Here is a 57,671-nt window from a genome sequence, read left to right on the forward strand (position 1 = left end):
GGTCTTGAGCAGGGTCTCGCGCAGCAGCGCATAGACCTTGCCGCCGCGCTTGTCCGGCGCCAGAAAATACGGCTTGTCGATGTTCTGTAGCGGGATCTTCTCGCTGTCGACAAAAGAGAAAATGTCGATGGTCTGGGTGGACTTGGGGTGGGCTGCGCGAATTTCCTCTTCGCTGATCAGCACGTATTGACCCTTCTGGTACTGCACGCCTTTGACGATGTCATCCTTGGTCACTTCCTTGCCGGTGACCTTGTTGACACGCTTGTACCCCACCGGATCCATGCTGCGTTTGTCCAGCCAGTCGAAATCCACGCCTTGGGACGCTGTGGCCGACACCAGCGCCACGGGAATGTGGACCAGTCCGAAACTGATTGCGCCTTTCCAGATTGCCCGTGCCATGGTGCATTTTTCCTTACCGGTGAGTGGTCTCTCTGGTGACCCCACTGGCTTGGGAAAAGTTTCCGCCGGGCGCCGGCTGGCTGCGGTTGACGTCCATGGAAGGCCGCAGGCGGAGATGCCTCGTTACATCTTCAGTGGGATATTTCGCTTAACAACAACGAACCTGCGGCGTAGCGTGCTTTCGATATGCCGGTATCGTCTCGTGTTGCAGGGAGGTTTCCATGAACAGGCGGGTGCTCGCCTTGATAGCGCTTTTCATGAGCGCCACGGCCCAGGCCGTTACCCCGGTCACCGGGCCCGTGTTGCTAGCGCAGAACGTGCCGGGCAACAACAATCCGTACAACAGCCCGATCCGCCGGGCCAACCCCAACAGCATGCAGGGCACCCAGCCCAACGTGCCAACCATTCGCAGCAACCCGACGGTGCCGGTGCCGCGGCCCCCGACCCTGGAAAATGGCGGTATCGGCAACGGTTATCCTCGGGCTGGCTCGCCAGCCGGCTCGCCACGGCCGACGATCGAATCTCCGACACCCCCCAGGAACACGAACAACGGCAATCGCTGAGGCGCCATCCTGATCCACGTCACCACAGAAGGAAGTGTGCATGTTGCGTAAAACATTCCGGGCCACCCTGTTTGCCAGCGCCATGGTGGTCTTCGCCACGCCGGTCTTCGCCGCGCAAGTCCAGGCATTCAAGAGCGAGGAGGGCACCCTCGAAGTCACGACGGTAGCCAGGGGGCTCGAGCACCCTTGGTCCGTGGCGTTCCTGCCTGACCAGCAAGGCATGCTGGTGACGGAGCGCGCCGGCAACCTGCGGTGGGTTAGCACCGATGGAAGATTGTCTGCACCGCTGAACGGTGTTCCGCAGGTCTGGGCCAAGGGACAGGGCGGTTTGCTGGATGTGGTGCTGTCTCCGGACTTCAAGCAGGACCGCACGATCTACCTGTCCTACGCCGAGGCCGGGGAGGACGGCAAGGCCGGCACTGCCGTGGGCCGGGGGCAATTGTCCAAGGACTTGAAAAGCCTTGACGGCTTCGACGTGATTTTCCGACAGCAGCCCAAGCTCTCCACTGGCAACCACTTCGGTTCCCGCCTGGTGTTCGACCGGGATGGCTATCTCTTCATTACGCTTGGGGAGAACAACGACCGTGCCACCGCCCAGGACCTGGACAAGCTGCAGGGCAAGATCGTGCGGGTCTACCCCGACGGCAAGGTGCCTGACGACAACCCCTTCGTCGGCCAGAAAAACGTACGCCCGGAGATCTGGTCATACGGCATTCGTAACCCCCAAGGCGCTGCGCTGAACACCTGGAACGGCACGTTGTGGGAAAACGAGCACGGTCCCAAGGGTGGTGACGAGATCAACATCATCGAGCGAGGCAAGAACTATGGCTGGCCGTTGGCGACCCATGGCGACAACTATTCCGGCGCGCCGATTCCCGAGGCCCAGGGCAAGACTGTCGAAGGCACCGTAGGGCCGCACCACGTCTGGCAGGTATCGCCGGGGCTCAGCGGCATGGCGTTCTACGACAACGATCGTTTCAAGCCTTGGCAGCGCAACGCGTTTATCGGCGCGCTGGTGTCCAAGGACCTGATTCGCCTGGAGTTCGAAGGTGACAAGGTCGTTCATGAAGAGCGCTTGCTGGGTGAGCTCAAGGAGCGCATCCGCGATGTTCGCCAGGGCCCGGATGGTTTCCTCTACGTATTGACGGACGAAGATGACGGCGCGTTGTACAAGGTCGGACTGAAGTAATCGCGATGCGATGAAACTAAAGTTGTGGCGAGGGGATTCACCTCTTCGCCACAAGATTGCAGCGACTTGATTTCCGTTGACTTACCGCTTCGTCGCGGCTAATTTCCAGCCATGACTTCCACCGTGTTGCGCAGCCAGCCAAGCATTATTACCGCCATTCCTGATTGGCGGGCTAGCTGACGGCTGCACCGAACCCGCCCTAGAGGCGGGTTTCTTCTTTCTGTCTCCAGGGCTTCTTCAGAACCAGGAGACCGCCATGACCCCGACCAGTGCCGAGCTGGATTTGCTGGAACAGTATGTAAAAAGGATCCTTGCCGCCCCGGTCTACGAGCTGGCGGTGGCCACACCGTTGCAGGCGGCACCCGCGCTATCCCAGGCCCTCGGCAATCAGATCCTGCTCAAGCGTGAAGATCTGCAGCCGACCTTTTCTTTCAAGATCCGCGGTGCTTACAACAAGTTGGTGCAACTGACCCCGGAGCAGCGCAGCCGTGGGGTCATCACCGCCTCGGCGGGCAATCATGCCCAGGGCGTGGCGCTGGCGGCGCGGGAGCTGGGCATTTCGGCCTGCATTGTGATGCCGCAGACCACGCCGCAGTTGAAAGTCGCGGGTGTACGCAGCCGAGGCGCCGAGGCGTTGTTGCACGGTGAAAGTTTCCCGTTTGCCCTGGCGTTCGCGTTGGAACTGGCTCGCCGTAGCGGACGGGAGTTCGTTTCGCCGTTCGACGATCCGGATGTTATCGCCGGGCAGGGAACCGTTGCGATGGAGATCCTGCGCCAGCACCCAGGCCGATTGGACGCGATTTTCGTTCCAGTGGGCGGCGCAGGGCTGATCGCCGGGGTGGCGGCGTACGTCAAATATCTACGCCCCGAAGTCCGCATCATCGGCGTTGAATCAGAACACTCCGCCTGTCTTCAAGCCGCGCTGGCAGCGGGTGCGCGGGTGACGCTCCCCAGCGTGGGCACTTTTGCCGATGGTGTGGCGGTGGCGCAGATCGGCGCCCACGGTTTCGATATCTGTCGCTTCTGTGTCGATGATGTGATCACCGTGACCAATGACCAGCTCTGCTCGGCGATCAGAGATATTTATGACGATACACGTTCAATCACCGAGCCCTCCGGTGCACTGGCGGTAGCGGGAATCAAGCAACACGTGGCGCAAAGCGGAGCGCAAGGGCAAACGTTCGTTGCTATCGATTCTGGCGCCAACATCAACTTCGACAGCTTGCGCCACGTGGCGGAACGTGCTGCCGTGGAAATCGCTTGATGTTGAACCGTCAGGCGAACTTTTTTTAAATCAGCCGACGGACGCCCGGCCATGAAGTCGAAACAGTGGCTACTCTGAGCGTGGCAAGTCGTACTGACTGATTGCAGTTTGCATGGAAGAAAGGCCCTCGCCATGCATTTTGCACGGTCCTTCTAGGGGCGTTACTGGCTAAGTCATTGATTTGTAACAGTCTGGAAGTATTCAAATATGGGCATATTAATTGCGGGTAAATACAGGAGCCCGATCTACGGGCCCCAACACCAGAAAACGCCAAAATGAACGAACGGCACGGCATTCACAGTCCAGTCCGCAGGGAAGAAACGGACGAAAATACCGCCGTCGTGAACATGAATTGGCTGGCTCAACAGGAGAGAGTTGCCATGTTTTTATCTGCCCTCGAAATGCGAAACATCATCGAAAGCAGCCTGCTGCCCAAGCGGTCGCAATGCACCTTGTCACCGGACTTGTCCATGACCGTCAAGATCTACGACGATCATCAAACCGATCGCGTAGCACTGGTCAAGAGCGACATCGATGCCACCAAGCTCACGGGCTGCCGGGCGATCAATGATCTGATTGCCGAGCTGCGTACTGAACTGGATCACGGTCACGGTTCAGGCAATTATTTTCATCAGCAGCACCGAATGAACGGGCGCTAGCCCCAGCCCAACCTAAGCAAGCCTGACGCCCGGGTCCGATGTGTTCGAACCCGGCGTCGAGTCATTCCTTTCTAATCAAGCTGCTGGCGGTACGGCAAATCCGGTCCGGTTTTGGCGCAGGTCAACGCAGCAGCGCGCATCGCGAAGTCGAGCATCTTGCCGATTTGCCCAGCGTCCAGCGAATGCAAACCCTCCACATCATCCAATCGCTGTTCGGTCAGCCAAGCGATCAACGCCGCCTGGAACGTGTCGCCTGCGCCCACGGTATCGGCAATTTGCACCGGGCAAGCGGGGAGCGACCACACCCCATGCTGACGGCTGAACACCGTCGCGCCCTGGCCCCCACGGGTCAGGAACGCCAGTTGGCAGCGGTGTTCCAGCCAACCTGCGATGACATCCTGTGGATCGCGGTCGGGATAAAGAAGGCTCAAGTCCTCGTCACTGACTTTGATCAGGTCGGCGTACGGTACCAGTGTCGCTATTCGCGAACGCCAGAGCTCGATATCCGGTTGCGGGTTGAGCCGCACGTTCGGGTCCAGGCTGATCAGGCGTTTGCCGCTCTCGCGTTGCACGAGCGCAAGCAATGTATCGCCAACGGGTTGCACCACGAGGGAAAACGAGCCGACGTGCAAACCGCGCACCTCCGGGCCCAGGGTCGGCAGATGGTCGAGGCTCAGTTGGCGGTCCGCGCAGCCTTCGCCACGGAAGCTGTAATGCGGCGAGCCGTTGGCCCCGACAGCTACCATCGCCAAGGTCGTTGGCACATCGAAGTCGTGGGCGAACCGGGTGCTGACGCCTTCGTCGACCAGCACTTGGTGCAGACGACGACCCAGATAGTCGGCGGAAAGCCCGGTAAACAGCGCTGATTCGACCCCCAACCGCCGCAGCCCCACCGCCACGTTGAAGGGCGAGCCGCCGGCAATCGCTTTGTAATTCACTTGGGAAGCCGGGGTTCCTGCTTCATTTGCGCTGAAGAAATCAAACAGCGCTTCACCACACACCAAATACATAATTGCCTGCTCTCAAAGGGTTGCGACGTGTTGCCGGTAACGTTCGTAGGCGTGTTGCGACGCCGCGACATGCTCGGTGACGGGGCGGGTTTCGCTGGCCGGGTCGAGCGTGACGCAGCGTTCGCACAGATCGGCCAGGGATTCTTGCGCGCCGCCATGGCACCACGCAGCCTGGATTGCCCCGCCCAGGGCCGCCGCCTCGCTCTGCTCGGTGCAGATGACGGTGGTGTCCATGATATCCGCGACGATCTGCCGCCAGACCGCGCTCTTCGAGCCGCCGCCGATCAGGCGGATGCTCTGGGCCTTGAGGCCATTGGCACGCAACAGGTCCAGGCCGTAGCGCAGGCCGAATGTCGTGCCTTCGACCACTGCGCGGCACAGGTTGGCCCGGCTCAGGTTGGTGGTCGTCAGGCCCAGCAGGGCGCCAGTGGCGTGGGGTAGGGCGGGGACACGTTCACCGTTGAGGAATGGCAGCATGCAGACGCCCTCGGCGCCGATCGGTGCCTGGGATACCAGGGTGTTGAAGGTGTCGATGTCCAGGTCCAGCAGCTCGCGCACGGCCCCGGTGGCGTTGGTCAGGTTCATGGTGCAGATCAGCGGCAGCCAGCCGCCGCTGGACGAACAAAAGGTCGCTACCGATGGCTGCGGACTGACGGTAGGCTCCGCTCCATAGGCGTACACGGTGCCGGAGGACCCGAGGCTCATGGTAATCACGCCGGGCTGGATGTTGCCGGTGCCGATGGCGCCCATCATGTTGTCTCCGCCACCGCTGGACACCACCGCCTCGGGGTTCAGCCCCAGGTGCGCGGCGATCTCCGGTAGGATCCTGCCGACAGGGTGGTGAGCCTCGATCAATTCGGGCAAAGCCGATTGCAGCCGGCCGCTGGGGTCGATATGCCGCAACAGCGCCACGTCCCATTGACGGGTGCGTACGTTGAAATAACCCGTACCCGAGGCGTCGCCATATTCGCTGCAATGGCGACCGGTGAGCCAGTGGTTGAGGAAGTCGTGGGGCAGCAGGACGCTGGCGATGCGCTCGAAGACCTGGGGGTGCTGCTCTTGGGTCCAGAGCAATTTGGATACCGTATAGCCCGGCGCGATCACCACGCCGAGGCGTTCGAGGCTGCCGCTTTCACCGCCCAGGTGCGCCAGCAGCCGATCGTTTTCCGGGGTGGTCTCGGTGTCGCACCAAAGCTTGGCCGGGCGCAGGACCTGGCCTTGGTCATCCAGCAGCACCAAGCCATGCTGCTGCCCGGACACGCCGATGCCGAGAATCGCCTGGCCATCGACCCCGGCGGCGGCCAATGCCTGGTGCGTCGCCTGGGTGAATGCGTCGAGCCACTGCTGGGGCTCTTGTTCACGGCGGCCGTTGGCACCGCTGATCATGCTGTGAGCCGCGGCGCCCAGGCCGAGTACCTGGCCGCTGGCCGCGTCGAGGATCAGCGCCTTGGTGCCTTGGGTGCCGCAGTCGATGCCCAGGAACAGTTGTTGATTTGCCATGGAAATCCTCGGATCAGCATCAGATTATCGTCAGGGACATACAAAACCTGTGGCGAGGGAGCAAGCTCCCTCGCCACGAAAGGCGGGCCGTACCTAGTCTTGATCCGCCAGCACTCGCTCAAGCGTCCGCGTTACCCCATGCTCGCGCAAGCTGTTGCAACACCATTCGAAGGCTGCCACGAATTCAGGTGAGCGAGGTATAGCCGTGCCGAAGATTTCTTCTACTTCCAACATTCGCTGGGTCACCAGGGCATCGTCAGCCACCAGCGCCTGGCAGAAAGCCGCGCGAGGGTCGGGAATTGAATAGACCGCGCCATTTTCGTCCACACCCTTTAGATACACCGCCCAGGCCGCCACCACCAACGCCGCGCGGCGGGTCTCGCCGCCGTCGGCAATCAGGCGATTGAGGGTCGGTACGGTGAACTTCGGAAATTTCGACGAGCCATCCGAACACACCCGTTCCAGTTGGTCGGCGATGGCCTGGTTGGAGAAGCGCTCCACCAGGGTGTCCTTGTACAGCGTCAGATCGATGCCGGGTACGGGCGCCAGTTGGGGCGTGACGTCAAAGTCCATGTAGGCGCGGATGTAGCGCACGAACAACGGGTCGTTCATGGTTTCGTGGACGAAGCGATAACCCTTGAGGAAACCCAGGTAGGTCAGGGCGAGATGGCTGCCGTTGAGCAGCTTGATCTTCATTTCTTCGTAAGGCGAAACGTCGTCGGTAAATTGCACGCCGACATTCTCCCAGGCCGGGCGACCGTTGACGAACTTGTCTTCCAATACCCACTGCACGAACGGCTCGCATACCACCGGCCAAGCGTCATCGATGCCATGCTCGTCATGCAACTGCAAGCGGTGGGCGCCACTGGTCATCGGGGTGATGCGGTCCACCATGGCGTTGGGGAAACTCACGTTGCGGTCAATCCATTGCCCCAGCGCCGGGTCACGCAGCGCGGCGAAGGCCAGCAGCGCCTTGCGCGTCACCGCGCCGTTGTGGGGCAGGTTATCGCAAGACATCAAGGTAAACGCCGGCGTCCCCTCGGCGCGGCGCTTGGCCAGCGCGGCGCACAGAAATCCAAACACGGTCTTCGGCGCGTCGGGGTGGGCCAGGTCGTGCTGGATCTGCGGCAGGTGGGCCATGAACTCGCCGTTGCTGTCGTCGATGCAGTAGCCACCTTCGGTGATGGTCAGCGAGACGATGCGGATCTGCGGGTCGGCCAGCTTGTCGATCAATGCCTGGGCGCTGTCTTCGGCCAGCAGCATGTCGGTGATGGCACCGATCACCCGGACTTCGGTGTCGTCGGTGTCGCCCAGTTCATAGAGGGTGAACAGGAAATCCTGGCCGGCCAGGTCGTCCCGGGCGCGGCGATCTTCGGGGCGCAGGCCTACGCCGCAAATGGCCCAGTCGAGGCCTTCGCCGGTGTTCATCAATGCATCGGTGTAATACGCCTGGTGCGCACGGTGGAAGCCACCGACACCGATGTGGGCGATGCCTTGGCGCCGGTCGTCCAGGTTATAAGCGGGCAGGACGACCTCTGCGTTGAGGTTGTGCAGGTTCTGTCGGTTGAGTTTCATCTCAAAATCTCGGCAATCAGGCGGCAACGCGTAGCGCGCGGGAAACCGCTACGCCCTCGGCATCGAATAAGTGGCAGTGTTCGGCGTCCAGGTGCAGGTCCAGTTGCTCGCCGAATCGGCTCGCCAGGTCACCGCGCACGCGCATGGTCAGGGCTTCGCCGGAAGCGGTGATGACGTGACAGAAGGTGTCGCTGCCCAGGCGCTCGCTGACATCGGCGGTCACCCGCAGCGTGCAATCGCCCGGCTGGGCCAGGTTAAGGTGCTCCGGGCGAATCCCCAGGGTTACCGCGCCGCCGATGCTCAAGTTCGAGCCAATTCGCGGCAGGCTGATGCGAGTGCCGGCGTCCAGCAGCACTTCACAACCCTGGTCGTCCAGGCCGGTGACCTTGCCCTTGAGGAAGCCCATCTTCGGCGTTCCGAGGAAGCCGGCGACGAACAGGTTCGCCGGCTGATGGTACAGCTCCAGAGGCGAGCCCACCTGCTCGACGCGCCCGCTGTTGAGCACGACGACCTTGTCGGCCAGAGTCATGGCTTCGACCTGGTCGTGGGTCACGTAGATCATCGTCGCTTGCAGTTCCTTGTGCAGACGCGCCAATTCCAAACGCATCTGCACCCGCAGGGCGGCGTCGAGGTTGGACAGAGGTTCGTCGAACAGAAAAATCTTCGGATTGCGCACGATGGCCCGGCCGATCGCCACGCGCTGGCGCTGTCCACCGGACAGTTGCTTGGGCTTGCGCTCCAACATCGGCCCCAGTTCGAGGATGCGCGCCGCTTCGTTGACTTTCTTCTCGACGTCGGCCTTGGGCACGCCGGCCAAGTCCAGGGCGAAGGACATGTTCTTGCGCACGCTCATGTGCGGGTAAAGGGCGTAGGTCTGGAACACCATCGCCAGGTCGCGCTTGGCCGGGCTGACTTCAGTGATGTCGCGGCCGTCCAGTTCGATGGTGCCGTCGCTGACTTCTTCAAGGCCGGCGATCAACCGCAGCAGCGTGGACTTGCCGCAGCCCGACGGGCCGACGAACACCACGAACTCGCGGTCGTTCACTTCAAGGTCGATGCCCTTGATGATGGAGAAACCTTCGAAGCCTTTTTGCAGATTCTTGATTTTCAGGTTGGCCATGATGATGGGCCTCCACTTCTGATAACTGTGTAAGGCGCGTTATTTCACCGCGCCGAAGGACAAGCCGCGCACCAATTGTTTCTGGCTGATCCAGCCGAAGATCAGGATCGGCGCGCAGGCCAGGGTCGAGACGGCGGACAATTTGGCCCAGAACAGGCCTTCCGGGCTGGAGTAAGAGGCGATCAAGGCAGTCAGCGGCGCCGCTTTGGACGAGGTGAGGTTCAGCGACCAGAACGCCTCGTTCCAGCACAGGATCAGCGACAGCAGCACGGTAGACGCCAACCCGCCCTTGGCGATGGGCAGCAGCACACGAACCATTTCCTGCCACAAGGTGGCGCCGTCCAGCCGCGCGGCTTCGAGGATGTCGCGAGGGATGTCCTTGAAATAGGTGTAAATCATCCAGACCACGATCGGCAGGTTGATCAGCGTGTAGATGATGATCAGCGCAAGGCGCGTGTCCAGCAGGCCAAATTGCTTGGCCAGCAGGTAGATCGGCATCAGTACGCCCACCGGCGGCAGCATCTTGGTGGAAAGCATCCACAGCAGCGTGCCTTTGGTGCGCTGGGTTTCGTAGAACGCCATGGAGTAGGCCGCCGGCACCGCGATCAGCAGGCAAAGAGCAGTGGCGCTGAAGGAGATCACCACCGAGTTCCAGGCGAAGCTGAAGTAGTTGCTGCGCTCGTTGATGTGCAGGTAGTTCTCCAGCGTCGGCGCGAAGATGAACTGCGGCGGCGTGGCGAAGGCGTCGATTTCGGTCTTGAAGCTGGTCAGCACCATCCAGAAAATCGGGAAAAAGATCAGGATCGCGATGGCCCAGGCCAGCGTGCCCAACAGCAGGCTTTGCAGTCGACGGGATTGTTGAAGAGTCATGGCGACGGCCTCAGTGCTTGTCGGTGAGGTTTTTGCCGATCATCCGGACCAGGATGATGGCTGCGATGTTGGCGATGACCACGGCAATCAGCCCGCCGGCCGACGCCATGCCGACGTCGAACTGCACCAGTGCCTGGTTGTAGATCAGGTACGCAAGGTTGGTCGAGGCATAACCAGGGCCACCGTTGGTGGTGGTGAAGATCTCGGCGAACACCGACAGCAGGAAAATGGTTTCGATCATCACCACCACGGCAATCGGGCGGGCTAGGTGTGGTAGGGTCAAGTGCCAGAAAATCGCGATGGGGCCGGCGCCGTCCAGGCGGGCAGCTTCTTTCTGTTCCTGGTCCAGGGACTGCATGGCGGTCATCAGGATCAGGATCGCGAAGGGCAGCCATTGCCAGCTGACGATGATGATGATCGACAGCAGCGGGTAGTGCGCCAGCCAATCCACCGGTTGGGCGCCGAAGAGCTTCCACACCGAAGCGAGGATCCCGGAGACTGGATGGAAAATCAGATTTTTCCAAATCAGCGCACCGACCGTGGGCATGATGAAGAACGGCGAGATCAGCAGCACGCGGACGATGCCGCGCCCAAAAAACTCGCTGGCCTCCAGCAACGCGCTGATCAACACCCCGAGGACGATACTGATCAACAGCACGCTGCCCACCAGCAACAGGGTATTGGTGGCGCCGGGCATGAAGCCCGAGTCGGTCAGGAAATAGGTGAAGTTTTCCAGCCCGACGAATTCGTTTTCGCCGGGGTACAGCAGGTTGTAGCGGATCATCGAAAAGTAGACGGTCATGCCCAGGGGCACAATCATCCACAGCAGCAACAAGGCGACCGAAGGGCTGACCAGGAACCAGCCGGGGTTGGCCAGGCGGATCTTGCGGGCCGGCGGGGCTATTTCGATGGGGGCTTTGACTGTCGTTGTTGAAGTATTCATGAGTGCTTACTCTTATGCGACGCGTTTCCCTGTGGCGAGGGAGCTTGCTCCCGCTGGACCGCGTAGCGGACCCATATCGATAGGCAATCTTTCAGATCGCCAGGGCGGGCTTCGCCCGCCAGCGGGAGCAAGCTCCCTCGCCACAAATGGATACCTACAGGCCTTTACTTGGGATACCCGGCGCGCTTCATCTCGCGTTCGGTGGTGGATTGCGCGGCGGTCAACGCCTGGTCCACGGTCTGCTGGCCGGTCAGTGCGCCCGAGAAGAACTTGCCTACCTGGGTGCCGATGGCCTGGAACTCGGGAATGGTGACCAACTGGATGCCGATGTAGGGCACAGGCTTGAGGGTGGGGGCTTTCGGGTCGGCGACTTTCAACGATTCCAGCGTTACCTTGGCAAACGGCGCGGCCTTCATGTACTCGTCGCTGTAAGTGGAGGCGCGGGTGCCCGGTGGTACGTTGGCAATGCCATCAGTCTTGGCGACCAACTGGCCGTACTCCTTGGACGTTGCCCAAGTCGTAAACACTTTGGCGGCTTCCTTGGCTTTGGAACTGGCCGGGATCGCCAGCGACCAGGAGTACATCCACGAGGTGCCTTTTTCGGTTTTCTCGTGGGGCGCGAAGGTGAAGCCTACGTGATCGGCCACCTTGCTCTGGGTCTTGTCGGTCACGAACGAGCCCGCGACGCTGGCATCGACCCAGACCGCGCACTTGCCGCTGTTGAACAGGGCCAGGTTTTCGTTGAAACCGTTGCTGGAAGCGCCCGGCGGGCCGGATTTCTTCATGTTGTCGACGTAGAAGTTCAGGGCATCCTTCCACTCGGGTCCATTGAATTGCGGCTGCCACTTCTCATCGAACCAGCGCGCGCCAAAGCCGTTGGCCAGGGTCGTGATCAGCGCCATGTTCTCGCCCCAACCGGCCTTGCCCCGCAGGCACAGGCCATATTGTTCCTTGGATTTGTCGGTGAGTTTTTGCGCGAACTCTCCGATCTGGGTCCAGGTCGGGTGCTCGGGCATGGTCAGCCCGGCGTCCTTGAACAGGTCCGTGCGGTAGTAAGTGATCGAGCTTTCGGCATAGAACGGCAGGGCGTATAGCGAACCCTTTACCGACAAGCCATCGCGCACGGACGGGAAAATGTCGTCCAGGTCATAGGCGGCCGGCAGGTCTTTCATCGGTTCCAACCAGCCTTTGGCGCCCCAGAGTGCGGCTTCGTACATGCCAATGGTCAGCACGTCGAACTGACCGCCCTGGGTGGCGATGTCGGTGGTCAGGCGCTGGCGCAGGACGTTTTCTTCAAGCACCACCCAGTTCAGCTTGATGTCCGGGTGCTCGGCCTCGAAGGTCTTCGAAAGCTTTTGCATGCGGATCATGTCGCTGTTGTTGACGGTGGCAATGGTCAGGGTTTGTGCGCCGAAACTGACGCTGCTGAGGGTCATGCAGGTGGAGACAAGCAGAGCTTTTACCGAAGGTTTCATCGCGCACTCCTTTTCCGCGCCCACGGGCTGCAGAAGGACAGTTATTGTTTTTGTGTCTTCCGGATGAGAGGAAGAATGTGCGCTGATTACAGCCCTCAATGGACGGCATGACAAATCATCCGTCGCACTTTTACTGATACTTTTTTGCACTGAGTGAAATTCGCAAAAAACTTGTGGCGAGGGAGCTTGCTTCCGCTGGGCTGCGCAGCAGCCCCATTTTGGGGCCGCTTCGCGCTGGAGCGCCAGCCCGGCCCAGCGGGAGCAAGCTCCCTCGCCACGGGGGAGGGGCGGTGAAATTCAGCCCTGGTTCTGCTCGGTCAACCGCTGCACCGCCAGCCGCCGATAATGGGAAGGCGTCATGCCCTTGAGTTGCTGGAAGCGTCGGTTGAAGTTGGAAATATTGTTGAAGCCCGACTCAAAGCACACATCCGTCACCGGCTTGTCGCCGTCGGCGAGCAGCTCGCAGGATTTGCTGATGCGCAGCCGATTGACGAATTCGATGAAGCAACGCCCGGTGGCTTGCTTGAACACCCGGCTGAAATAGGTGGGTTTCATCCCCAGGTGCTCGGCCACTTCTTCCAGAGGCAATTCCCGGGCGTAGTGGGCAAAAATATAGTCCACCGCGCGGTTGGTGCGGTCGATGCTGTGCTCATCAGCCGCTTGTGGGGCGGTGGCGCCAGAGAGCAATTGATAGTCATCGCAGCTGGCCAACAGCTCCATCAGGATGAAAAAGTAGCCGAGCCGGCTCATGCCCTGCGCGTCGGCGATGCGCTGCATCAAGGTCATGGCCTGGCGGACGGTGCGCTTGCAGCGAAACTCGATGCCGTGTTGAGCGCGTTCGAGCAGCGGCGCGAGCGTCTTGAGCTCGGTAAATACCTGGTGCCCACTTTCAAACAGCTCATCGGTGAAATTCACCAGCATGTCGCGCTTGGCCACCACTTCGTCCTCGGCGACCTGGCTGATCCAGTTATGGGGCAGGTTGGGGCCGGTGAGGAACAGCGATTGCGGGGAGAAATTGCCGATGTAATCGCCAATGAAAACCTTGCCCGAGCTGGCGACGATCAGGTGCAGCTCGTATTCCTTGTGGAAATGCCAGCGCACCAGCGGACAGGGAAAACCGTGCTGGCGGTAGATGATGGACAGCCCGTTGTGGTCGTCCATCAACTCATAGGAAGGGTCGGTGACTCTGGCTGTGCGGGTCATGGGTTTGGCGCTTTTGTTGTTATCGCCGCTGGATAATGCCCCCTTCGCCGCCCGGGTTCCAGCCCTCGGAGCGACGATTGAGTCAGCTGTTGCGGTTCTTTTCCTCGATCCATTGGGACATGTACTGGGTGCTCTTGTGCTGGTGGTGGCGCAGCATGCTGCCGGTGAAATTGTCCCGACGGCGCCGCGCAAGGTCGACGCGGCAGGCATTGATACTGTCAATCAAGGCAGGGCCGTGGACCTGCCTGCGAAAACGTTCCGCGAGCAAGGCCAACCCGGCCCCCTGGGCATGGGTCCAGCGCGCCTGGTCGGTATACAGCTGTACGGCGGCTTCGGCGATGGCCTCGGCGCTTTGCGCGATCACCCCGGGCCAGGGCATGCCGCCGTGCATGGCTTCGGCACCTATGGGCGTGGTGATACTGGGCGTGCCGCATAGCATGGCTTCGATCAGCTTGCCCTTGATGCCGGCGCCGAAACGCAGCGGCGCCAGGCAGATACGTGCCCCGGACATGACCTGCAAGGCGTCCTCGGCCCAGTTCATGATATGAAACCCTTGGGTAGGATTATGCAGTGCCGCTGCCTTGGGCGGGGTGTAGGCCCCGTAGAGATGCAGCTGCGCACCCGGCAATCGTTGGCGAATCAGTGGCCATATGGCGTTTTTCATCCAGAGCAAGGCGTCCCAGTTCGGTGCGTGGCGGAAATTGCCGATGCTGAGAAAATGCGCTCGGTCTTCGAAGGGCACGAACGGCTCGGTCGGCAAGTCCAGCATCAACGGGCACCAGAGCAACAGCTCGCGGGGCACCTTGAAGTGTTCCACCAGCAGCTCGATCTCGAACTCAGATACCATCAGGTTCAGGTCGCAACGCAAGAGGGCTGCAATTTCCCGCCTTGCCATGTCAGTGTCCGCCATCAGCTCGAATTCCTCGCGCAAGGCCGGGGCGAACAGGTCGGTGAAGTCCTGGGAGGACTCATCGGACTTCAAGCGGTCTTTCAGGCGCTGATGCCGTGCATGACGCAGGCTTTGCAGATCCGAGGTTTCGAGCACGCGCAGGGCGTCGGGGCAGTGCTTTTCGACCCGCCATCCAAACTGTTCTTCCATCATGAATTGGTCGAACAGGACGATATCCGGCGCCAGCTCACTGATAAACACATCAAAACTGCTGCTATTGAGCTCGATCGGTACTTCCCGGATGCCCAGGCCAATCAGGTCGGCGCGGTTCTCACCGGGTCTGGCGGGGCTGCTGAAGGTGATGTCCCAGCCTTGTTCGAGAAAGGCTTCGAGCAGTTGCATGACATGCCCGCCGGCCGCCGATGAGCGTGGCTCGGGCCAGACGTAGCCGATAACCAGGACTTTGGTGGTGGGGTGAGGCATGACGGGCAATCCTTGGAGCATTTTCAGGCGCAGTCGGCGCGCGGGGCGCCGATAGTGACCAACAATGCGTCCGCGCTCAAGAAAGAATCTTTTGGACCTTGTCGCGCAATTGATCGATGGAGAAGGGTTTGCCGATGACGCTCATGCCTTCTGGCACGTCGATGCTTTCGGCGTAGCCGCTGGCGAACAGGATGGGGAGTCCGGGGCGCACTTCGCGTGCTTTTGTTGCCAACTCGCGACCGTCCATGGGCAGCATGCTGACATCCGTCATCATCAGGTCGATGGAACGGTCCTTCTCCTCCAGGAGCTTAAGCGCCTCTTCGCCACCTTCTGCCTCCAATACCTCGTATTCCAGTTCCTCCAGCACGTCGACAATCAACATGCGCACGATGTTGTCGTCTTCGACGACCAGGATGGTGGGAGGGGTGACAGGGGCAGGGACGGACATAATGGACTTCTCGGAAGGTGGAATCGTAAGGGCTTGGTAATAACCGGCCGTAATGCATGAGTAAGTCGAGAGGCGGCACAAGTTCCCGAAGCTGTACAAGAAAGGATCTATAGTACAAGAGCTGACAAGGATAGTCGCATCCTTACAACCGGGGTACAGCGCCTTGGATTTGCGACCTTGAATCGTCAGAAATGTGGATCCAGTCCGTATTTTTGGGCAAACTCCATGATTTTCAACTGCTCACCAAGGCCTTTTCCATGACTCCTTCGTCTTCGGTTGACGAACAAAGTTTTCGCAAGCTTCTGAGCCGTAACATCAGCCTCCCCTTGGGTATCGGTGCGCTCAGCGCGGTGTTTTTCATCGTGCTGATCACCTACCTTCTCTCGGTGATCCAATGGGTCGGGCACACCGACCGGGTGATCAATAACGCCAACGAAGCGCTGAAGCTGAGCGTTGACCTGGAAACAGGCATGCGCGGGTTCCTGCTGAGTGGCGACGAGCACTTCCTCGACCCCTATGAAGTGGCCAAGCCCCGGATTGCGGTGGCACTGGACACATTGTTGGAACTGACAGCCGATAATCCGGTACAGACCGACCGCTTGCGCCGGATCGAGGCACTCCAGGTGGAATGGGCCAATTACGCCCAAGGCATGATCGATCTTCATCGCAGCGGCGGCGACTATCGCGGTGCGCTCAAGGCCGGGCGGGGCAAGCGGTTGACCGACGAAATACGCAAGACCTTCGAGGATGTCGTCGAGACCGAGCAACAACTGCGCGCCGAACGTAACGAACAGGTGCGCACCACCACGGTCTGGAGCATCGCTCTGTATCTGCTGTTCGTCGCCGCAGTCAGTGGGCTGCTGGCCTATGTTGGCCGTCGGGATCTCCTGACACTGTCTGGCAACTACAGCGCCAGCCTGAAAGTCCAGCAGGAGAGTGCCTTGCACCTGGAGAAACAGGCCTGGTTGCGCAATGGCCAGACCCAGTTGGCGGAACAGGTCCTCGGTCAGTTGAGCTTGAATCTGCTGGGGCGCAACATCTTGCAGTTTTGTGCCCAGTACCTGGGCACCGTGGTCGCCGCCCTTTATGCACGGGAAGAAAACGGCACGCTACGGCGTATCGCCACCTATGGCATGTCCAAGGAGGATGACGAACTCCAGCAGGTCATCATCGATGGCGAGGGCATCGCCGGGCAGGCCGTGCGGCAGGGGCGTCTTATCCGGCTGGACGATGTGCCCCAGGATTATCTCAAGGTCAGCTCCGGGCTCGGCGAGGGACTGCCCAACTGCGTGCTGGTGGTGCCGACCCGTGACGATGACCGCATCAATGGTGTCGTTGAACTGGGCTTCCTGCGGCCGTTGACCGCGCGCGACATCGAGCTGCTGGAGCTGGTGGCCGGGAACATCGGCACGTCCATCGAAGCGGCCCGCTATCGTCAACGCTTGCAAGAAGTGCTGGCCGAAACCCAGCAGTTGAACGAAGAGTTGCAAGTGCAGCAGGAAGAGCTCAAGACCGCCAACGAAGAGCTGGAGGAACAGTCGCGCATCCTGAAGGAATCCCAGGCGCACCTGGAAGCCCAGCAACAGGAACTGGAGCAGACCAACGAACAACTGGCCGAGCAGCGCGACGCCATGGACCAGAAGAACAGCGAGCTGAACCTGGCCCAGATCCAATTGCAGGAACGCGCCGAAGAATTGCAGCGTTCGAGCAAGTACAAGTCCGAGTTCCTGGCCAACATGTCCCATGAGCTGCGCACACCGCTCAACAGTTCGCTGATCCTGTCCAAATTGCTGGCGGAGAACCCTCACAATAACCTCAGCGATGAACAGGTGAAGTTTGCCGAGTCGATCTACTCCGCCGGCAATGATTTGCTGAACCTGATCAATGACATCCTCGACATTTCCAAGGTCGAGGCCGGCAAGCTGGAAGTGCGGCCGGAAAACACCAGCGTGGCGCGTTTGGTGGAAGGGCTCCAGGATACGTTCAAGCCGTTGACGGCTGAAAAGGGACTGGACTTCGAGGTGCAGTTGCTGCCGGACGCGCCGTCGATGCTGTACACCGACCGCCAGCGCCTCGAACAGATACTCAAGAACCTGCTGTCCAACGCGGTGAAGTTCACCGAACGGGGTTCGGTCCAGGTGTCCGTAACCGGCCAGCCGGGCTCGGGCATTGCCTTCATGGTGCGTGATTCGGGCATCGGCATCGCCGCCGATCAGCAACAGAGTATCTTCGAGGCGTTCCGCCAGGCCGATGGCACCACCAACCGCCGCTATGGCGGCACCGGGCTGGGGCTGTCGATCTCCCGAGACCTGGCGACCTTGCTGGGCGGTTCGATCTCGGTGACCAGCGAGCCAGGGCAGGGCAGTGTCTTTACGCTGGTCTTGCCGGAGCGTTACGTCGAGCCCGGGGAAAATCCGGTGAATCCAGTGACCTTTACCCCGACCGCAACCGTGCCTGCAACGACCCGTGCCCCGGCACCCGTGCCGCTGATTGCCGAGGTGGACGCACCCCTCCCGCAATTCGCCGACGACCGGGACAAGGCGCCGTTCGATTCCCGTTGCATCCTGGTCATCGAGGACGAACCCAAGTTTGCCCGCATCCTGTTCGACCTCGCCCATGAGCTGGGCTACCACTGCCTAGTGGCCCATGGCGCCGACGAAGGCTTTGATCTGGCCCTGCAATTGAGCCCCGATGCCATTCTGCTGGACATGCGCCTGCCGGATCACTCCGGGCTTACCGTTTTGCAACGCCTGAAGGAACAGGCCCAGACCCGCCACATCCCGGTGCACGTCATTTCCGTCGAGGACCGCGTCGAAGCGGCGATGCACATGGGCGCCATTGGTTACGCCGTCAAACCGACCACCCGGGAGGAGCTCAAGGACGTCTTCGCGCGACTGGAGGCCAAGCTGACCCAGAAGGTCAAACGGGTGCTCTTGGTTGAAGACGATGACTTGCAGCGCGACAGCATTACCCGTCTGATCGGCGACGACGACATCGAGATCACCGCCGTAGGCCTGGCGCAGCAAGCCCTGGACCTGCTGCGCAATAACGTCTACGACTGCATGATCATCGACCTCAAGCTGCCGGACATGCTGGGCAATGACTTGCTCAAGCGCATGTCCAGCGAAGAGATCTGTTCATTTCCGCCCGTGATCGTCTACACCGGGCGTAACCTGACGCGGGATGAGGAAGCGGAGCTGCGCAAATATTCACGCTCGATCATCATCAAGGGCGCCCGCTCGCCGGAACGCCTGTTGGACGAAGTCACTCTCTTTCTGCACAAAGTCGAATCCCGGTTGTCCCATGAACGACAGCGCATGCTCCAGACCGCCCGCAGCCGCGACAAGGTCTTCGAAGGCCGCAAGGTGCTGTTGGTGGACGACGATGTGCGCAATATCTTCGCTCTGACCAGCGCCCTGGAGGCCAAGGGGGCGATCGTGGTGATCGGGCGCAATGGGTATGAGGCGATTGATCGCTTGAATGAAGTGGAAGACATCGACCTGGTGCTGATGGATGTGATGATGCCCGAGATGGATGGCTTCGAAGCGACCACGCTGATCCGCAAGGACCCCCGCTGGCGCAAATTGCCGATTATCGCCGTGACCGCCAAGGCCATGAAGGATGATCAGGAGCGTTGCCTGGCGGCGGGCTCCAACGATTACCTGGCCAAGCCGATTGACCTGGATCGCCTGTTCTCACTGATTCGCGTGTGGTTGCCGAATATGGAAAGAATCTAGTGGAACGAAACACAGACATTGAGCTTCGTTTGTTGATCGAAGCGATCTACTTGAAGTACAGCTACGACTTTCGCGACTACTCCGGCGCTTCCATCAAGCGCCGGGTGCTGCATGCGTTGAACCAATTCGAATGCAAGACCATATCGGCCTTGCAGGAACGTGTGTTGCACGACCCTGGCGCATTCATGCAACTGCTGCAGTTGCTGACGATCCCTGTCAGTGAGATGTTTCGCGATCCTGCGCATTTCCTTGCCATCCGCGAGGAAGTGGTGCCGCTGCTCAAGACCTACCCGTCGATCAAGATCTGGATCGCCGGTTGCAGCACAGGGGAGGAGGTCTATTCCATGGCCATCCTGCTAAGAGAAGAGGGGTTGCTGGATCGTACGTTCATTTACGCCACGGACATCAACCCGCGCTCCCTGGAAAAAGCCAAGCAGGGCATCTTTTCCCTGGAAAATGTCCGGGCCTACACCCAGAATTACCAGCTCGCCGGCGGTAAGCGTTCGTTTGCCGACTACTATACGGCCGCCTACGATTACGCGATGTTCGACAAGACCTTGTGCAAGCATGTGACCTTTGCCGACCACAGCCTGGCAACCGATAGCGTATTTTCAGAAACCCAATTAGTTTCATGTCGTAACGTATTGATTTATTTCAATAAAAAGCTGCAAGATCGCGCTTTCGGGTTGTTTCATGAGTCCCTTTGCCACCGTGGGTTCCTGGTGTTGGGGAGCAAGGAGACGCTGGATTTTTCGGCGTTCAGTGCGCAGTTCGAACCGCTGGTCAAACAGGAACGGATCTATCGCAAGTTATGAATCCACTGACGGACAGATCCAGCCACTTGATCGAAGCAGTCGTCGTCGGCGCATCCGCCGGCGGCGTCGAAGCGTTGCTCAAGATTTTCAGCCACTTGCGCAAAGGCTTCAGCCTGCCTGTGCTGGTGGTGTTGCATTTGCCCGATGAGCGGGACAGTCAGTTAGCCCAGGTATTGCGTCATCGCCTGGCGATACCCGTTGAAGAAGCCCGCGACAAGCAAGACATCCTTCCGGGCACCTTGTACGTTGCAACCCCTGGTTATCACCTCTCGATCGAGGCCGACCGTAGCCTGTCGCTGAGCCTCGAAGAGCCGGTTCACCATTCGCGGCCGTCGATCGACGTGCTGTTCGAGTCAGCCGCCGATGTCTATGGCCCTCGTCTGCTGGCGGTGGTATTGACCGGCGCCAACAGCGATGGCGCCCTAGGCTTGGCCAGGGTCAAGGCGCTGGGCGGCATCACGGTCGTCCAGGACCCGAAGGAGGCGCAGGTTTGCACCATGCCTGAAGCGGCCCTTAGCTTGCACGAGCCTGACCATATCCTAACTTTGCAGGGCATCGGCCAATTGCTGGCCGGGCTGGAATGAACTAAATGCCAAGAGATATTCAAGCCAAACTGCTGATCGTCGACGATCTGCCTGAGAATCTGTTGGCCCTGGAAGCGCTGATCCAGCGCGATGACCGCGAGGTGTTCAAGGCCTTGTCGGCGGACGAAGCGCTGTCGCTGCTTTTGCAACATGATTTTGCCTTGGCGATCATCGATGTGCAGATGCCGGGCATGAACGGTTTCGAACTGGCCGAGTTGATGCGCGGCACGGAAAAGACCCGCAGTATCCCGATCATCTTTGTCAGCGCGGCCGGCCGGGAGCGCAACTACGCGTTCACCGGCTACGAAAACGGCGCGGTGGACTTCCTGCACAAGCCGCTGGATACCCATGCGGTCAAAAGCAAGGTCAATGTGTTCGTCGAACTTTATCGCCAGCGAAAGGCGATGAAGGAGCAAGTGCTTGCCCTGGAGCAGAGCCGCCGGGAGCAAGAGCTGTTGCTTGAGCAATTGCAAGCCACTCGCGGCGAGCTGGAGCAGGCCGTGCGCATGCGCGATGACTTCATGTCGATCGTCGCCCACGAAGTCCGCACGCCACTCAACGGCCTGATCCTGGAAACGCAGTTGCGTAAAATGCACTTGGCGCGGGACAACGCCGCCGCCTTCACCCTGGATAAAGTGAAGGCGATGGTCGAGCGCGACGAACGCCAGATAAAGAGCTTGATCCGTTTGATCGAGGACATGCTGGACGTATCGCGGATCCGCACCGGCAAGTTGTCCATCCGTCCGACCCGTTTCAATCTGACGGCGCTGGTTCAAAACCTGCTGCACAACTTTCAACCACAGATCAGTGCCGCCGAATGCACCGTGACTTGTACCGCCGAACCTTCGGTGGAAGGGCATTGGGATGAGTTTCGTATCGAGCAGGTGGTTTCGAACCTGCTGACGAACGCGTTGCGCTATGGCTGCAAGAGCCCGATTGAGGTGCGCGTTTACCAGACGTCGGAGCATGCCTGTATCGAGGTCCAGGACCACGGGATCGGGATCAGCGAAGAGAACCAGAAGCGTATTTTTCAGCAATTCGAACGGGTGTCGTCCAAGGCCGCCGCCGCCGGCCTGGGCCTTGGGCTGTTCATTTCCGAGCAGATCGTCACCGCCCACGGCGGCATCATCACGGTCAACAGCCGCCTCAACGAAGGGGCGTTGTTTCGCGTTTGTCTGCCTTTTCAGAAAACTGGCGAACGGACGCAACCTCTGAGCGACCCCAGGGTCGTATCAGCAGCTATTGATTCAACAAAGGCTTCTCATGAGTGAAGATGCGCAAGACGTTGTATTGATCGTCGAGGATGACCCTTCGATCCTGATGGTGCTGTCGGCCTATCTTTCCGGGGAGGGGTATCGGGTGCTGCAGGCTGAAAACGGCGAGCAGGCGTTCGAGATCCTGGCGAGCAAGCCTCATCTGGACATGATGATTACCGACTTCCGTCTGCCCGGGGGTATTTCCGGGGTGCAGATCGCTGAGCCGGCGGTGAGGTTGCGTCCGGACCTGAAGGTTATTTTCATCAGTGGCTACGCCCAGGAAGTGCGCGAGACGGATAGCCCCATTACCCGCAAGGCGCCGATTTTGGATAAACCGTTTGATTTGGATGTGTTGCAGGGGATTATGCAGGGGATGTTGTCTTAGTTTTGTTTCTGCGGTTGACTGGGGTATACGGCTGATTGGGTACATATCCGTTTCTGTGGTAATTGCTGCTGGAGGTTCCGCCCTTACGGCGGCTTACTTTTTTTCAGACGCCAAAAAAAGCAAGCAAAAAAGGCTTCGCCCCACCACTCGGCACCTCGCCGAGGCTCGGTGTGCCCTCACGCAGGCCAGCGTGGTTAACGGGGCGTTAAGATAAAGATCAAGATCAAAATCAAAAGCGGTGCCACGCCTCAAACCTTGATCATCTCCCGCACCTTCGCCGTCAACAAATCAAAGGTAAACGGCTTGGTGATCATTTGCATGCCCGGGTCAAGAAAACCACCGCGCACCGCCGCGTGTTCAGCGTAGCCAGTGATGAACAATACCTTGAGGTCAGGGCGGATCTGGCGGCCTATTTCGGCCAGTTGTCTTCCGTTCATGCCGGGGAGCCCCACGTCGCTGATCAGCAGGTCGATGCGCTGGTTCGATTGCAGGATCGGCACCGCGCCGTTGGCGTCGCCGGCCTCGACGAAGGCGTAGCCCAATTCGCTGAGCACCGCGCTGACCAGGACCCGCACCGCTGGGTCGTCTTCAACGATCAATACGGTTTCGCCATCTTGCGCATAAGGCGCCTGTGGGACGACGACTTGCGGTTCGTGCATTTCTTCGCCGATGAAGCGCGGCAGGTAGAGATTCACGGTGGTGCCGTTGCCGACCTCGCTGTTGATGGTCACGTGTCCGCGTGACTGCTTGCTGAACCCATAGATCATCGAAAGCCCAAGGCCCGTGCCCTGGCCGATGGGCTTGGTGGTGAAGAAGGGGTCGAACGCGCGATGCATCACCGCTTCGGGCATGCCGCAACCGGTGTCCTGAACGCTCAACACCACATAGTCGCCGGGCTCGAGGTTGCTGTAGGCATCGGTAAAGCCGGTGTCCAGGTATTTATTGAAGGTCTGTACCACCAGCTTGCCGCCGCCGGGCATGGCATCGCGGGCGTTGAGGACCAGGTTGAGCAGGGCGCTCTCCAGTTGGTTGGGGTCGGCTTCGGCGATCCATAGGTGTTCGTCGAGGCGCATTTCCAGGGCGATGCTTTCGTTGAGGCTGCGCTGAAGCAGTTCGCCCATTGACAGCACCAGGGTATTCATCTGCACGGCCTTGGAATCCAGCGACTGGCGGCGGGAGAAGGCCAGCAGCCGGTGGGTCAGGCCCGCGGCGCGATTAGCCGAGGTCACGCCCAGGTCGATCAGGCTGTCGAGATCTTCGGTGCGGCCTCGCGCCAGGCGTCGACGCAGCAGCTCGAGGCTGCCGATGATGCCGGTGAGCATGTTGTTGAAGTCGTGGGCGATGCCGCCGGTGAGCTGGCCGACCGCTTCCATTTTCTGCGATTGGCGCAGGGCTTCCTCGTTGTGACGCAGTTGGGCGGTACGCTCCTCGACTTGCTGTTCCAGCGTTTCCAAAGTGTTCTGTAGGCGTTGTTCGCTGGTGCTCAGGTCGATCAGGCGGTCCCGGGCTTCGTATTGCCTTCGGCGGCCGCGCAGGGCGGTGGTCACCAGGCTGACGAGCGTCACCGGGTGGAACGGCCGCTCCAGGAAGGTCACATTGCCCAGTTGTGTGCCGATACGTGCGACTGGGTTGTGCTCCGGCCCCCCGTGGTGCGTCAGCAGGACGATGGGCAGGTCGGACCATGCCGGTTGCTGCTCGATGTATTGGAGCAGGTTCTCCAGGTCGGGCCCTACCAGCGCTTCCGAGGAAATCACCAGCAGGCCCGCCCCGTGTTCCAACTCTTCACACAAATGACCCAGATGACTGCATACAAGGCCATTAAAGCCGGCCTCGTTGAGAATCATCAGGGCAATCTGGCTGTCCCGTCCCAGGGGCGCGAGAATCAGCGCCCGCTCGGACAGTGGCTCGCCCGACGTCACTGGGGATCATCCTCAAGCAACGGGTGTCCCGCTCCCATATAGGTTGGCACTCCGCGCAATACGCCTTGGAACGCTTCCAGCGGTTCACCGATGGTCATGCCCTGCTTGTTGATGCGGTATTCGCGGATGGTGGATTCATGGCTGCCGGTGCGTTTCTTGATGATGGAAATGGCCCGGCGAACCTTGCCCAGCGCCTCGAAATAACGCAATAGGATGACGGTGTCGGCCAGGTAGGTGATGTCCACCGGCGCTTGCATGTCCCCCACCAGGCCGTGTTGGGCGACGGTCATGAACGTCGCCGCGCCTTTGCGGTTGAGGTAGAGCAACAGCTCGTGCATGTGCAGAACCAAGGCGTTTTCTTCGGGCATGGCGGCCTGATAGCCATTGATGCTGTCGATGACCACGGTCTTGATGTCGCCTTCGTTGACGCAACGGCGTACCCGGTGGGAAAACTCGCCGGGCGAAAGCTCGGCCGCATCGACCTGTTCGATCAGCAGATTGCCGGTATTTTGCAGTTCCAGCAGGTCGATGCCGATGTGCTTCATGCGCTCGAACAGCAGCCCCAGCTCTTCATCGAAAATGAATAGTGCGGCTTTTTCGCCGCGATGCACCGCTGCCGCCGCGAAAATCAAGGAAATCAAGGATTTGCCGGTACCCGCCGGGCCAAGAATCAGCGTGCTGGAGCCGGTCTCGATGCCGCCCCCCAGCAGGGCGTCCATTTCCTTGATGCCACTGGACAGTTGCTGGCGCACGTACTGGCCACGGTGTTCGGCGGCCACCAGGCGAGGGAATACATGCACGCCATCGCCCATGATGGTGAAGTCGTGGTAGCCGCCACGGTATTTCTGCCCACGGTACTTGACCACCCGCAGCCGACGCCGCTCGGCACCGTAGCTGGGGGTCAGTTCTTCAAGGCGGATAACGCCGTGGGCGACACTGTGTACGGTCTTGTCCAGGGACTCGGTGGTCAGGTCATCCAAGAGCACTACCGTAGCGTCGTAGCGCACGAAATAGTGCTTGATCGCCAGGATCTGCCGGCGATAGCGCAGGGAACTCTGCGCAAGGAGGCGGATCTCCGAGAGACTGTCCAGCACGACGCGGGTCGGCTTGACGCGCTCGACCACTTCGAAGATCTGCCGGGTCGCTTCGCCCAGCTCCAGGTCCGAGGAATACAGCAGGCTTTGCTGGTGCTCGGCATTGAGCAGGCTCTCGGGCGGGGTCAATTCGAAGATATGGATGTTTTCATCCAGGGTCCAGCCATGGGAGGCTGCGCCCTGGCGCAGTTCACGCTCGGTTTCCGATAGCGTGATGTACAACGAGCGCTCGCCGGCCTTTGCGCCGGCTAGCAGGAAGTGCAACGCGACCGTGGTTTTGCCAGTGCCCGGTTCTCCCTCCAGTAGGAACACATGGCCTCGGGACAAACCACCGGAAAGGACGTCGTCCAGCCCTTCGATACCGGTGGCGGCTTTTGCGCTGATCAACTCGTTAGATGTAATCAAAAATAACCCTCTCATGACTAGGGAAGTAGGCAGCTGGCGGGTTAGCGCCTGAAATGAACTGCCTGAACACTTGACCTTCGGCAGTCATGGCGGTTCCGCTTCCTTTGACAAAACGCGTACTGTTGCACAACTTTCGGTATACGCCTATTGCCCTATAAACCTTGTTGTATCGCCGGGTCGTCGGGGTTCAGTTGTTCCAACTGGGCCAACAGCACCTGGACATGCTGCAACTGACCGGTCTCCTTCCAATAGTTGATCAGCAACACCCGGGCGTTGCGGTCGGCGGGGTAGCGCTGGACGATTTCCTGCAACTGTTTCTGCGCCGCTTCCACTTCCTGCTCTTCATGCAGCGTAGTCGCCAGATCAAAACGGTATTGCCGGTTATCAGGCTCCAATTCCACCGCTTTCGCCAAGCCTAGCACCGCGTATTCACTCTGGCCGTGCTGCAACAGCCACATGCCCAGCGCATGTTGCAGATAAGCCGATGCCGGCTGTGCTTGCAACTGCCGAGCGAGCAACTGGCGGGCGGCTTCTCCCTGGCCTTGTTTATCCAGCACATCGACCTGCATGACCAGCGCCGGCAGGTTGTCGGGTTGCAGGCGCAGAAGATGCTCCAATGCCTGTTGGGCTTTTTCCAGTTCGGCGTCATGCCTGTACAGCCGGGCAAGCTGAAAGAGGGATTCGGGGGAGGGTGGGCTGTCGTTCAACGACTGCTTCCAGGTATCGACGGAGATCTGCATCGCACCGAAATAAAGCCCGAGTTCATCGGGTGACAGCCCCAGCAATGCATTTACGGCGGCGAACCGGACATCCGGGTCGTTTTCATCCAGGAGCGGGCCGAGCAGCAGGCTGCGCTGGGCGTTCGGCACCAGCCCGACGATGCTGCCGATCGCCGCGCGGCGGACCTGCGGCGATTCGCTGTGTAAATCCGCCTGCGCCAGTTTCAACGCTTGGGGGCTTGGATAGTTGGGCAGTTCGCCGTGCAGCCATACCCGGCGCTTGGGGGAGAGGTCCGGGCGTCCCAGTTGCTGGTAAAGCATCCGCGCCGCCCCTGGCTGTCCGTTGCGGGCGCTTTCCAATGCTTCGCTGTAACCACGCTTGATGGCCTCGGGAATCTGCGGTGTGGCATTGCGCAGCCATATCGCGACGAGACCGATTGCCAAGACAACCGCAAGCGTGAACAGCAGGTAGCGGCGAGACGAAGACATGCAGGTAATCCATAACCAGGAGCGTGAAATGCCGCAAGCTTCGGTCAGGTCCGCGTTTGAGTCAAACCTGTAATCGCGGTGAGGGACCCGCGGGTGCGAGCCTGCTCCCACAATGGATTCTGACATCCATAAAAAAGCCCCGCGTCCGAATGAGGCGCGGGGCAAACAATTGGTTGGTTGCGGCCAACCAAAGGAGCTCGGTTGGGAAGGGTGTCAGTTGCTGGCGACGGTTTCCGGTTGCCAGCCGCCGCCCAGGGCCTTGTAGATCGCGACGATGCCGCGATACAGGTCCACTTCGGCCTGGGCCTGGCTGTCTTCGGCCGCCAGGCGTTCACGCTGGGCGTCGAGCAACACGAGGAAATCCTCAGTGCCTTCGCGGTAGCGGATTTCGGCCAGGTCGGCGGCCGCGCGGCTCGATTCGCTCTGGCGGATCAGCGAGATGAGGCGCTGTTGGCGTTTGCCGTAATCACTGAAGGCGTTTTCCGATTCTTCCAGGGCCAGCAGCACTTGTTGTTCATAGTTCGCCAGTGCTCCGTCGGCGTCGGCGCTGGCGCCGCGCAAGCGAGCCCGCACGCTGCCCAGGTCAAAAGCGGCCCAGGTAATGCTCGGGCCCAGCGCCCAGGCGTTGGCGGCCGAGGAGCCGATCTGCGAACCACGTCCGGCGGTAAACCCGAGGAAACCGCTCAGGCTGACCCTAGGGAACAGGTCGGCCTTGGCCACGCCGATGCGCGCCGTGGCAGCTGCCAGTTGACGCTCGGCGCTGAGGATATCGGGACGGCGTTGCAACAATTGGCCCGGATCGCCAATCGGCAGAGCCTTGGCAATGGCTGGCAGCTGTTTAGGACTCAAGTCCACGCTCAGCTTGTCCGGGCGCTCGCCCAGCAATGTCGCAATGCGGTTGCGCTGACGCGCCTGTTCGGCCTGCAGTTGCGGCACGCTGGCTTCCACCGCTGCCAAGCGAGCGTCGGCACGCACCACGTCGAGCTGATCGCCGACGCCGGCATCACGCAGGCTTTCGGTGATCTTGCGGGACGCCTGCTGGTTCTCCAGGTTGGCCAGGGCGATTTTCTCCCGAAGCTGCGCGCCACGCAGTTGGCCGTAGGCGTCCACCAGCTCGGCGATTATGGTCACCTGCAGTTGGTAGAGATCGGCTTCGACGGCCTGCTGGTCGGCATCGGTCGCTTCCAGGTTGCGCTGGATGCGTCCGAACAGGTCCAACTCCCAGGCCATGTCCAGGCCCAGGTCATAACGCTCGGAGTTGACCCGATCGTCCGTCTGCCCCATCGGGTTCTGGCCTTTGCCCAGTTCGCTGCTGGCGCGGCTGGTGATGGTCGGCATGGCGTCATTGCTGGCGTCGTCGCGAATCGCCCGGGCAGCCCGCAGGCGGGCGAAGGCCACGCGCAATTCCCGGTTGCCTTCCAGAGAACGCGTCACCAGCGAGTTGAGGGTCGGATCGTCGAACTGCTGCCACCAGACGCCTTCGAAGCGGGCGCGGTCGAAGTTCTTCTGGCCGGCGGCGCCGTCGGTGGCGGTGGTGATATTCGCCGCCTCCGTTTGCGGTGCCTTGTAGTCCGGGCCTACGGCGCAGGCACTCAGTGCAAGCATCAGCAGGCTCGGCAGGAACGCTTTCAAACTCATTGTTGCGCCTCCAGTTTCAGGGCCCGGGCCGCTTTGCGGGCCTCGCTGCGCTCGACGAAATTACGGATCAGTACGTAGAACACCGGGGTGAGCAGCAGGCCGAAGAAGGTCACGCCGAGCATGCCCGAGAACACCGCCACACCCATGGCGTGACGCATTTCCGCACCGGCGCCGCTGGAGAACACCAGGGGAACCACGCCCATGATGAAGGCGAAGGAGGTCATCAGGATCGGCCGCAGACGCAGGCGGCACGCTTCCAGGACCGCCGCCAGCGGGCTCATGCCTTCGAGCTGTTTATCCTTGGCGAACTCGACGATCAGAATCGCGTTCTTACAGGCAAGTCCTACCAATACGATCAAGCCAATCTGGGTGAAGATGTTGTTGTCGCCACCGGACAGAATTACCCCGGTAATTGCCGACAGCAGCGTCATCGGTACGATCAGGATTACCGCCAATGGCAGGCTCCAACTTTCGTATTGCGCGGCGAGCACCAGGAACGCCAGCAATACGCAGAGCGGGAACACGAACAGCGCAGTGTTGCCCGAGAGGATCTGCTGGTACGTCAGGTCGGTCCACTCGTAGGTCATGCCATTGGGCAGTTCGTCATTGAGCAGTTTCTCGATGGCTTTCTCGGCCTGGCCGGAGCTGTAGCCAGGGGCGGCGGCGCCGTTGATTTCAGCGGTGATGAAGCCGTTGTAGTGCATCACGCGGTCAGGCCCCGAGGTGTCGCTGACCTTGATGAAGGTCGCCAGCGGGATCATCTCGCCACGGTTGTTGCGCACCTTCAGTTGGCCGATCTGGTCCGATTCGAGACGGAACTGCTGCTCGGCCTGGACATTGACCTGGTAGGTGCGGCCGAAACGGTTGAAGTCGTTGGCATACAGCGAACCCAGGTAGATCTGGAGGGTGTCGAAGATGTCGCTGACGGCCACGCCGTGGGTCTTGGCCTTTTCACGGTCGATGGCGGCATCGACCTGGGGTACGTTCACGGTGTAGCTGGTGAACAATCCGGCCAGTTCCGGCACGTTGTGGCTCTTGGCGATGATGTTCATGGTTTCTTTGTACAGCTCGTCGTAGCCCAGGTTGCCCCGGTCTTCGATTTGCAGGCGGAAACCACCGATCGTGCCCAGGCCTTGCACCGGCGGCGGCGGGAAGATCGCCATGTAGGCTTCCTGGATTTCCGAGTACTGGCCGTTCAAGGCACCGGCGATGGCGCCGGCCGACATGCTCGGGTCCTTGCGCTCGTCGAAAGGCTTGAGGGTCACGAACACGATGCCGGCGTTCGGGCTGTTGGTGAAGCCGTTGATCGACAGACCAGGGAAGGCCACGGCGCTTTCCACGCCAGGCTGCTTGAGGGCCAGGTCGGACATGCGCTTGATCACATCTTCGGTGCGGTCCAGGCTCGCGGCGTCCGGCAGTTGGGCGAAGGCCACCAGGTATTGCTTGTCCTGGCCAGGCACGAAACCGGTCGGCGTGTTGGAGAAGCCGAAGAAGGTCAATACCATCAAGCCTGCGTAGACGATCAGGGCAATCCCGCTGCTGCGGATCACCCGAGCGACAGTACCCACGTAGCCATGGCTGGCACGTTCGAAGAAGCGGTTGAACGGACGGAACAGCCAGCCACCAAAGACCCGGTCCAGGAATCTGGAGAAACGGTCCTTGGGTGCGTCATGCCCCTTGAGCAAAACTGCGGCCAGGGCCGGCGACAGGGTCAACGAGTTGATCGCCGAGATCACCGTGGAGATCGCAATGGTCAGGGCGAACTGCTTATAGAACTGACCGGTCAGGCCGCTGATGAACGCCGCAGGAACGAAGACCGCGCAGAGCACCAGGGCGGTGGCGATGATCGGGCCGGTCACTTCGCCCATGGCGCGCTTTGTCGCCTCCACGGGGGTGAGGCCCAGTTCGATGTTCCGCTCGACGTTCTCCACCACCACGATGGCGTCGTCCACCACGATACCGATGGCCAACACCAGGCCGAACAGCGAAAGGGCGTTGAGGGAGAATCCGAACAGGTGCATGACCGCGAAGGTACCGATCAGCGAAACCGGTACGGCCACCAATGGGATGATCGAGGCGCGCCAGGTCTGTAGGAACAGGATGACCACCAGCACCACGAGGATCAGCGCTTCGAACAGGGTATGCACCACCGCTTCGATGGAGCCACGGACGAAGATCGTCGGGTCATAGACAATGCTGTAGTCCATGCCGGCCGGGAAGCCTTTCTTCAGCTCGTCCATTTTCTCCCGCACATCGTTGGAGATCTGGATGGCATTGGAGCCAGGACGCTGGAAGATCGGGATTGCCACCGCCGGCTGATTGTCCAGCAGCGAGCGCAGGGCGTATTGGCTGGAGCCCAGCTCCACCCGAGCGATGTCCTTCAGGCGAGTGATTTCACCGTTGGCACCGGAACGAATGATGATGTTCTCGAATTCTTCCTCATTGACCAGGCGGCCTTGGGTATTGATCGAGAGCTGGAAGGCCTGGGCATTCGGTGCCGGCGGCGCACCCAGGGCACCGGCAGCGACCTGGCGGTTCTGCTCACGAATCGCGGTCACCACGTCGGTGGCGGTCAGGTTGCGCGAAGCGGTCTTGTTCGGGTCCAGCCAGACCCGCAGGGAATAGTCACCCATGCCGAACAGCTGCACATCACCCACGCCACCCAGGCGCGCCAACTCGTCCTTGATGTTGAGCAAGGCGTAGTTGGACAGGTAGAGCATGTCGTAGCGTTTGTCCGGCGAGGTCAAGTGCACGACCATCGTCAGGTCGGGCGACGCCTTGTCCACCGTGATGCCGATGCGGGTCACTTCCTCCGGCAGCTTGGGCTCGGTGCGGGTGACACGGTTCTGCACCTGCACCTGCGCGTTATCCAGGTCGGTGCCCAGAGCGAAGGTGATGGTCAGGGTGATCTTGCCGTCGGCGGTGGATTGCGAGGACATGTACAGCATGTTCTCGACGCCGGTAATGGCTTGTTCCAGGGGCGCGGCCACGGTTTCGCCGATGACCTTGGGGTTGGCGCCCGGGAAGTTGGCGCGGACCACTACGGTAGGCGGCACGACTTCCGGATATTCGCTGATCGGCAGTTGGAACAGCGAGATAGCGCCGGCGATCAGAATCAACAGCGAGAGCACCGCTGCGAAGATCGGCCGCGAAATGAAGAACTGGGAAAATTTCATCTTGAGTTCAGTCCCTTAACCGCGTGGGGACGCAGAGGCCAGTTTGCCTGCCGCTCCGGACGCTGCCTTGGAGGGCGCGACCTGGGGCAGGTTGCTGGCTTCGAGCGCTTTGCGTTGTTGTGCCAGGGCGGCGAGGGTTTGCTCGCTGGCCATCGGCACGGTTTCAGGCGTAACCGGCGAACCCGGACGGGCCCGTTGCAGCCCCTTGACGATAATGGTGTCGTCCTTGCTCAGGCCGTTGCGCACGATGCGCAGGCCTTCGATCTTTGGCCCCAGCTCGACAGCGCGGTAGGCCGGCTTGTTCTCGCCATCCATCACCAGGACGAATTTCTTGCCCAGGTCGGTGCCTACGGCTTCGTCGTTGATCAGCACGGCGGAATAGGTGCCGCTGCCCACCAGCTTCAGTCGGGCATAAAGGCCTGGCGTGAAGGCGCCGTCTTTATTGTCGAACACCGCGCGACCACGGATCGTGCCGGTCTGTGGGTTGACCTGGTTGTCGACGAAGTTCATCTGGCCCAGGTGCGGATTGCCGTCTTCGTTGGACAGGCCCATGTAGACAGGCGTGGCTTGGCCGCGCTGGCCTTGGCGGGCAAGTTGGGTGTACTTGAGGAACACACGCTCGTCGGCGTCGAAGTAGGCGTAGACCTTGTCGGTGGACACCACACTGGTCAACGGCGTGACGTCGGCGGTCACCAGGTTGCCGGCGGTGATTTCCGCCCGGCTGACACGACCGTTGATGGGCGAGGTAACCCGGGTGAAGCTGAGGTTCAGCTTGGCCAGGTCCAGCTGCGCTTGAATACCTGCCACGGCGGCGCGGGCTTCCTGTGCAGCGGTCGTACGCGAATCCGCCAGTTCAGCGGAAATCGCATTGCTCAGACGCAGGCGTTCGCCACGTTGGGCCTCGTTCTCGCTGCGGGTCGCGGTGGCGCGGGCCTGGGCCAGTTGCGCTTCGAGACGACGCACTTCCGCCTGGAAGGGGCGGGGGTCGATCTGGAACAACAGGTCGCCTTTCTTGACCAGGGCGCCTTCGGTGAAAGCAACTTGATCGATCTGCCCCGAAACCCGCGGGCGAATCTCGACGGTTTCCGGCGCTTCGAGGCGCCCGGTGAATTCATCCCATTCGTTGACGGGCTGCTCCAGCACCTTGGCCACGCTGACTTTGGCCGCCGGCATCGAAGCTGCCGTATCGGGAGTCTTACCGCAAGCGCTGATCACCAGCACCGCCAACAGTGCGAGGGGAAAGCGCAATTTAGAAAGTGAATGTTCCATGGATAGCATCCGCCAAGTGTATTGAGATGGGCGGATGATGCGTGTCGAGGCGCAGAGGAACGAATCGAATGAAACAAAGGTAACTATCATCCGGAATGATATAAGTCATCGACGAGGCCTCTATCGCGGGGCTTTCGTTAGTTGGCTATCAATCCAGTTGATATCCCTTCAGGTGGTTCGCAAGACTGATGCCATCGCCTGCTCGGCGATGTCACGGGACATAAAGATCATGGATACGCTTGATCGCCCCTTCATTGCGCAACGCTTCCACCGCGCCGCGCAAATCCTCGACGAGTTTCGCCGAGCATTGCCTGGAGCACGCGAGATAGAGGTCGGCACTGCTGCCCACTGAACTCATGAGCAGCTTGCGCTTGGAAACTTTTGGCCAGATATATCGGCTTTCGGGCACGCCGTTGAACCAGGCATCGATGCGCCCCATCAGGAGCATTTGGGCAGGGTTGTCGCCGATGGCCAACGGGTAGATCTGGTCGTCCCGGAAGCCCTCGGTGCGCAGGATTTCCTCTTGCGCGCTACCCAGGCCGACGCCCACCTTGCGAAAGGTTTCTTTCGCTTGGGCAAAGCTGCCGACCTTATGATCGAGGCTGAAGAACGCGCGCTCCATGGGCATGATCGACGAGATCCAGGTGAAGCGGGTTTCTCGCCCCGGAATGCGCGACAGCGGCGCTATCAAGAAGTCATGCTCCTCACTGACGTGCTTTTGCGCCCTGGCCCAGGGAAGCACATGGATCTTTACCGCATACCCGGCGCGGGTGATCGCCTTCACGGCGACATCGCCGACAATGCCGTGGCCCCTGGGGTCGTTGAGCAGTGTCAACGGGGGCGCGTCGAGGATGTGCAGTTCAATGACCCGGGGCTCGCCGCACGCGCTATCGACAGCCAGGAGCAGGCAGAGCAGCGACAATACGCTGGTACGGTCATTCAATACGCGGGTGATCCGGCTCATGATCGTTACTTCAGGCATTGAAAGGCGCGCCATTCTATTGAGGGAGGCGGCGCGCAAATAGCCTCCTGCTGTCCAAAGCAAGCAGCACCCGACCGAGGGCACGACATTATTATTGGCTACACGTCGGCCTGTCCCTTGGCCTGACGACGTGTACCTGAAGGTATAGATCATCCGGAAGACAAAAGCCTTGAACTTCGCATGGCGGCAACCGCTCCCAAGATAGACGCCGCGAAACCCGGCTTGAAAATGGGTTTGCGTCATTCCTCGTTTGTAAGCCTCTCCCTCGCGTCTCGGGTGTCAACCGCGCACCGACGTCGGCAACGCTTCGTTGTAAACCGTATCTGTAGGCCATTTTCCGACAGCTTGTGAGTCCATTCTCTTTCGTAGAAATGGCCTGGGTTTAGACCTGTCCGGCTCTGCGCCGCTTCGCTATGTTTGTACAGCGAACACTTAACATCCGGTTTGAGAGGAATAGGCATGGCTTCATACAGTTTCCAGAATGAAGTACCCAAGAGCAGGATCAATATCAAACTTGATCTGCACACTGGCGGCGCGCAAAAGAAAGTTGAGTTGCCACTCAAATTGATGGTGATGGGAGATTACAGCAACGGCAGCGAACAGCGCCCTTTATCCGTCAGAGACAAGATCAATATCAACAAGCACAACGTCGATCATGTCCTGGCCGAGTTTTCGCCAACTTTGACGATCGCTGCGCATAATACATTGGCGGACAACGGGGAGGATATTTCAATCGAACTGCAGTTTCATCGCATGAAAGACTTTGAGCCGGAACAGGTAGCCAGGCAGATCCCTCAATTACGGGCGCTGCTGGCCATGCGCAATCTTCTACGCGACTTGAAGTCGAACCTGCTTGATAACATGGCCTTCCGTCTAGAATTGGAGCGCATCCTCCGGGATGATGTGCTCAGCAATGAACTGCGGGACGAATTGGCGGCCTTGGCGCCAAAAGACATTCGCTAATCAAATACGGGCGGCAGCCCAAAGAGTAAATTCATATGTCTACTGAAAGTAATAACGTGCAATCGCGCGGCGCTACAGTATTGGCTGAAGATAAGGGAGTTTATGCAGCCCTGTTCAGTAAGATCAATTTGAATCCCATCGCAGAGTTGGGAAGCATCGAAACTTTCCAGCATGCCGAGGCGCTGTCCGAGGCCTCGGTTGACGAGCGCGTCACTGCCGCTGTCAGTGTGTTCTTGAAGTTGCTCAAGGAATCGCCGCACAGAGTGGAACGATTGGACAAAGTGCTGCTGGATGAGCATATAGCGTTGCTCGACATGCAAATCAGTCGTCAACTTGATGCGGTCATGCATCACGCCGAATTCCAAAGGATCGAATCAACCTGGCGCGGCGTAAAGTCCCTGGTCGACCAGACCGATTTTCGACAGAACGTGCGAATAGAACTGCTGGATATCAGCAAGGATGATCTGGTACGAGACTTCGAAGACGCCCCCGAAATCGCCCAGAGCGGGCTGTACCTGCATACCTATACCCGTGAATACGACACGCCGGGCGGAGAGCCGATCGCGGCAGCGATCTCCAACTACGAGTTCGATCGTAGCCCGCAGGACATCGCCTTGCTGCGTAATATCTCGAAAGTCGCCGCGGCAGCCCATATGCCCTTCATCGGTTCGGTGGGACCGGCATTTTTCGGCAAGCGATCCATGGAGGAAGTGGCTGCCATCAAGGACATCGGCAACTATTTCGATCGCGCCGAATACATCAAGTGGAAGGCGTTTCGCGACAGTGACGATGCGCGATACATCGGCCTGACCATGCCGAGGGTCCTGGGTCGCCTGCCCTATGGCCCGGATACCGTGCCAGTGCGCAGCTTCAATTACATCGAGAGCGTCAAGGGCCCCGATCACGACAGGTATTTGTGGACCAACGCATCCTTTGCCTTTGCCGCCAACATGGTCAAGAGCTTCATCGCCAATGGATGGTGCGTGCAGATCCGTGGGCCTCAATCGGGCGGCGCAGTCACCGACCTGCCGATCCACTTGTATGACCTGGGCACTGGCAACCAGGTGAAGATTCCTTCAGAGGTGATGATCCCGGAAACCCGCGAATTTGAATTCGCCAATCTCGGTTTCATTCCCTTGTCGTATTACAAGAACCGCGACTACGCCTGTTTCTTCTCCGCCAGCTCGGCTCAGAAACCTGCGTTGTACGACACCGCGGATGCTACCGCCAACAGCCGGATCAACGCACGGCTGCCCTATATCTTCCTGCTCTCGCGCATTGCCCATTACTTGAAGTTGATCCAACGCGAAAACATCGGCACCACCAAGGATCGTCGTTTGCTGGAGCTGGAACTCAACAAGTGGATCGGCGGACTTGTCACCGAAATGACCGATCCGGGCGATGACCTGCAGGCTTCGCACCCTCTTCGTGACGCAAAGGTGACGGTGGAGGACATCGAGGACAACCCCGGTTTCTTCCGGGTCAAGTTGTACGCAGTGCCGCACTTTCAGGTCGAGGGCATGGACGTCAACTTATCCCTGGTCTCGCAAATGCCCAAGGCGAAAGCCTGACTCGCTTTCAAGGAAATGACGCCATGAAAATCGATCGTCCCTTATGGACGTCCGGCACCCTGTTGTCTGCGCAACAGTTTCAACAACAGGCGCGCTGGGAAGCGTGGGCCAACGAGCAACGCGCCGGCTTGGCCTTGGCGCATCCCTGGGGCGTGACGGCCGTCGAGTTCGATACCGACGCATTGGGCCTTGGTAAGCTCAAGGCAACCCGGCTAAGCGTGTGCATGCCCGACGGTACCCTGCTCGACAGCGAACGGGTGGATCGTCTTCCGCCTGGGCTGGAGTTGTCGCGGTTATTGACCGACGACACCCGGGAGGCGCTCGTGCTGCTGGCCCTGCCCCTGGAACAGGCCAACGGAAACAATTGCCTGATGGAGGAGGGCCGCGCCGATCGGCCCACCCGTTACCGTCAAGACTGGCGTAGCGTGCAGGATCTCTATGCGCAGGAAGTGCAGTCGATCGCCGTGCTGGAGCACAACCTGTCGCTGCGCCTGGACAAGGACGACAACGGTGATTACCTGGTCTGTCCCATCGCGCGCCTGATCCGTGAAGGGCAGGGCAAGTGGCGTCTCGATCCGGCCTACGTACCGCCATTGCTCAGTTTCGCCGCGCACCCGGGTCTGTTGCTCCAGCTGGACAACCTATTGACGCAGCTGTCGGCCAAGCGGCAGCGCCTGATGGGCATGCGCCGGGAGAGCAATCAACGCATGGCTGACTTCGCTGTAGCCGATGTGTCGTTGTTCTGGTTGCTCAACGCCTTGAACACCTACGAGCCGGTGCTGGCTGATATCAAGTCCTATCCCCAGCGACATCCCGAGCAGGTCTATCTGGAGCTCGCCAAGCTGGCCGGGGGGCTGCTGACGTTTTCGCTGGAACACGATATCGACAGGATTCCAGCCTATCGGCATGAGCAACTGGAGACGGTGTTTGCACCGCTAATGCGTTGTATCGCAACGTTGCTTGAAGCCAGCCTGCCTTCGCGCGTCATAGCACTGGTTCTGGAGAACACGAGCGCCAATCGCTGGCAGGTAACGCTCAACGATGCCCGGCTACGTGAACCTGACGGTGCTGATTTCTACCTCTCGGTGCGCTGCCAGTTACCGGCGGCACAGTTGCAGGAGCAATTTCCTCGCTTGTGCAAGGTCGGCGCGCCGGCCGATGTCGACAACCTGATCAATGGGGCGCTCGACGGCGTCCCCCTGAAGCCCCTCAGCCATGTGCCCGCGGCCATCGCGCTGCGCCTGGAAAACCAGTACTTCGCCCTCGATCTCGGTCACGCCAAGGGCCAGGCCATGCTGGCCGCCGGGGCTTTTGCTTGCTACGTGCCCAGCACTTTGTCGCAAGTCCAACTTGAACTGTTTGCGGTGTTACGCACATGACGCTGAACTTCACGAAACAAACCCACGCAATGGCGAAGCATATCGACGCCTTGCTGCAGGACAGTTATTTGCTGGTGGTCGAGTTACGCCATGGTACTTCGGTACACGACACCCAGGCGCTGCAGCAGCTTTGCCTGGAACAGGTCGAGCAGGTTCGACGGCAGCTCGAACAGCTCGCGGTGGAACCGCGCAGCATCGAACACATCAGTCATGCCCAATGTGCGCTGCTCGACGAAGCCATCCTCGTCTGCACGAAGGGCCCGATACGAGCAGAATGGAGCCGCGAACCGCTACAGGCCAAGCTGTTCAACCGGCATCAGGCCGGTGAGTTTCTCTACGAGGAAATGCGCCTGGTATTGCGCGAACCATCACCGGATCCACGGGTGCTTGTTGTGTTCCATCGGGTACTGATGCTGGGTTTCGGAGGCCGCTACACGGACCCTGACGACCCTGAGCGCGAGCAAGTGCTTGCCGCCCTCGACGCTCAGGTCCCGCCTTTGAACATCAGCCAGAACCTTGCTACGCGAAAGGGCGGTCGCCTGGGTCGGCATCAATCCCCATGGTTCCATGGAATAGCGGTGGCGCTGCTGCATGCCGGTGTCTGGTGGGCAATGGATCACTGGCTGGCCGGCGTGGTTGTTTCCCTCATGCCCGGCCAGGCATGAGGGGCCCTATGACGATTCCATTGAAACGAGTCCTTTGGGCATGGGCCGGGATGCTTGGCGTGATATTGCTGTTCATCCTCCCGCTCGACACCCGGATACGCGTGATCGGGGTGTTGGTCATGATCGGCGTTGCGACGGTGGTTTGGGCGATGGCCAATCATCGTGCGGCTCGATTGCGCCAGTCGGTAGAGTTCGCCGCCGATGTGGCCATGCCACCCTCGTCGTTTCGTCAACCGGTGGTCCTGGTCTGCGGCGACGCCCTGGATGGCCTGTTCGGCACCGTCCCCGCCGAGCGATGGGCGCTACGCGTCACCCATCAAGGTTGCTATGTACGGGTGCCGAGTGTCGAGCAGTTGCCGAACGTGACCGAGAGCCTGCTGGCCTTGCGTCCGGGGTGGGGTGCTCAGCTCAGCGTGATGTTCGTCATCAACCCTGCGGCACACGGGAATGAAGCTGAACTGGCGGGGCGGATACGAGCGTTTCGTCACCAAGCCGCGCTGGCAGGCAGGCAGGGTGCGTCCTTGCCAATGATGCTGGTGAGTTATGTCCGCGCACCTCAGCGCGTGGACCCATGGTTCTGCTGGGTGGATGGTCCTCCCAATAATCCTCGTGTTCATGATGCCGGAGCCTGTGTCGATCTGGCTGACTGGCTGCAACAGCCCACCCGTTCGGCGCTGCGGGCGACACGGTTGCATGCGGGCGTGCAACTGAACAATGCGGTGGCGTGGCTGCACGAGGAGGTGCTGCCGCATTTCAATTCACGCGGTGACGGGCGAGGCTCGGCGGTGTGCTGGTCGATAAAGTTGGTGCCGGCAATACCGCAAACCGTGGAGGGGAATCTCTGGGAGCAGCGGCTACGTAGCAAAGTGGCGCTGGTCGACACCAGGCCCGGGGAGATGCAAGCGGTGCTGCCGTTTCCGGATCCTCTGCTGAACCTGATTCCACTGCGGGCCCAACGTACCTCGATGCAGCGTGCCGCCATCATCGCGGTGTGGATGTATGCCCTGGCCGGCGGGATCGCCCTGGTCAGTTCCGCATGGCAGAACAACTTGTTGGTCCGCCAGGTCACTGATGACCTGCGCCGCTATGCGCCGCTCCTTGAGATGGAACCTCAGGAACAACCAACATCTCGCTGGCGCCAGCAAGCCGAGGTCAACCTCCGTGAGACCGCGCATCGGCTGCAGACCTACCACCGACAGGGTGAACCCCTGGCGCTGGGCATGGGGCTATATCGCGGTGACCTTTTGCGCGAGCCATTGAGGGCGGCGCTTTCCAGTCGTCTGACGTCGCCCGGGCCAATGCCTGCGCAAGCGTCCGAACCCGTGAGGCTAGACAGCCTGTCGCTGTTCAGCCCGGGCAGCGCGCGGCTCAAGCCGGGTTCAACCAAGGTACTGGTCAAAGCGTTGGTCGGCATCAAGGCACGATCCGGCTGGCTGATCGTGATTGCCGGGCACACCGATGCCACCGGCGAAGCCGCGCACAACCTCAAGCTGTCCCGAGCCCGTGCCGCCGCCGTGCATGAATGGATGCTGCACGTGGGCGGCATGCCCGACACGTGTTTCGCCGTGCAAGGGTTTGGCGCAAGCCAGCCGATCGCCAGCAATGACACCGAGGCGGGGCGTGCGGCCAACCGCCGAGTCGATATCCGTCTGGTACCTGAAGTGGGCGCTTGTGCGTTCCCCACGACAGGGTCGGACAGTCAACCCCCAGTCGCATTCAGCGACATTCAATCTTGAAAAGGAGCTTCACATGGCAATTCCCGTTTACCTCTGGCTGCAAGATGACGGCGGCGCGCAAATCAAAGGTTCCGTGGATGTACAAAAGCGCGAGGGCAGCATCGAAGTGGTTGCTCAGGATCACAGCCTGTACATCCCGACCGATAACAACACCGGCAAGCTGACCGGCGCGCGGGTTCATACGCCGTTCCTGTTTTCAAAGGAAATCGACGCCTCCAGTCCCTACCTCTACAAGGCCGTTACCACCGGGCAGACGCTCAAGAGCGCCGAATTCAAGTGGTACCGCATCGATGATGCCGGGCAGGAGGTCGAGTACTTCATCACCAAACTGGAGAACGTCAAGGTGGTGAAGGTCGCGCCAAAAATGCACGACATCAAAGACCCGACCAAAGAGAAGCATAACCACCTGGAACAGATTGAGTTGCGCTACGAGAAGGTCACCTGGACCTACAAGGACGGCAACATCATTCATTCCGATTCCTGGAGCGAACGCCAAAGCGCCTGAGGCGAATAAGCCCAAAGGCCACCGCGGCGCCGCCGATTGCCGGTGTGCTGGGTTGAGCGTCCGTTCGCGGGCGCTCAGCCAAGAACATCTGTTTCCCCCGTTTACCCGACCTGTACCGGAACCCGAACAAGGATGCTCCCCATGGCACAAAGCCCCTCGCGTCTGCTTCGTCGTTTGAATCCCTACTGCGCCCAGGCCCTGAGCGACGCGGCCTCAATGTGTCAGAGCCGCGCCCATGCCCACATCACCATCGAGCACTGGTTGCTCAAGTTGCTGGGGCAGGGCGAGGGCGACTTGACCGTCATCGCCCGTCGTCACGGACTGGACCTGGAGGTGCTTTGGTGCGGCCTGCTCAACCACCTCGATAACCTGCCGCGCAGCGTACAGGCCAAGCCACAGCTGTCTGAACCGTTGCAAATACTGATCAAGCATGCCTGGCTGCGGGCCTCGCTGGATGACGACAACGACCGGCTGCGCTCCGCCCATCTGCTGGGTGCGCTGATGGACGACCCCGGGCTGCTGGTTTGCGAAGCGGCCTGGCCGTTGCTCAGCCTCGGCGAGCTCCAACTGCAACGCCTGTTTGCTTTGCTGGATCAAGTCTCCGAAGAGCGTCCCCAAGGGCAGGAGCCTGTTGCGATAAGCGATCCCATCGCCGCCTTGAACGGAGACGCCAAGCCTGATGCACGCACGCTACTGCTGGACAGATTCACCCAGGACCTGACCGCTCGGGCTGGGGAAGGGCAAATTGATCCGGTGTTCGGTCGCGACGATGAGATACGTCAGGTCATTGACATACTCAGTCGCCGACGCAAGAACAACCCGATCCTGGTCGGTGAGCCGGGCGTGGGCAAAACCGCGCTGGTCGAAGGCCTCGCCCTGCGCATCGCCCAAGGCGACGTGCCCGACAGCCTGAAGTCCGTCTGCGTGCGCGCGCTGGATTTAGGGTTGCTGCAAGCCGGTGCCGGGGTCAAGGGCGAGTTCGAACACCGCCTCAAAAGCGTCATCGACGCGGTGCAGCAGTCCGAAACGCCGATCCTGCTGTTCATCGACGAAGCCCATACGCTGATCGGCGCCGGCAACCAGGCGGGGGGCGCCGACGCGGCAAACCTGCTCAAACCCGCCCTGGCCCGTGGCGAATTGCGCACCATCGCCGCGACCACCTGGGGCGAATACAAGCAATACTTCGAGCGGGATGCGGCATTGGAGCGTCGCTTCCAGCAGGTCAAGGTCGACGAACCGGACGATGCCAATGCCTGCCTCATGTTGCGCGGCCTCAAGGCCCGCTACGCGAGCCACCACGGCGTCCACATCCAGGATGCGGCGGTGCAGGCGGCCGTCAGCCTGTCGCGGCGCTACCTCACGGGCCGTCAATTGCCGGACAAGGCCGTCGACCTGTTGGACACGGCCTGTGCAAGGGTGCGCATGAGTGTCGATTGCGAACCCCAGGCGTTGGTCCACGTCAAGGCGCGGCAGGCTGCCCTGGAATTGGAGCGACAGGCACTGGAAGCCGACCACGGCCTGGGCAGTCGCGTCGACACCGAACGCCTCGGGAAGATCGCTGCGCAACATGCCGAATTGGAACGCGGCCGAATCGAGCTGCTGAGCCGATACAGGCAGGTGCTCGATCTCTCTCAACAATTACTCGATGCTCGCGAGGCAGAGCCGCCGCGCTGGGTGGACTGTGTCCAGTTGCAACAGGAACTGGATGCGATCCAAGGCAATCAGCCGATGTTATTCCTGGATGTCGACGCCCGCAGCGTAGCTGAGGTGATCGCCGATTGGACTGGGGTGCCCCTGGGCAGTTTGCTCAAAGATGAACAAGCGCACCTGCTGGAGCTTGAACAACAATTGGCGGAGCGCGTCGTCGGCCAGGCCCCAGCCCTCGAAGCGTTGGCCCAGCGCCTGCGTGCCGCCAAGACCGGGCTCGCCGATGACAAAGGCCCCCTGGGCGTTTTCCTGCTGGTGGGCACCAGCGGGGTAGGCAAGACCGAAACCGCCCGGGCCTTGGCCGACGCCCTGTTCGGCGGCGAAAAGGCGCTCGTTACCCTCAACCTTTCCGAGTATCAGGAAGCCCACACTGTCAGCCAGCTCAAAGGTTCGCCGCCCGGTTACGTCGGTTACGGACAAGGTGGTGTGCTGACCGAAGCCGTGCGTCAACGGCCCTACAGCGTCGTGCTGCTCGACGAGGTGGAAAAAGCCCATCGCGACGTCCTGAACCTGTTCTACCAAGTGTTCGATCGTGGCTTCATGCGTGATGGAGAAGGGCGAGAGGTCGATTTTCGCAACACCGTCATTCTGATGACCTCCAACCTGGGCAGCGACGCGTTGCAGGCCTGCCTTCACGTTCAACCCGACGCGCCGGACGGCACGTTGCATGAATGCCTGCGACCGATCCTGCGCGAACACTTTCAGCCGGCCTTGCTGGCGCGTTTCCAGACCCTCATCTATCGCCCGCTGCAAGTCGGTGCGCTGCAATGCATCGTTGCGATCAAGCTGGGCCAGGTTGCCCACCGTTTGCGGCGCCACTATGGCCTGGACTGCGAGTTCGACGATGCCCTCGGCGAAGCGATGGTTGCCGCTTGCCTGCTGCCCGATACCGGGGCGCGCAACATCGATAGCCTGCTCAACGAACAGATTTTGCCGGTGCTGAGCCAACAGTTGTTGCAACGCCGGGCCGCGCAGATACGGACAAACGGGGTGCGCCTGGGTTATTGCCAGGAGGAGGGCATCACCCTGTGTTTCATCGATGTCGCGGACACGGCCGGGACCGGCACCGTCGCCATGGAGCCTGCCCGATGAACATGGCCACCTTCTTCGACCACAGCCGCCACACCCTGAGCGTCTGCGACCTCACAGCCCATCTCGACGTCCTGGCCTTCACCGGCGAGGAGCACCTGAGCCGGCCCTACCACTACCGCATCGAATTCACCTGCACCGAGCGCGACCTGGTGGTCACCGACCTGCTCAACCGGGATGCCTACTTCAGTCTTTACCCGCTGCCGCCACCGCCGACGCCCAAGGGCTTCGCGCCGCCGGAGATCAAGCCGCTGCGCACGTTCAATGGCGCGATCACGGCGTTCAAGCGCCTGTCCGGCTCCAACGACGAAGCCCGCTACGAGATCACGTTGCAACCGCGTTTCGCGCTGCTGGCGCGGGGCAAGCAGTTTCGGATCTACCAGCACCAGTCGGTGCCGCAGATCGTCGAACACATCCTGCGCACGCGCCACGATTTCCGGGGCCAGCATTTCTATTTCAATGTGGTGCGCGACTACCCCCGGCGTGAACAGGTCATGCAATACGACGAAAGCGATCTGGCCTTCATCGAGCGCCTGCTGGCTGATGTCGGCATCTGGTACCGGGTCGTCAGCGATGACCGCCTGAGCATCGACGTGGTGGAGTTTCACGACGACCAGCGGCACTACCAGCGCGGCGTCAAGTTGCCGTGTCGCCCGCCGTCCGGCTTGTGCGCCAACGAGCAGGACGCGGTCTGGCACCTGCAAACCGCCCACCAGGTGGTGGAAAAAAACATCAACTTTCGCGCCTACCACCATCGCGAGGCCTACGCATTCCTCGACGGCGAGGTCGACCATACCCGCCGCGCCAAGGGCACCTACGGCGAGGCCTATCACTACGGCGAACCCTACACGGTGCTGGGCGAGCGCTACGCCCTGGACGAGGACCTGCAAAGCGAAAGCGGTTTTTTCTACGCGCGCCTGCGCCATGAACTCTACCTCAACGACCAGACCCGCCTCAGCGGCACCACCAGCAGCGCCACCCTGGCCCCGGCCCAGATGCTCGAAATCACTGGCGGCGCGCCCCAGGCCTTCGAGTTCGGCGCGGTGATCGTCAGCCTGCGCACCGAAGCGGCTCGGGACCGCAGCTTCATCGCCACTTTCCAAGCGATTCCTTACTCGGAAACCGTGTGCTTTCGCCCACCGCTGCCGCCCAAGCCGCGCATCAGCGGCACCATTCCCGCCCGCGTCAGTCACCCGGAAGTCAACCCGCCGTACGCTGACCTCGACTTCGAGGGCCGCTACAAGGTGCGCTTCCTGTTCGACCGCGACACCTGGCAAGCCGGCCGCGAAAGCGCCTGGCTGCGCCTGGCCCGACCCTACGGCGGCGACACCCACGGCCTGCATTTCCCGCTGCAGGCCGGCACCGAAGTGGCGGTGGCCTTCGAGCACGGCGACCCCGACCGCCCCTACATCGCCCACGCCCTGCACGACGACCGGCACCCGGACCCCGTCACCGCCCGCAACGAGCGCCGCAACGTGCTGCGCACTCCGACCAACAACAAACTACGCATGGACGACACCCGCGGGCAGGAGCACATCAAGCTCAGCACCGAGCACAGCGGCAAGAGCCAGTTGAACCTGGGGCATCTGGTGGATGCCGAGCAGACGAAGCGGGGGGAAGGGTTTGAGTTGCGCACCGATGGACATGGCGCCCTTCGTGCGGGCAAGGGGGTGTTTATCAGTGCTGATGAGCAAACCCAGGCCAAGGGCGACGTCCTCACCATGGACCCGGCCACCGCCCAGGTCGAAGGTGCCAGACAGCAGATGGCCGAATGGCAGGACATCGCCCAGGCCCACCACAGCCGCAAACCCGACCTGCGCGGCTTGGAACAACTCCGGGCCGACGCAAAAGACCTTTCGGCCGCCGCGATCCTGCTCAGCGCCCCCCAGGGCATCGGCGCCGTCACCCCGGCCAGCCTGCTGCTCAAGAGCGGCGACGCGCTGTACCTGCAAAGCCACAACGAAATCAACCTCGCCGCCGCCAAGCGGCTGTCGGCCCACGCCAACCAGGGCATCTCGCTGCTGGCCCAACAGGAAGGCCTGCGCCTGGTCTCCGGCAAAGGACCCCTGGACATCGAATCCCACGGCGATGGGCTGGGCATGAAAGCCCAGCAGGACATCACCGTGCAGTCGGTGCAGGGGCATGTGCAGGTGACGGCGAAGAATGGCCTCACCCTGGCGTGTGGGGGTGGGTTCATTCGGATTACAGCCGAAGGCGAAATCCAGATTCATAGTCCTGGCCTAGTCAGTATCAAAGGGAAGCACAGACTCGACCGCCCCGGTGGCGAGACGTTTCCGCTGCCTGAGTTACCCGGTTCGGTGTGCAAAGAATGTTTGAAAAGGGCTAGGGCAGTCGCCCAGGGCTTCATGCCCAGGGGGGCATCGATATGACTTCAATGCAACGCCATGTCTGGCTTGACTTGCTAGAGGCCTCTGGTGCCAGGAGCGGCTTGTACCATCTCGATGTAGTTGTGGATCAGGCTGGCAGCAACGCCCCGTTATTGCCCAGCGTATTGAGCGTCGAGCCGCCGTTGCAATGGCGTTCGCTGTTCACCGGTCTGCCCGAGGAAGGCGCTAGCGAACTGGCGCCGTTGTTGCTGCGTATCGACCTGACGCAGCCACTGCAACGGCAGTGGCTTGGCTGCCTGATGCACGAGGTACGCGATCGTTCGCAATTGATGGTGTTGGCCTCGCCTTGGCTGTTCCCAGCATTGGCCGAACACCTCGGTCGCTGCTTGGAAGTGACCAACGGCGGCTGTACGGGGCTGCTGCGCTATTACGACCCGCGTCTGTTTCCGCTGCTGTTCAGCCACGTATTGGAGCCTGCACAACAGCAACTGCTACTTCGTCCCGCAGTGTTCTGGAGCTGGCTTGATCGTGACGGCGTTCCCGGCCACTTGCCTGGCGCTCCTGGCGAACCCTTGGGCTCGGAAGATTTTCGCCCCTTGGACCTTAGCGACAGCCAGTTGGAAGTTCTTGGTTGCGCAAGTGATGCGACGTTGGCAATGAGCAAGCTGCTTGCTGCACGCCCAGCGACATATGGGAATGAACAATTTTTTCACCAGTGTTACGCGGCGATGCTCGACGCCACCGAAGCGGGATTGCTTCTGGGGCCCGAGCGGGAAGCGTTCGTTCTCAAACGATTGCTCGCGCCCGAATCGCCAGCATTTAACAGAGGGAAGTGACTTTATGCCCACGTGTTTGATAGCCAGACGCGTCTTTGGGATTGCCGCAGGTTTGACCGCCATTTCAATCACTTCAAGTGGGGTGGCGAGCACCTTGGAAGCGATCAATCACACTCATTGGGCGATCAACCGATTCAGTGTGGATGGGCGTTCGGGGATTGACGTTATCGGGCCTTACCAGGGCGGCGGGGGCGGATGTTGTTACGTCGCGCCGTCGCGTTGGCAGCAGGGTATTACGGTGCGGATCGATTGGGAGACGGGTGTCGCTTACTCCTATGACAATCCTGGCTATGCGGACTGGCCTAAGTACCTAGCCTGGAAACAAAAGCTAAAAGCGCAAAAGCAGCAGCATAGCAAGATGGTAGAGGTCCCAGATTATACGAACCAAAGAGTCTGCGGCCTGACCGTGCACTTCCTGCCCTGCGACGACATCCAGGTCACCACGTCCTGCTACGCCTATGGCAGTCCCGAATACCCGATCAAGACCCCCCTCAACTTACCGGAGCCCACCTCATGTCCGAGCTGAAGCACACCCCGGTCTGGTATCCGCCGGCATTCCCGGTCCAGGGCCGCTTACCCAGAGATGTCGGGCTGGTTTACCAGAACCTCAATCGCCAATGCGCTCTGGAGCATGACTATCACGACTCCCTGTGCGTCGCCGCTGGGCGCAGAGTGATGCCTCCATGCTGCAAGACCGTGCACATCAGCCTGTTTTTCGACGGCACCGGCAATAACCTGAACAACGACCTGTACGAGTCCTCGACACCGCACCCGACCAATATCGCCCGGCTGTTTCGCGCCAGCATTGGCGCCGGCCATGCCGGCGGTACCGCCCACAGCGACAAGGCCGAGCGCCTGGTCGATGCGCCGGGTAATGGCAATGGCCAGTATTTCAAGTACTACATGCCCGGCGTGGGCACACCTTTCCCGGAAGTCGGAGACCTTGATTACAGCGAATCGGGCTTGGCCACCGCCTGGTACGGTGAAGAGCGGATCAACTGGGGGTTGATGATGCTCATCGATGCCCTGCGCCGCACCTTGAACCAACCACGCCTGGACAATGCCGCGCTGCAGGTGGCGGTCAAGGCCATGGGCACGGCGCTCGGCCTGGGTTGGGGGACCGGCCACGCCAATCGCAGCCGCGAGTTTCGCAAACAGTTGCAGGCGTTGGCCAAGCCCCTGCAACTGGCCCTGACGCAGCCGCAGCCCGGCCAGGTCAAGTTGCTGGGATTGAAGCTGTATGTCTACGGTTTTTCCCGCGGAGCGACGGCGGCCCGGGGTTTTGTAAGTTGGCTGGATCGATTGTTGTCCGACTTGGCGCTGACGCTGCCGATGGCGGATATACGGGTGCCCCTGAGCGTGGAATATCTGGGTCTGCTGGACACCGTGGCCTCTGTGGGTATCGCCGACATTATTCCAGGCGCCCAGGGGCACATGAGCTGGGCCGATGGCAACCAGCACCTGCCGGAGAGCGGATTGGTGAAGCGTTGCCTGCATTTGGTGGCAAGCCATGAGCAGCGGTTGTGTTTTCCATTGGAATCGATTCGCCGTGAAAACGGGGAGTACCCGGCTAATAGCCAGGAGGTGATCTATCCGGGGGTACATTCGGATCAGGGTGGGGGGTATCCGCCAGGTGATCAGGGGAAGGCGATGGGCGAGAGCGATGGTTTGCTGCTGTCGCAAATAGCCTTAAACGATTTGTATGCAGATGCCTTTGCCTATGGTGCCCCATTGAAGGTCTCGCCTCTTTCCTTGCCGTCAGAGTTGGGCCATGAGCTTTGGAGGGCAATGGCGGATGACGTGGCCGAAGCGTTTGAAGTCGCTCCAATAACCGCAAGTCGATTCAACGCCTGGCGCCAAGTCACCTTGGACCTGCCAGCGGTAACGCAACCGTTGCCCATCGAACAGATCGAAAGCTACCAACCCTTACCGACCACCCTCAGCCTGGAAGAAGCCCTACGCACGCAACTGGACTGGATCACCGCCTGGCGCATCGACCGCTACGCCTTTGCCAGCCTTAAACAGACAGGCTTCTACCAACAGGCAAGCGATACCGAAGCCGACAAGACTGTCCGTGAAGCTGCCGAACACAAGCGTGATGCAGAACAACAAGCGATCGAAAGGCATCGCAAACTGCAGATGGTCGCCGAACGTATAGGCCGTGTCCCGAAAAAAACACTGAAACCCGGCGTAAAGGATTTCGACGCGGACATGGCGAAAACCCAGCTGCGCGAAGCGGCCGAAGAGTTCGCTGAGGTTTACCGGAGCGAGGGTCGCCAGGATCCGTTGGCCCTGCTGGCGCTTGGTCTGGTTGCCGGCCCAGAGCCGTTCTGGGTTGCCACCCAGATCCGTGCCGAGCGTGAACGAATGAAAGCGGCCGGCCAGAAGTTGGTCAGCCAATTGTTTCCACCCCCTCGGTCCCAGATAAACCATCAGAACGAAACCTTTCGCGGCAACGTCGACGAAAGCCGCAATGCCGAACAACCCGAAGGGTTGTTGCGTGCGTTATTCGACGACCACGTGCACGACTCCCGCGCCTGGTTTCTCTACAAGCTTGGGCGCGAACCTTGGGGCAGCTTCTTGCGAGACCGCATGGTGTTCTTCGGCGAGAGCGACAGCCGGGCGCTGGCGCTCTACAGCGAAAACGCCCAAGGCCAGTGGGCCCAAAGACAGCCAAAGTCAACCAGCGACCCGGTGCCGCTACACATGGATGTTGAACGCCTGGCCCAGGTGCAGAAGGACATCGATGAGCTTTGGAAGGATTTTTATGCAAAGGCCAGGGAGACGAACGATGCGCCGAGCTGAACCTTTGCTTCGCCACCCTTCAAGAGGCAACGCTCCGATGCTCAGGCCCAGCCCGTGGCATGCGCTATTGCTAGCCTGGTGTGGTTTGTTGGGCGCGGTGCTCGCGCCCAACGTCTCTGCCAGTACGCTCGAAGCCATCAATCACACTCACTGGGCGATCAACCGATTCAGTGTGGATGGGCGTTCGGGGATTGACGTTATCGGGCCTTACCAGGGTGGCGGGGGCGGATGTTGTTACGTCGCGCCGTCGCGTTGGCAGCAGGGTATTACGGTGCGGATCGATTGGGAGACGGGTGTCGCTTACTCCTATGACAATCCAGGTCTTGCTGATGAAGCCAAATACGACGCCTGGCTCGACAAGATCGTCGCGCAAAAGAGGCGGCACACCAAGCAAGTCCCCATCCCCGACTACACCAACCAAACAGTCTGCGGCCTGACCGTGCACTTCCTGCCCTGCGACGACATCCAGGTCACCACGTCCTGCTACGCCTATGGCAGTCCCGAATACCCGATCAAGATCCCGCTCAACCTGCCGGTGCCTACGTCGTGCCCGCAGTCCTGACCCCATTCATTACAAGGAGTTGAAATTATGAAAGCCATCATTCGCCAAGGCGACACCCTCAAGGAATACGGAGGCGAGGTATTGGGGGGCCACTACCTATGCGACGGCCTGTCCATTGCCTGTCAGGGGGATGCGGTGCGCTGCAACCTGCACGGCCGTACCGAGATTGCCGAGGGCAGTGACCTGATGGAAGTCGACGGGTGCCCCGTGGCGCTGGATGGTCACCGCTGCGGCTGCAATTGCACGTTGGTCAGCTCCGGGCCTGATACGCTGGTGGCCTCATGATCCCGGCGCCGGAGTTCGCGCCTTACCCTGCGTCACGGGCGCCCGGATACAGGCGCTGGATAGCCGGAGTCGCGGGGCTGCTGATTTTGTTGGGCGGCGCCAGCGCGCTCCTGGATGGGGTCGTAGAGCCGCGCTTGATGGTTGTCGGCGCGATCACGACGTTGCTGGCATGGTTGCTCGTGTTGCTGTTGCGTGTGTTGCGCTACCGATTCAACCGACACAACGCTCGTTGTTATGCCGAGGCGGCGCAACGGATCCAGCGAACCTGGTGGGCGCATCATCGGCAGAAAGCCGCGTTGGTGGACACTGTCTTGCTCGGGCCCGCCTGCCTGACCCAGGAACACAGGCAGAATCTGCTCAACCCGGATCAACCTGCGCCCATACCGCAAGAAACGCCCGAAGGCCTGGCGCTTCGTCTGCTTCAGGTATTCGGTGACGACCTTACCGAGCGCGAGCGGCAATTGGCCGTTTTGCTCGCCCTGCAATGGTGTGAGCAACAAACCGAGCCCATCGTCTTGCAGCCGGTGCGTTGCTATTGGCAGGGTTCCGTCGAGTCCTGGGCGGCGTTCGTCGAGCAAATGGCCGAATCCTGTCCCCAGGTTGAACTGCCGGAGCGACCTGAGCCCTGGCAGGGCATTCGCAGCCTGGACTCAATCATCAACCAGCTGCAGAGCGCCCCTTCGGATGCGCGCGTTCTCTGCGGCGGTTGCCAATCCTCGTCACCACAAAAAGACAGCCGCTTACCGGCCGGCGAGGCGGCGCTGCTTTGGCTGCTGGGCCTTGAGCAAGACATGGGTTTGTTGCGGGGAGAATGGTTCACCGATCAAGAGTCGGTGGTAAAGGTGGCCGAACGAGCCGTCCAACAAAGCGAACTGCAGGCGCCCGCCAAAGTGTGTGTGTCGTTCTCCCAGCCCGACATAGTCGACCTGTCTGCCATTGGCTGGAACACCAAGCAAAACGTGCAAGACCACAATTTCGGCACGCTGGCGAATCTGGAGGCCATGGTTGCGCAGACCCTTGCCGCCTGGCACGCCGAGCAACACGGTGAGCCCTGTGCCTGGCTGGCTTGCGATTCCCATTACACCTTGGCCCTCGGAATTGTGAAACCCCATGACTCAAACAGATGAACCTCAAAAAATCTCTTCCTGGCTTACGGCGCTTCTGTTGGCGTTGATCTTGGCCGTGTTTGTTGCCTTGGCAGGCGGGGGGTGGTGGTTATGGACTGGGCAACCCGTCGACCGCGTTGTGCTGTCGGACCTGCTGCTCAAGGCATTTTTTTGCTGGGCATTGTTGTTCGCGATGGCGATATTGATGTGGCAAATCATGCAGAACGGGATCAGAGTTCTGGTGCGTAGCACCCAGGTGACCTCATCACGACCTCAGGCCAGGACGCCTGAATCGATACTGGGCGCAGAGCTACGCGAAAACCTCCACTTCCAATACGGCCCCCTCTGGCGCCACAAGGTCCGCCTGCTGCTCATCGTCGGCGAGCCCACCCAGATCGCCGCCATCGCCCCGGAGCTGGCGAAAAAGAAATGGCTCGAAGGCGAACGCACCGTGCTGCTATGGGGCGGCAGCGTCCAGGAAGAATTGCAAACCCCGCTGTTGAACCCATGGCTCACCCTACGCCGTTGGCGGGCGCTGGACGGGGTGGTCTGGGCGCTGGACAAACCGCAAAGCACCGATGCGGTGGCGCTGGCCAAGGGCATGCGGCAGTTGCAGGGGCTGGCTCGGCGGCTACGCCGACGGTTGCCGTTGCACTTGTGGCAGGTGTGCGAGAGCGGCTGGTCCCAGGACGGGCGCGAGAGCCAGCCGGTGGGTTGTCTGTTGCCGGCCAAGGTGACGCCGTCGCTGCTGGAGGCGTGCCTGGAGGATCTGGTCGAGCCGTTGCGTTGCCAGGGCTTTGCCCAGATGAAGATCAAGAAGCGGATGCACCACGATTTCCTGCTGCGCCTGTCCCGGGATTTGCAGGCCGAGGGCATTGCCCGTTGGCGGCAGGCGCTGGCGCCGTCGTTGAGTGGGTTCAACCCGGGGGTGATGCTGCGAGGGTTGTGGTTCAGCCTGCCACTGCGCGTGACGCAAAGCGCTGACGGCGAGCACTTCTGGTGGCCGGACCCGGCGTGGCACGGCGTGCAGCGCGACAAGGCCGTCGGCGCGCGGTTGGGGTGGGGCGCGCCGCGAGTTGTCTATGGGCTGTTCATGGGCCTGGCGCTGGTGTGGGGCGCGGGGATGGCGCTGTCCTTTGTGAGCAATCGGGCGCAGATCGTCGAGGCGCAGGCCTTGTCGACGGCGTTGCAACAGTCATCCACCCAAGAGGAGCAACTGTTGGCGCTCGAAGCGCTCGTCCACGTGCTGGCTCGCCTGGATCACCGTGTCGTGTCCGGTGCGCCGTGGTACCAGCGCTTTGGCTTGAACCGCAATGAAACCTTGCTCGAGCTGTTGTGGCCCCGGTATGTCGAGGCCAATAACCGCCTGGTGCGCGACCCGGCGGCGACGAGGTTGCGCGGGCAACTGGAGGCGCTGGTCAAGCTGGCGCCGGGCAGCCCCGAGCGCGTTGAGCGCACGCGTATGGCCTACGATCAGCTCAAGACTTACCTGATGATGGCGCGCCCGGACAAAGCCGAGGCGTCCCTGTTGGTCAAGACCCTGGGCCACGCCGAACCCACGCGTGACGGAATTTCGCCAGGGCTCTGGCAGACCCTCGCACCGAACCTGTGGCAGTTCTACGCCGAGCAACTGGCCGCGCACCCGGATTGGCGCATCGAGGCCGACCCGCGGTTGGTGGCGCAGGTGCGGCAGGTGCTGCTCGACCAATTGGGCCAACGCAACGCCGAGGCCAGCCTGTATCAACGGGTGCTGGACGAGGCCACCCAGCACTATCCAGCCCTGGGCCTGCAACAGATGGTGGGCGACACCGAAGCCGCCGGGTTGTTTTCCAGCAAGGCCAGCGTGCCGGGAGTGTTCACGCGCCAGGCCTGGGAGGGCCAGGTGCGCCAGGCCATCGATGACATCACCCAGGCGCGCCGCGAAGAAATCGATTGGGTGCTCAGTGATCGCCCCGGTGACATCGATGTGCGCTTGACGCCCGGCGAGCTCAAGGCGCGCCTGACCGAACGCTATTTCAAGGACTACGCGGGCGCCTGGCTGGTGTTTCTCAACAGCCTGCGGGGCAATCAACCCAAAAGCCTGGAACAGGTCATCGACCAGTTGACGCTGATGAGCGACGTGCGCCAATCGCCGTTGCTCGCGTTGATCAATACCCTGGCCTATCAAGGGCAAGCGGGCAACCGCGTCCCGGCCCTGGGGGACTCGCTGATGAGGTCCGCGCACAAGCTCATCGGCCCGGACAAGGCCCCGCCCATAGACCCGCTGGCCGACCTGCCGAGCGGCCCGCTGGTTCCGACGTTCGGCCCGTTGTTGGCCTTGCTGGGCAAGGGTGGCGCTGACCATTTGAGCCTCCAGGCCTACCTCACCCAAGTGACCCGCGTGCGCCTGAAACTGCAACAGATCAACACGGCCAGCGACCCCATGGAAATGACCCAGGCCCTGGCGCAGACGGTGTTCCAGGGCCGGGGCATCGACCTCACCGATACCCAGTCCTATGGCCGTCTGATGGCCGCCAGCCTCGGTGCGCAATGGGCCGGCGTGGGCGAAACGCTGTTCGTGCAACCGCTGGAACAGGCCTGGCAGCGAGTGCTGCAACCGTCGGCGGCGGGCCTCAACAGCCAATGGCGGCGTTCGATCGTCGAGCATTGGAACGCGGCCTTTACCGGGCGTTATCCCTTCGCCGCGACGGCCAGCGATGCTTCGTTGCCGATGCTGGGGCAAATGATCCGCGCCGACACGGGGCGCATCGAACGTTTTCTCCACAGCCAGTTGAGCGGCGTGTTGCGCAAGGAGGGCAACCGCTGGGTGGCCGATCCCCGCCACGGTCGCGGTTTACGCGTCAATCCCCAATTCCTGGAGGCGGTCAATCAACTGAGCGATCTGGCCGACGTGCTCTACACCGACGGCGGCCTGGGCTTGAGTTTTGAACTGAGCGGCAAAGGCGTGCGCGATGTGGTGCAAACCACCTTCATCCTCAACGGAGAGAAACACCACTACTTCAACCAGAAGGAGCGCTGGCAGCGCTTCGGCTGGCCGGGACGCAGCGACTACCCCGGCGTCAGCCTGACGTGGACCAGCGTCCACACCGGCGAACGGTTGTTCGCCGACTACGCCGGCGCCTGGGGGCTGATTCGCTTGCTGGAACAGGCCACGTTCACCGCGCTGGACGATGGCGACAGCCGCTACCGCATGGTGCTCAAGGCGCCCGATGGCCTGGGCCTGACGTGGCACCTGCGCACCGAACTGGATGCCGGACCGATGGCGCTTTTGAAGTTGCGAGGGTTTACGTTGCCGGGGCGGATATTTTTGGCTGAGGGCGGGCCAGCGGTGCCCCTGGCGCGCAATGAGGTGCTCCGATGAGCCTGCAAAACCTGATCACCCATTGCCTGGGCAAGCGCGACGCCTTGGCCATCGCCCGTGAACAGGCCGCACGCTGGCAACCCTGGCTGCAGCCCATCAGCGAAGCGGCACCCGTTGGGCACGACCCTGGCTATGACGATGATTTTCAATGCATGCGCGAAGAGGTTGGCAAGCTGTCCGGCGCCGATGCTGAACGAGTGGCCCAACTGGGTGAAAAGCTACTGACCCGCAAATGTAAGGATTTACGCGTCGCCACCTATTACGTGTGGGCTCGCTTGTGCAGGGACGGCGAAGCCGGGCTGGCCGACGGTTTGAGCCTGTTGGCGGCGCTGGTGGAGCGGTTCACCGATACGGTACTGCCCGTGCGACCGAACAGCCGCAAGATGGCGTTGCAGTGGCTGGCCGGCGAAAAGCTGCTCGATACGCTGTGGCGGTATCCGGAGGTGGTGAAAACCGAGGCCGAGCGCACCGCCGCGGCATTGGCCTGGCTGGAGCAGGGCCTGACGGCATGGCCTGACGATCAACGTCCTTGCCTGGGGGCCCTGTATGCCGCGCTATCCGCCCGATTGGCTCGGTCCGAAGGCATGGAGGCGCTGGTCCCGCAGAGTACCGCCAGCCAGGAATCGCAAGCCCAGGCCGGGGCTTCGGCTGCTATCGCGATCAAGTCCGGTCGGGATCTGTTGGACCACGGCCGGGCCTTGGCTGGTTATCTGCGTGATCAACCTCAGGGTTGGCTGGCGGCCCACCGCGTGATGAAGAGCCTGCGTTGGGACACGGTGCAAGAGGCGCCGCCCGAGGACGCCGATGGCAACACCCGGCTGACGCCGCCCAGGGCTGACTATCGGGCGCAGCTCAAGCGTTTGTACTTGCAGCAGGGCTGGACCCAGTTGCTCGATCACGCGGAACGAATCTATGCCGAAGGCGTGAACCATTTCTGGTTGGATTTGCAGTGGTATGTGTATCAGGCACTGAGTCAGCAACCGGCGCCGCAGGTGTGCTGGGCTGATGTCGTCCGACGTGACCTGGGCATGTTTTTGGATCGGTTGCCGGGGTTGGAGCTGCTGCGCTGGCGCGACGGCACGCCTTTCGCCGATGAGACCACACGTGAGTGGATTGCCCAGCACGCCAGCGCAGACCGCCCGGAGCAAGGGTTGGCCGCGCCATCGTCGGCACCGGTCATCGGGGATGCCGACATCTTGTCGTGGGAAACCGAAGCCCTGGCGCAGGCCGACAAAGAAGGGGTCGAGCAAGCGCTGGCTTGGCTGGCGGCGCGCCCGGACATTGTTTGCGCACGCCAACGATGGCTGCTGCGCCTGCTGATGGCGAGGGTGGCAGAACAGTTCGGCAAAAGTGAGCTGGCCATCCACCTGCTGGGGGAACTGGACACCGCTTCACAGCACCATGACCTATGCGCGTGGGAGCCCGAGTTGTATTTCGAGGTCAAGGCTCGCCTGCTCAGGTTGCTGCGGGTCAAGGCCCAACGCAACGACACGGACAAACCTGCCCTGGCCCGACGCATGGAACCTTTGTTGGCGGCGCTGGTGGCCATCGATCCGGTACGTGCCGCTGTGCTTTGCGGCTGACACTCATTTCAGGACTTTTATGGACATGGAAAATCTGACACTGCGCTATTTCGACGCCGAGATGCGTTATTTGCGCGAGGCCGGCAAGGAATTCGCCGAGGCGTTCCCGGACCGGGCGGCATATCTCAATCTCGACAAGCCGGGGGCGCAAGACCCTTACGTAGAACGTTTGTTCGAGGGCTTTGCATTCTTGATGGGGCGCTTGCGGGAGAAGCTCGACGATGATCTGCCGGAGCTCACCGAAGGCTTGGTCAGCCTGCTGTGGCCGCATTACTTGCGGACCATACCGTCCCTGTCGATTATCGAGCTGGCGCCGGATCTTGCCTTGATAAAGCGCAGCGAACGAATCCCCAGAGGGTTCGAGATCCTGTCGCGCCCCATCGGGCCGCAGCACACCTGCTGTCGCTACACCACCACGCAAGACGTGACGTTACAGCCGCTGGCGTTGACAGTCGTGGCGCGCGACCACGAACCGGATGGCCGCTCGCTGCTGCGTTTGCGTTTTGTCCGAAGCGTGTCCGTCCCTTGGTCACAAATCGACCTGAGCCGCTTGCCGCTGTACTTGAATGCCGATGCGCCACTGGCCAGCGCACTGCACCAAGCCCTGACCTTGAACAGGCAGGCGATGTATGTGCGCTTGCCAGGACAGTCGGATCGCAAGCCGGTGGACGGGTATTTCACCCCCAAGGGCTTTGGCGACGAGGATCGCCTGTGGCCCAAGGGCGACAGCGCTTTCAGCGGCTATCAACTGCTGCTTGAGTATTTCACGTTTCGTGAGAAATTCATGTTCGTCACCCTCTGTGGCCTTGAGCAACTGCCGCTTGAGTCCGGCGCGCCCTGGTTCGAGCTCGAAGTGGTGCTGTCCAAGCCCTGGCCGCAGAACTTCGACCTGAACCGTGAACATATTCGTCTGCACTCGGTGCCGGTGATCAACTTGTTCGTACTGGAGGCCGACCCGTTGGCGCTGGACCCCTTGCAAACCGATTACTTGCTGCGTCCGATGCGCTTGCAGGATGGCCATCTGGAAATCTATTCGGTGGACCAGGTGACCGCATCCAAAGGCGCCGAGCGCATGGACTACGTGCCGTTCACCAGTTTTCGCCATAAAGGCG

44 protein-coding genes (2 of these 44 running past the window's edge) are annotated in these 57,671 nt (G+C 61.0%); 26 read left to right on the forward strand and 18 right to left on the reverse strand.

Annotated elements, in window-relative coordinates; all coding sequences use genetic code 11:
- Positions 1–399 carry the 5' end (the start) of a Ku protein gene (locus J3P92_RS12345; protein WP_420766855.1) on the reverse strand. The gene continues 492 nt to the left of window position 1, outside the view, so only the first 399 of its 891 coding nucleotides appear in the window; its start codon is at positions 397–399; the stop codon falls past the left edge of the window.
- A gap of 221 nt (positions 400–620) precedes the next feature.
- Between J3P92_RS12345 and J3P92_RS12350 the strand changes: the two genes are divergently transcribed.
- From J3P92_RS12350 to J3P92_RS12365, 4 genes are all read left to right on the forward strand, one after another.
- Positions 621–962 (forward strand): hypothetical protein, encoded by a 342-nt coding sequence (locus tag J3P92_RS12350; protein ID WP_420766856.1) that lies wholly within the window; start codon positions 621–623, stop codon positions 960–962.
- A 40-nt stretch (positions 963–1,002) separates the two neighbouring features.
- Positions 1,003–2,151, forward strand: coding sequence for a PQQ-dependent sugar dehydrogenase (locus tag J3P92_RS12355; protein ID WP_434650969.1), 1,149 nt, complete (start codon positions 1,003–1,005; stop codon positions 2,149–2,151).
- Positions 2,152–2,407: 256 nt separating this feature from the next.
- A complete protein-coding gene (gene ilvA / locus J3P92_RS12360; protein ID WP_434650971.1) occupies positions 2,408–3,415 on the forward strand; it encodes a threonine ammonia-lyase, biosynthetic in 1,008 nt (335 codons plus the stop codon).
- 380 nt (positions 3,416–3,795) lie between these two features.
- Positions 3,796–4,074 (forward strand): DUF1652 domain-containing protein, encoded by a 279-nt coding sequence (locus J3P92_RS12365; protein ID WP_434611574.1) that lies wholly within the window; start codon positions 3,796–3,798, stop codon positions 4,072–4,074.
- A gap of 71 nt (positions 4,075–4,145) precedes the next feature.
- Here the strand turns inward: J3P92_RS12365 and J3P92_RS12370 are convergent, their stop codons facing one another.
- From J3P92_RS12370 to J3P92_RS12415, 10 genes are all read right to left on the reverse strand, one after another.
- Positions 4,146–5,084 (reverse strand): carbohydrate kinase family protein, encoded by a 939-nt coding sequence (locus tag J3P92_RS12370; protein ID WP_434650973.1) that lies wholly within the window; start codon positions 5,082–5,084, stop codon positions 4,146–4,148.
- A gap of 12 nt (positions 5,085–5,096) precedes the next feature.
- Positions 5,097–6,584, reverse strand: coding sequence for a xylulokinase (gene xylB / locus J3P92_RS12375; RefSeq protein ID WP_434563924.1), 1,488 nt, complete (start codon positions 6,582–6,584; stop codon positions 5,097–5,099).
- Positions 6,585–6,677: 93 nt separating this feature from the next.
- Positions 6,678–8,159, reverse strand: a complete 1,482-nt coding sequence (locus J3P92_RS12380; RefSeq protein ID WP_434650976.1) for a mannitol dehydrogenase family protein — start codon at positions 8,157–8,159, stop codon at positions 6,678–6,680.
- Positions 8,160–8,175: 16 nt separating this feature from the next.
- Positions 8,176–9,279 carry an ABC transporter ATP-binding protein gene (locus tag J3P92_RS12385; protein WP_434650977.1) on the reverse strand — a complete coding sequence of 368 codons (1,104 nt, stop codon included), beginning with the start codon at positions 9,277–9,279 and terminating at the stop codon, positions 8,176–8,178.
- A gap of 39 nt (positions 9,280–9,318) precedes the next feature.
- Complete coding sequence (locus J3P92_RS12390; protein ID WP_014338173.1) at positions 9,319–10,149, reverse strand: carbohydrate ABC transporter permease; 831 nt, start codon at positions 10,147–10,149, stop codon at positions 9,319–9,321.
- A gap of 10 nt (positions 10,150–10,159) precedes the next feature.
- Positions 10,160–11,092 (reverse strand): carbohydrate ABC transporter permease, encoded by a 933-nt coding sequence (locus J3P92_RS12395; protein ID WP_030142680.1) that lies wholly within the window; start codon positions 11,090–11,092, stop codon positions 10,160–10,162.
- Positions 11,093–11,256: 164 nt separating this feature from the next.
- Entirely contained in the window at positions 11,257–12,567 is a 1,311-nt protein-coding gene (locus tag J3P92_RS12400; protein ID WP_420766862.1) for an ABC transporter substrate-binding protein, read from the reverse strand.
- 297 nt (positions 12,568–12,864) lie between these two features.
- Positions 12,865–13,770, reverse strand: coding sequence for an AraC family transcriptional regulator (locus J3P92_RS12405; protein WP_420766863.1), 906 nt, complete (start codon positions 13,768–13,770; stop codon positions 12,865–12,867).
- A gap of 82 nt (positions 13,771–13,852) precedes the next feature.
- Entirely contained in the window at positions 13,853–15,142 is a 1,290-nt protein-coding gene (locus J3P92_RS12410; RefSeq protein WP_434650979.1) for a glycosyltransferase family 4 protein, read from the reverse strand.
- Positions 15,143–15,218: 76 nt separating this feature from the next.
- The gene (locus tag J3P92_RS12415) at positions 15,219–15,590 is read right to left on the reverse strand and encodes a response regulator (RefSeq protein ID WP_420766865.1); all 372 of its coding nucleotides are present in this window, start codon (positions 15,588–15,590) and stop codon (positions 15,219–15,221) included.
- A gap of 257 nt (positions 15,591–15,847) precedes the next feature.
- On the opposite strand from J3P92_RS12415, the gene J3P92_RS12420 reads away from it, so the two are divergent.
- Genes J3P92_RS12420 through J3P92_RS12440 form a run of 5 tightly spaced genes read left to right on the forward strand, consistent with a single transcriptional unit; the run spans position 15,848 to position 22,367 of the window.
- Positions 15,848–19,327: a response regulator gene (locus tag J3P92_RS12420; protein ID WP_434650981.1), complete on the forward strand. Its 3,480-nt coding sequence runs from the start codon at positions 15,848–15,850 to the stop codon at positions 19,325–19,327.
- Complete coding sequence (locus tag J3P92_RS12425; RefSeq protein WP_420766867.1) at positions 19,327–20,142, forward strand: CheR family methyltransferase; 816 nt, start codon at positions 19,327–19,329, stop codon at positions 20,140–20,142. The genes J3P92_RS12420 and J3P92_RS12425 overlap by 1 nt, the downstream gene beginning before the upstream one ends.
- Complete coding sequence (locus J3P92_RS12430) at positions 20,139–20,726, forward strand: chemotaxis protein CheB (protein ID WP_420766868.1); 588 nt, start codon at positions 20,139–20,141, stop codon at positions 20,724–20,726. The genes J3P92_RS12425 and J3P92_RS12430 overlap by 4 nt, the downstream gene beginning before the upstream one ends.
- 5 nt (positions 20,727–20,731) lie before the next feature.
- Positions 20,732–21,997 carry a hybrid sensor histidine kinase/response regulator gene (locus J3P92_RS12435; protein ID WP_434611303.1) on the forward strand — a complete coding sequence of 422 codons (1,266 nt, stop codon included), beginning with the start codon at positions 20,732–20,734 and terminating at the stop codon, positions 21,995–21,997.
- On the forward strand, positions 21,990–22,367 hold the full coding sequence (locus J3P92_RS12440; RefSeq protein WP_030142671.1) for a response regulator: 378 nt from the start codon (positions 21,990–21,992) through the stop codon (positions 22,365–22,367). The genes J3P92_RS12435 and J3P92_RS12440 overlap by 8 nt, the downstream gene beginning before the upstream one ends.
- A gap of 248 nt (positions 22,368–22,615) precedes the next feature.
- Here the strand turns inward: J3P92_RS12440 and J3P92_RS12445 are convergent, their stop codons facing one another.
- From J3P92_RS12445 to J3P92_RS12475, 7 genes are all read right to left on the reverse strand, one after another.
- Positions 22,616–24,286, reverse strand: coding sequence for a response regulator (locus tag J3P92_RS12445; protein WP_434611306.1), 1,671 nt, complete (start codon positions 24,284–24,286; stop codon positions 22,616–22,618).
- Positions 24,283–25,785, reverse strand: coding sequence for an ATPase domain-containing protein (locus J3P92_RS12450; protein WP_420766871.1), 1,503 nt, complete (start codon positions 25,783–25,785; stop codon positions 24,283–24,285). Before J3P92_RS12450 ends, J3P92_RS12445 begins: the two co-directional genes overlap by 4 nt.
- 152 nt (positions 25,786–25,937) lie before the next feature.
- Positions 25,938–26,993, reverse strand: a complete 1,056-nt coding sequence (locus J3P92_RS12455) for a tetratricopeptide repeat protein (protein ID WP_434650984.1) — start codon at positions 26,991–26,993, stop codon at positions 25,938–25,940.
- 213 nt (positions 26,994–27,206) lie between these two features.
- Entirely contained in the window at positions 27,207–28,631 is a 1,425-nt protein-coding gene (locus tag J3P92_RS12460) for an efflux transporter outer membrane subunit (RefSeq protein WP_434611311.1), read from the reverse strand.
- The gene (locus tag J3P92_RS12465) at positions 28,628–31,807 is read right to left on the reverse strand and encodes an efflux RND transporter permease subunit (protein WP_420766874.1); all 3,180 of its coding nucleotides are present in this window, start codon (positions 31,805–31,807) and stop codon (positions 28,628–28,630) included. Before J3P92_RS12465 ends, J3P92_RS12460 begins: the two co-directional genes overlap by 4 nt.
- Positions 31,808–31,822: 15 nt before the next feature.
- On the reverse strand, positions 31,823–33,076 hold the full coding sequence (mexE, locus tag J3P92_RS12470) for a multidrug efflux RND transporter periplasmic adaptor subunit MexE (RefSeq protein WP_420766875.1): 1,254 nt from the start codon (positions 33,074–33,076) through the stop codon (positions 31,823–31,825).
- Positions 33,077–33,287: 211 nt separating this feature from the next.
- Complete coding sequence (locus tag J3P92_RS12475) at positions 33,288–34,040, reverse strand: substrate-binding periplasmic protein (protein ID WP_434651121.1); 753 nt, start codon at positions 34,038–34,040, stop codon at positions 33,288–33,290.
- Between the two features lie 477 nt (positions 34,041–34,517).
- Between J3P92_RS12475 and tssB the strand changes: the two genes are divergently transcribed.
- The 17 genes from tssB to tssF form a co-directional block, all read left to right on the forward strand.
- On the forward strand, positions 34,518–35,021 hold the full coding sequence (gene tssB, locus J3P92_RS12480; protein WP_434650986.1) for a type VI secretion system contractile sheath small subunit: 504 nt from the start codon (positions 34,518–34,520) through the stop codon (positions 35,019–35,021).
- Positions 35,022–35,056: 35 nt separating this feature from the next.
- Positions 35,057–36,592 carry a type VI secretion system contractile sheath large subunit gene (tssC, locus tag J3P92_RS12485; protein WP_434628511.1) on the forward strand — a complete coding sequence of 512 codons (1,536 nt, stop codon included), beginning with the start codon at positions 35,057–35,059 and terminating at the stop codon, positions 36,590–36,592.
- Positions 36,593–36,615: 23 nt separating this feature from the next.
- A complete protein-coding gene (gene tssK, locus J3P92_RS12490) occupies positions 36,616–37,971 on the forward strand; it encodes a type VI secretion system baseplate subunit TssK (protein ID WP_434650989.1) in 1,356 nt (451 codons plus the stop codon).
- Entirely contained in the window at positions 37,968–38,636 is a 669-nt protein-coding gene (gene tssL / locus J3P92_RS12495; protein WP_420766879.1) for a type VI secretion system protein TssL, short form, read from the forward strand. The genes tssK and tssL overlap by 4 nt, the downstream gene beginning before the upstream one ends.
- Positions 38,637–38,644: 8 nt before the next feature.
- Positions 38,645–40,372, forward strand: a complete 1,728-nt coding sequence (locus J3P92_RS12500; RefSeq protein WP_434650991.1) for an OmpA family protein — start codon at positions 38,645–38,647, stop codon at positions 40,370–40,372.
- Positions 40,373–40,385: 13 nt separating this feature from the next.
- Entirely contained in the window at positions 40,386–40,877 is a 492-nt protein-coding gene (locus tag J3P92_RS12505) for an Hcp family type VI secretion system effector (RefSeq protein WP_420234474.1), read from the forward strand.
- A 141-nt stretch (positions 40,878–41,018) separates the two neighbouring features.
- A complete protein-coding gene (gene tssH, locus J3P92_RS12510; protein ID WP_434650993.1) occupies positions 41,019–43,676 on the forward strand; it encodes a type VI secretion system ATPase TssH in 2,658 nt (885 codons plus the stop codon).
- The gene (locus J3P92_RS12515; RefSeq protein ID WP_434650995.1) at positions 43,673–46,063 is read left to right on the forward strand and encodes a type VI secretion system Vgr family protein; all 2,391 of its coding nucleotides are present in this window, start codon (positions 43,673–43,675) and stop codon (positions 46,061–46,063) included. The genes tssH and J3P92_RS12515 overlap by 4 nt, the downstream gene beginning before the upstream one ends.
- Positions 46,064–46,122: 59 nt before the next feature.
- Positions 46,123–46,857 carry a DUF4123 domain-containing protein gene (locus J3P92_RS12520; RefSeq protein ID WP_434650997.1) on the forward strand — a complete coding sequence of 245 codons (735 nt, stop codon included), beginning with the start codon at positions 46,123–46,125 and terminating at the stop codon, positions 46,855–46,857.
- Positions 46,858–46,861: 4 nt separating this feature from the next.
- Entirely contained in the window at positions 46,862–47,383 is a 522-nt protein-coding gene (locus tag J3P92_RS12525; protein WP_434651000.1) for a DUF3304 domain-containing protein, read from the forward strand.
- The gene (locus tag J3P92_RS12530; protein ID WP_434651001.1) at positions 47,371–49,662 is read left to right on the forward strand and encodes a T6SS phospholipase effector Tle1-like catalytic domain-containing protein; all 2,292 of its coding nucleotides are present in this window, start codon (positions 47,371–47,373) and stop codon (positions 49,660–49,662) included. Before J3P92_RS12525 ends, J3P92_RS12530 begins: the two co-directional genes overlap by 13 nt.
- 37 nt (positions 49,663–49,699) lie before the next feature.
- A complete protein-coding gene (locus J3P92_RS12535) occupies positions 49,700–50,224 on the forward strand; it encodes a DUF3304 domain-containing protein (protein WP_434651003.1) in 525 nt (174 codons plus the stop codon).
- A gap of 27 nt (positions 50,225–50,251) precedes the next feature.
- Positions 50,252–50,509, forward strand: a complete 258-nt coding sequence (locus tag J3P92_RS12540; RefSeq protein WP_420767927.1) for a PAAR domain-containing protein — start codon at positions 50,252–50,254, stop codon at positions 50,507–50,509.
- Entirely contained in the window at positions 50,506–51,636 is a 1,131-nt protein-coding gene (locus J3P92_RS12545) for a hypothetical protein (RefSeq protein WP_434651006.1), read from the forward strand. Before J3P92_RS12540 ends, J3P92_RS12545 begins: the two co-directional genes overlap by 4 nt.
- A 34-nt stretch (positions 51,637–51,670) precedes the next feature.
- Positions 51,671–54,976, forward strand: coding sequence for an ImcF-related family protein (locus tag J3P92_RS12550; protein ID WP_434651122.1), 3,306 nt, complete (start codon positions 51,671–51,673; stop codon positions 54,974–54,976).
- The gene (tssA, locus tag J3P92_RS12555; protein WP_434651008.1) at positions 54,973–56,559 is read left to right on the forward strand and encodes a type VI secretion system protein TssA; all 1,587 of its coding nucleotides are present in this window, start codon (positions 54,973–54,975) and stop codon (positions 56,557–56,559) included. The genes J3P92_RS12550 and tssA overlap by 4 nt, the downstream gene beginning before the upstream one ends.
- Positions 56,560–56,578: 19 nt before the next feature.
- On the forward strand, positions 56,579–57,671 hold the 5' portion of the coding sequence (gene tssF / locus J3P92_RS12560) for a type VI secretion system baseplate subunit TssF (RefSeq protein WP_434651009.1). It continues 677 nt past the right edge of the window; only the first 1,093 of its 1,770 coding nucleotides appear in the window; its start codon is at positions 56,579–56,581; its stop codon lies off the right edge, out of view.

Source organism: Pseudomonas sp. D3-27 (genome assembly GCF_051132165.1).
Lineage (GTDB): Bacteria > Pseudomonadota > Gammaproteobacteria > Pseudomonadales > Pseudomonadaceae > Aquipseudomonas.

Excerpts from the sequence above, each read along its gene's own strand:
- J3P92_RS12505 (WP_420234474.1), top strand. The coding sequence starts at position 40,386 with ATGGCAATTCCCGTTTACCTCTGGCTGCAAGATGACGGCGGCGCGCAA.
- J3P92_RS12545 (WP_434651006.1), top strand. The coding sequence starts at position 50,506 with ATGATCCCGGCGCCGGAGTTCGCGCCTTACCCTGCGTCACGGGCGCCC.
- xylB (WP_434563924.1), bottom strand. The coding sequence starts at position 6,584 with ATGGCAAATCAACAACTGTTCCTGGGCATCGACTGCGGCACCCAAGGC.
- J3P92_RS12465 (WP_420766874.1), bottom strand. The coding sequence starts at position 31,807 with ATGAAATTTTCCCAGTTCTTCATTTCGCGGCCGATCTTCGCAGCGGTG.
- J3P92_RS12460 (WP_434611311.1), bottom strand. The coding sequence starts at position 28,631 with ATGAGTTTGAAAGCGTTCCTGCCGAGCCTGCTGATGCTTGCACTGAGT.
- tssC (WP_434628511.1), top strand. The coding sequence starts at position 35,057 with ATGTCTACTGAAAGTAATAACGTGCAATCGCGCGGCGCTACAGTATTG.
- tssA (WP_434651008.1), top strand. The coding sequence starts at position 54,973 with ATGAGCCTGCAAAACCTGATCACCCATTGCCTGGGCAAGCGCGACGCC.
- J3P92_RS12540 (WP_420767927.1), top strand. The coding sequence starts at position 50,252 with ATGAAAGCCATCATTCGCCAAGGCGACACCCTCAAGGAATACGGAGGC.
- J3P92_RS12475 (WP_434651121.1), bottom strand. The coding sequence starts at position 34,040 with ATGAGCCGGATCACCCGCGTATTGAATGACCGTACCAGCGTATTGTCG.
- J3P92_RS12355 (WP_434650969.1), top strand. The coding sequence starts at position 1,003 with ATGTTGCGTAAAACATTCCGGGCCACCCTGTTTGCCAGCGCCATGGTG.
- tssL (WP_420766879.1), top strand. The coding sequence starts at position 37,968 with ATGACGCTGAACTTCACGAAACAAACCCACGCAATGGCGAAGCATATC.
- J3P92_RS12440 (WP_030142671.1), top strand. The coding sequence starts at position 21,990 with ATGAGTGAAGATGCGCAAGACGTTGTATTGATCGTCGAGGATGACCCT.
- ilvA (WP_434650971.1), top strand. The coding sequence starts at position 2,408 with ATGACCCCGACCAGTGCCGAGCTGGATTTGCTGGAACAGTATGTAAAA.
- tssB (WP_434650986.1), top strand. The coding sequence starts at position 34,518 with ATGGCTTCATACAGTTTCCAGAATGAAGTACCCAAGAGCAGGATCAAT.
- J3P92_RS12435 (WP_434611303.1), top strand. The coding sequence starts at position 20,732 with ATGCCAAGAGATATTCAAGCCAAACTGCTGATCGTCGACGATCTGCCT.
- J3P92_RS12515 (WP_434650995.1), top strand. The coding sequence starts at position 43,673 with ATGAACATGGCCACCTTCTTCGACCACAGCCGCCACACCCTGAGCGTC.
- J3P92_RS12365 (WP_434611574.1), top strand. The coding sequence starts at position 3,796 with ATGTTTTTATCTGCCCTCGAAATGCGAAACATCATCGAAAGCAGCCTG.
- J3P92_RS12525 (WP_434651000.1), top strand. The coding sequence starts at position 46,862 with ATGCCCACGTGTTTGATAGCCAGACGCGTCTTTGGGATTGCCGCAGGT.
- J3P92_RS12370 (WP_434650973.1), bottom strand. The coding sequence starts at position 5,084 with ATGTATTTGGTGTGTGGTGAAGCGCTGTTTGATTTCTTCAGCGCAAAT.
- J3P92_RS12395 (WP_030142680.1), bottom strand. The coding sequence starts at position 11,092 with ATGAATACTTCAACAACGACAGTCAAAGCCCCCATCGAAATAGCCCCG.
- J3P92_RS12535 (WP_434651003.1), top strand. The coding sequence starts at position 49,700 with ATGCTCAGGCCCAGCCCGTGGCATGCGCTATTGCTAGCCTGGTGTGGT.
- J3P92_RS12430 (WP_420766868.1), top strand. The coding sequence starts at position 20,139 with ATGAATCCACTGACGGACAGATCCAGCCACTTGATCGAAGCAGTCGTC.
- J3P92_RS12385 (WP_434650977.1), bottom strand. The coding sequence starts at position 9,279 with ATGGCCAACCTGAAAATCAAGAATCTGCAAAAAGGCTTCGAAGGTTTC.
- J3P92_RS12455 (WP_434650984.1), bottom strand. The coding sequence starts at position 26,993 with ATGTCTTCGTCTCGCCGCTACCTGCTGTTCACGCTTGCGGTTGTCTTG.
- J3P92_RS12390 (WP_014338173.1), bottom strand. The coding sequence starts at position 10,149 with ATGACTCTTCAACAATCCCGTCGACTGCAAAGCCTGCTGTTGGGCACG.
- J3P92_RS12410 (WP_434650979.1), bottom strand. The coding sequence starts at position 15,142 with ATGCCTCACCCCACCACCAAAGTCCTGGTTATCGGCTACGTCTGGCCC.
- J3P92_RS12415 (WP_420766865.1), bottom strand. The coding sequence starts at position 15,590 with ATGTCCGTCCCTGCCCCTGTCACCCCTCCCACCATCCTGGTCGTCGAA.
- tssK (WP_434650989.1), top strand. The coding sequence starts at position 36,616 with ATGAAAATCGATCGTCCCTTATGGACGTCCGGCACCCTGTTGTCTGCG.
- J3P92_RS12405 (WP_420766863.1), bottom strand. The coding sequence starts at position 13,770 with ATGACCCGCACAGCCAGAGTCACCGACCCTTCCTATGAGTTGATGGAC.
- J3P92_RS12350 (WP_420766856.1), top strand. The coding sequence starts at position 621 with ATGAACAGGCGGGTGCTCGCCTTGATAGCGCTTTTCATGAGCGCCACG.
- J3P92_RS12500 (WP_434650991.1), top strand. The coding sequence starts at position 38,645 with ATGACGATTCCATTGAAACGAGTCCTTTGGGCATGGGCCGGGATGCTT.
- J3P92_RS12530 (WP_434651001.1), top strand. The coding sequence starts at position 47,371 with ATGTCCGAGCTGAAGCACACCCCGGTCTGGTATCCGCCGGCATTCCCG.
- J3P92_RS12400 (WP_420766862.1), bottom strand. The coding sequence starts at position 12,567 with ATGAAACCTTCGGTAAAAGCTCTGCTTGTCTCCACCTGCATGACCCTC.
- J3P92_RS12420 (WP_434650981.1), top strand. The coding sequence starts at position 15,848 with ATGACTCCTTCGTCTTCGGTTGACGAACAAAGTTTTCGCAAGCTTCTG.
- J3P92_RS12380 (WP_434650976.1), bottom strand. The coding sequence starts at position 8,159 with ATGAAACTCAACCGACAGAACCTGCACAACCTCAACGCAGAGGTCGTC.
- mexE (WP_420766875.1), bottom strand. The coding sequence starts at position 33,076 with ATGGAACATTCACTTTCTAAATTGCGCTTTCCCCTCGCACTGTTGGCG.
- tssH (WP_434650993.1), top strand. The coding sequence starts at position 41,019 with ATGGCACAAAGCCCCTCGCGTCTGCTTCGTCGTTTGAATCCCTACTGC.